This window comes from Pseudomonas sp. SDO5532_S415, assembly GCF_054071155.1.
Genome location: NZ_JBSVWS010000016.1, coordinates 1 through 57,121, shown reverse-complemented (window position 1 = coordinate 57,121; position 57,121 = coordinate 1). Strand labels below are relative to the sequence as shown.

Annotated in this window: 52 protein-coding genes and 2 pseudogenes (1 of these 54 cut by a window edge); 34 read left to right on the top strand and 20 right to left on the bottom strand. The window is 58.1% G+C overall.

All coding sequences use genetic code 11. The features are described 5' to 3' along the window. From ACW9HW_RS07295 to ACW9HW_RS07285, 3 genes are all read right to left on the bottom strand, one after another. Positions 1-255 carry the 5' portion of an antibiotic biosynthesis monooxygenase family protein gene (locus ACW9HW_RS07295; RefSeq protein WP_457399163.1) on the bottom strand. Its footprint begins 114 nt before the window's first position, so only the first 255 of its 369 coding nucleotides appear in the window; its start codon is at positions 253-255; its stop codon lies off the left edge, out of view. 22 nt (positions 256-277) lie between these two features. Continuing rightward, positions 278-1,252, bottom strand: coding sequence for a zinc-dependent alcohol dehydrogenase family protein (locus ACW9HW_RS07290; RefSeq protein ID WP_457399161.1), 975 nt, complete (start codon positions 1,250-1,252; stop codon positions 278-280). A gap of 63 nt (positions 1,253-1,315) precedes the next feature. Then, positions 1,316-1,618, bottom strand: coding sequence for an ArsR/SmtB family transcription factor (locus ACW9HW_RS07285; RefSeq protein ID WP_095195290.1), 303 nt, complete (start codon positions 1,616-1,618; stop codon positions 1,316-1,318). Between the two features lie 183 nt (positions 1,619-1,801). Between ACW9HW_RS07285 and ACW9HW_RS07280 the strand changes: the two genes are divergently transcribed. Further along, positions 1,802-2,674: a GNAT family N-acetyltransferase gene (locus ACW9HW_RS07280; RefSeq protein ID WP_457399159.1), complete on the top strand. Its 873-nt coding sequence runs from the start codon at positions 1,802-1,804 to the stop codon at positions 2,672-2,674. Beyond that, positions 2,674-3,567 (top strand): polysaccharide deacetylase family protein, encoded by an 894-nt coding sequence (locus tag ACW9HW_RS07275; protein WP_457399157.1) that lies wholly within the window; start codon positions 2,674-2,676, stop codon positions 3,565-3,567. Before ACW9HW_RS07280 ends, ACW9HW_RS07275 begins: the two co-directional genes overlap by 1 nt. A gap of 140 nt (positions 3,568-3,707) precedes the next feature. Here the strand turns inward: ACW9HW_RS07275 and ACW9HW_RS07270 are convergent, their stop codons facing one another. Next, positions 3,708-4,598, bottom strand: a complete 891-nt coding sequence (locus ACW9HW_RS07270; protein ID WP_457399155.1) for a universal stress protein — start codon at positions 4,596-4,598, stop codon at positions 3,708-3,710. A gap of 333 nt (positions 4,599-4,931) precedes the next feature. Here ACW9HW_RS07270 and ACW9HW_RS07265 point away from each other — a divergent pair. The 6 genes and pseudogenes from ACW9HW_RS07265 to ACW9HW_RS07240 all read left to right on the top strand — a co-directional run. Next, positions 4,932-5,188 (top strand): annotated as a pseudogene (locus ACW9HW_RS07265) (phosphoribosyltransferase); the annotation flags it as partial. 123 nt (positions 5,189-5,311) lie between these two features. After that, positions 5,312-6,277 (top strand): ribose-phosphate diphosphokinase, encoded by a 966-nt coding sequence (locus ACW9HW_RS07260; RefSeq protein WP_457399153.1) that lies wholly within the window; start codon positions 5,312-5,314, stop codon positions 6,275-6,277. 46 nt (positions 6,278-6,323) lie between these two features. Continuing rightward, a pseudogene (locus ACW9HW_RS07255) lies at positions 6,324-6,496 on the top strand (amino acid ABC transporter substrate-binding protein); the annotation flags it as partial. A gap of 845 nt (positions 6,497-7,341) precedes the next feature. Further along, positions 7,342-8,274, top strand: coding sequence for a universal stress protein (locus ACW9HW_RS07250; protein ID WP_457399151.1), 933 nt, complete (start codon positions 7,342-7,344; stop codon positions 8,272-8,274). 210 nt (positions 8,275-8,484) lie between these two features. Then, positions 8,485-8,784, top strand: a complete 300-nt coding sequence (locus ACW9HW_RS07245) for a hypothetical protein (protein ID WP_095195284.1) — start codon at positions 8,485-8,487, stop codon at positions 8,782-8,784. A 155-nt stretch (positions 8,785-8,939) separates the two neighbouring features. Continuing rightward, positions 8,940-9,497: a lipocalin family protein gene (locus tag ACW9HW_RS07240; RefSeq protein ID WP_457399150.1), complete on the top strand. Its 558-nt coding sequence runs from the start codon at positions 8,940-8,942 to the stop codon at positions 9,495-9,497. A 118-nt stretch (positions 9,498-9,615) separates the two neighbouring features. Here ACW9HW_RS07240 and ACW9HW_RS07235 read toward each other — a convergent pair whose 3' ends face one another. Beyond that, a complete protein-coding gene (locus ACW9HW_RS07235; RefSeq protein ID WP_095195282.1) occupies positions 9,616-10,866 on the bottom strand; it encodes an NAD(P)/FAD-dependent oxidoreductase in 1,251 nt (416 codons plus the stop codon). Positions 10,867-10,964: 98 nt separating this feature from the next. Here ACW9HW_RS07235 and ACW9HW_RS07230 point away from each other — a divergent pair, with 98 nt between their 5' ends. The 8 genes from ACW9HW_RS07230 (at position 10,965) to ACW9HW_RS07195 (ending at position 18,976) form a co-directional block, all read left to right on the top strand. Further along, positions 10,965-11,600: a TetR family transcriptional regulator gene (locus ACW9HW_RS07230; protein WP_457399148.1), complete on the top strand. Its 636-nt coding sequence runs from the start codon at positions 10,965-10,967 to the stop codon at positions 11,598-11,600. 411 nt (positions 11,601-12,011) lie between these two features. Beyond that, entirely contained in the window at positions 12,012-12,710 is a 699-nt protein-coding gene (locus tag ACW9HW_RS07225) for an ion channel (protein WP_457399147.1), read from the top strand. A 339-nt stretch (positions 12,711-13,049) separates the two neighbouring features. Then, positions 13,050-14,183 (top strand): alanine--glyoxylate aminotransferase family protein, encoded by a 1,134-nt coding sequence (locus ACW9HW_RS07220; RefSeq protein WP_457399145.1) that lies wholly within the window; start codon positions 13,050-13,052, stop codon positions 14,181-14,183. 504 nt (positions 14,184-14,687) lie between these two features. Beyond that, positions 14,688-15,263, top strand: coding sequence for a riboflavin synthase (locus tag ACW9HW_RS07215; protein ID WP_095195277.1), 576 nt, complete (start codon positions 14,688-14,690; stop codon positions 15,261-15,263). A 49-nt stretch (positions 15,264-15,312) separates the two neighbouring features. Continuing rightward, entirely contained in the window at positions 15,313-15,987 is a 675-nt protein-coding gene (locus ACW9HW_RS07210) for a MarC family NAAT transporter (RefSeq protein WP_457399143.1), read from the top strand. A 133-nt stretch (positions 15,988-16,120) separates the two neighbouring features. Then, positions 16,121-17,578, top strand: coding sequence for a DUF3300 domain-containing protein (locus ACW9HW_RS07205; RefSeq protein ID WP_457399141.1), 1,458 nt, complete (start codon positions 16,121-16,123; stop codon positions 17,576-17,578). Positions 17,579-17,604: 26 nt separating this feature from the next. Beyond that, positions 17,605-18,492, top strand: coding sequence for a DUF2950 domain-containing protein (locus tag ACW9HW_RS07200; RefSeq protein ID WP_457399139.1), 888 nt, complete (start codon positions 17,605-17,607; stop codon positions 18,490-18,492). Positions 18,493-18,658: 166 nt separating this feature from the next. After that, complete coding sequence (locus ACW9HW_RS07195) at positions 18,659-18,976, top strand: DUF6966 domain-containing protein (protein WP_095195273.1); 318 nt, start codon at positions 18,659-18,661, stop codon at positions 18,974-18,976. A gap of 470 nt (positions 18,977-19,446) precedes the next feature. Here the strand turns inward: ACW9HW_RS07195 and ACW9HW_RS07190 are convergent, their stop codons facing one another. Next, on the bottom strand, positions 19,447-19,851 hold the full coding sequence (locus tag ACW9HW_RS07190) for a hypothetical protein (protein WP_457399137.1): 405 nt from the start codon (positions 19,849-19,851) through the stop codon (positions 19,447-19,449). A 398-nt stretch (positions 19,852-20,249) separates the two neighbouring features. Between ACW9HW_RS07190 and ACW9HW_RS07185 the strand changes: the two genes are divergently transcribed. Next, positions 20,250-22,115 (top strand): DUF4209 domain-containing protein, encoded by a 1,866-nt coding sequence (locus ACW9HW_RS07185; RefSeq protein WP_095195271.1) that lies wholly within the window; start codon positions 20,250-20,252, stop codon positions 22,113-22,115. A gap of 223 nt (positions 22,116-22,338) precedes the next feature. Here ACW9HW_RS07185 and ACW9HW_RS07180 read toward each other — a convergent pair whose 3' ends face one another. Both ACW9HW_RS07180 and ACW9HW_RS07175 read right to left on the bottom strand, forming a co-directional pair. Further along, on the bottom strand, positions 22,339-22,959 hold the full coding sequence (locus ACW9HW_RS07180) for a tyrosine-type recombinase/integrase (RefSeq protein WP_095195270.1): 621 nt from the start codon (positions 22,957-22,959) through the stop codon (positions 22,339-22,341). 239 nt (positions 22,960-23,198) lie between these two features. Then, a complete protein-coding gene (locus ACW9HW_RS07175) occupies positions 23,199-23,603 on the bottom strand; it encodes a DUF6632 domain-containing protein (RefSeq protein WP_095195269.1) in 405 nt (134 codons plus the stop codon). A gap of 656 nt (positions 23,604-24,259) precedes the next feature. Between ACW9HW_RS07175 and ACW9HW_RS07170 the strand changes: the two genes are divergently transcribed. The 5 genes from ACW9HW_RS07170 to ACW9HW_RS07150 all read left to right on the top strand — a co-directional run bounded on the left by ACW9HW_RS07170 (position 24,260) and on the right by ACW9HW_RS07150 (position 29,937). Further along, on the top strand, positions 24,260-25,513 hold the full coding sequence (locus ACW9HW_RS07170; protein WP_457399135.1) for a hypothetical protein: 1,254 nt from the start codon (positions 24,260-24,262) through the stop codon (positions 25,511-25,513). A 20-nt stretch (positions 25,514-25,533) separates the two neighbouring features. After that, positions 25,534-25,983, top strand: coding sequence for a hypothetical protein (locus ACW9HW_RS07165; RefSeq protein WP_457399133.1), 450 nt, complete (start codon positions 25,534-25,536; stop codon positions 25,981-25,983). Between the two features lie 555 nt (positions 25,984-26,538). Continuing rightward, positions 26,539-26,916 (top strand): hypothetical protein, encoded by a 378-nt coding sequence (locus ACW9HW_RS07160; protein WP_095195266.1) that lies wholly within the window; start codon positions 26,539-26,541, stop codon positions 26,914-26,916. A 192-nt stretch (positions 26,917-27,108) separates the two neighbouring features. Then, positions 27,109-28,836: a hypothetical protein gene (locus tag ACW9HW_RS07155; RefSeq protein ID WP_457399131.1), complete on the top strand. Its 1,728-nt coding sequence runs from the start codon at positions 27,109-27,111 to the stop codon at positions 28,834-28,836. Positions 28,837-29,130: 294 nt separating this feature from the next. Then, complete coding sequence (locus ACW9HW_RS07150; protein WP_457399129.1) at positions 29,131-29,937, top strand: lytic transglycosylase domain-containing protein; 807 nt, start codon at positions 29,131-29,133, stop codon at positions 29,935-29,937. A gap of 47 nt (positions 29,938-29,984) precedes the next feature. On the opposite strand, the gene ACW9HW_RS07145 is transcribed toward ACW9HW_RS07150, so the two are convergent. Continuing rightward, entirely contained in the window at positions 29,985-31,844 is a 1,860-nt protein-coding gene (locus ACW9HW_RS07145) for an ABC transporter ATP-binding protein (RefSeq protein ID WP_457399128.1), read from the bottom strand. A gap of 289 nt (positions 31,845-32,133) precedes the next feature. After that, positions 32,134-32,589: a MerR family transcriptional regulator gene (locus tag ACW9HW_RS07140; protein WP_095195262.1), complete on the bottom strand. Its 456-nt coding sequence runs from the start codon at positions 32,587-32,589 to the stop codon at positions 32,134-32,136. Between the two features lie 121 nt (positions 32,590-32,710). Here ACW9HW_RS07140 and ACW9HW_RS07135 point away from each other — a divergent pair, with 121 nt between their 5' ends. Beyond that, positions 32,711-33,541, top strand: a complete 831-nt coding sequence (locus tag ACW9HW_RS07135; RefSeq protein WP_095195261.1) for an alpha/beta fold hydrolase — start codon at positions 32,711-32,713, stop codon at positions 33,539-33,541. A gap of 134 nt (positions 33,542-33,675) precedes the next feature. On the opposite strand, the gene ACW9HW_RS07130 is transcribed toward ACW9HW_RS07135, so the two are convergent. From ACW9HW_RS07130 to ACW9HW_RS07110, 5 genes are all read right to left on the bottom strand, one after another. Beyond that, the gene (locus tag ACW9HW_RS07130) at positions 33,676-34,929 is read right to left on the bottom strand and encodes a dihydrolipoyllysine-residue acetyltransferase (protein WP_095195260.1); all 1,254 of its coding nucleotides are present in this window, start codon (positions 34,927-34,929) and stop codon (positions 33,676-33,678) included. Positions 34,930-34,969: 40 nt separating this feature from the next. Continuing rightward, positions 34,970-37,669, bottom strand: coding sequence for an alpha-ketoglutarate dehydrogenase (gene mdeB, locus ACW9HW_RS07125; RefSeq protein WP_457399125.1), 2,700 nt, complete (start codon positions 37,667-37,669; stop codon positions 34,970-34,972). Beyond that, positions 37,666-37,962 carry a hypothetical protein gene (locus ACW9HW_RS07120; protein ID WP_095195258.1) on the bottom strand — a complete coding sequence of 99 codons (297 nt, stop codon included), beginning with the start codon at positions 37,960-37,962 and terminating at the stop codon, positions 37,666-37,668. The genes mdeB and ACW9HW_RS07120 overlap by 4 nt, the downstream gene beginning before the upstream one ends. Before the next feature lie 59 nt (positions 37,963-38,021). Next, complete coding sequence (locus tag ACW9HW_RS07115; protein WP_457399123.1) at positions 38,022-38,486, bottom strand: transketolase; 465 nt, start codon at positions 38,484-38,486, stop codon at positions 38,022-38,024. A 145-nt stretch (positions 38,487-38,631) separates the two neighbouring features. Next, positions 38,632-39,648 carry a 1-aminocyclopropane-1-carboxylate deaminase gene (locus ACW9HW_RS07110; protein WP_095195256.1) on the bottom strand — a complete coding sequence of 339 codons (1,017 nt, stop codon included), beginning with the start codon at positions 39,646-39,648 and terminating at the stop codon, positions 38,632-38,634. A gap of 165 nt (positions 39,649-39,813) precedes the next feature. Here ACW9HW_RS07110 and ACW9HW_RS07105 point away from each other — a divergent pair, with 165 nt between their 5' ends. Next, the gene (locus tag ACW9HW_RS07105) at positions 39,814-40,323 is read left to right on the top strand and encodes an Lrp/AsnC family transcriptional regulator (RefSeq protein WP_457399120.1); all 510 of its coding nucleotides are present in this window, start codon (positions 39,814-39,816) and stop codon (positions 40,321-40,323) included. A gap of 3 nt (positions 40,324-40,326) precedes the next feature. Here ACW9HW_RS07105 and ACW9HW_RS07100 read toward each other — a convergent pair whose 3' ends face one another. Continuing rightward, positions 40,327-41,766, bottom strand: a complete 1,440-nt coding sequence (locus ACW9HW_RS07100; RefSeq protein WP_457399117.1) for an HD domain-containing phosphohydrolase — start codon at positions 41,764-41,766, stop codon at positions 40,327-40,329. A 113-nt stretch (positions 41,767-41,879) separates the two neighbouring features. On the opposite strand from ACW9HW_RS07100, the gene ACW9HW_RS07095 reads away from it, so the two are divergent. The 3 genes from ACW9HW_RS07095 (at position 41,880) to ACW9HW_RS07085 (ending at position 44,806) form a co-directional block, all read left to right on the top strand. Beyond that, complete coding sequence (locus tag ACW9HW_RS07095; protein WP_095195253.1) at positions 41,880-42,641, top strand: alpha/beta hydrolase; 762 nt, start codon at positions 41,880-41,882, stop codon at positions 42,639-42,641. A 289-nt stretch (positions 42,642-42,930) separates the two neighbouring features. Then, the gene (locus ACW9HW_RS07090; RefSeq protein WP_457399114.1) at positions 42,931-44,184 is read left to right on the top strand and encodes a patatin-like phospholipase family protein; all 1,254 of its coding nucleotides are present in this window, start codon (positions 42,931-42,933) and stop codon (positions 44,182-44,184) included. A 202-nt stretch (positions 44,185-44,386) separates the two neighbouring features. Further along, positions 44,387-44,806 (top strand): organic hydroperoxide resistance protein, encoded by a 420-nt coding sequence (locus tag ACW9HW_RS07085; RefSeq protein WP_457399111.1) that lies wholly within the window; start codon positions 44,387-44,389, stop codon positions 44,804-44,806. Between the two features lie 655 nt (positions 44,807-45,461). Here the strand turns inward: ACW9HW_RS07085 and ACW9HW_RS07080 are convergent. After that, positions 45,462-45,698, bottom strand: a complete 237-nt coding sequence (locus ACW9HW_RS07080) for a hypothetical protein (protein ID WP_095195250.1) — start codon at positions 45,696-45,698, stop codon at positions 45,462-45,464. 179 nt (positions 45,699-45,877) lie between these two features. Here ACW9HW_RS07080 and ACW9HW_RS07075 point away from each other — a divergent pair, with 179 nt between their 5' ends. From ACW9HW_RS07075 to yghX, 6 genes are all read left to right on the top strand, one after another. After that, a complete protein-coding gene (locus ACW9HW_RS07075; RefSeq protein ID WP_457399110.1) occupies positions 45,878-47,641 on the top strand; it encodes an L-lactate permease in 1,764 nt (587 codons plus the stop codon). A gap of 268 nt (positions 47,642-47,909) precedes the next feature. Beyond that, the gene (glcD, locus tag ACW9HW_RS07070) at positions 47,910-49,409 is read left to right on the top strand and encodes a glycolate oxidase subunit GlcD (RefSeq protein ID WP_095195248.1); all 1,500 of its coding nucleotides are present in this window, start codon (positions 47,910-47,912) and stop codon (positions 49,407-49,409) included. Continuing rightward, complete coding sequence (gene glcE, locus ACW9HW_RS07065) at positions 49,409-50,473, top strand: glycolate oxidase subunit GlcE (protein ID WP_457399108.1); 1,065 nt, start codon at positions 49,409-49,411, stop codon at positions 50,471-50,473. Before glcD ends, glcE begins: the two co-directional genes overlap by 1 nt. Positions 50,474-50,476: 3 nt before the next feature. Beyond that, on the top strand, positions 50,477-51,694 hold the full coding sequence (gene glcF, locus ACW9HW_RS07060; protein WP_457399106.1) for a glycolate oxidase subunit GlcF: 1,218 nt from the start codon (positions 50,477-50,479) through the stop codon (positions 51,692-51,694). A gap of 19 nt (positions 51,695-51,713) precedes the next feature. Further along, positions 51,714-52,115: a heme-binding protein gene (locus ACW9HW_RS07055; RefSeq protein WP_095195245.1), complete on the top strand. Its 402-nt coding sequence runs from the start codon at positions 51,714-51,716 to the stop codon at positions 52,113-52,115. 55 nt (positions 52,116-52,170) lie between these two features. Continuing rightward, a complete protein-coding gene (yghX, locus tag ACW9HW_RS07050; protein WP_095195244.1) occupies positions 52,171-53,058 on the top strand; it encodes a YghX family hydrolase in 888 nt (295 codons plus the stop codon). A 124-nt stretch (positions 53,059-53,182) separates the two neighbouring features. Here the strand turns inward: yghX and ACW9HW_RS07045 are convergent, their stop codons facing one another. From ACW9HW_RS07045 to ACW9HW_RS07035, 3 genes are all read right to left on the bottom strand, one after another. Next, the gene (locus ACW9HW_RS07045) at positions 53,183-53,836 is read right to left on the bottom strand and encodes a peroxiredoxin (RefSeq protein ID WP_457399103.1); all 654 of its coding nucleotides are present in this window, start codon (positions 53,834-53,836) and stop codon (positions 53,183-53,185) included. A gap of 160 nt (positions 53,837-53,996) precedes the next feature. After that, positions 53,997-54,941, bottom strand: coding sequence for an aldo/keto reductase (locus ACW9HW_RS07040; protein ID WP_457399101.1), 945 nt, complete (start codon positions 54,939-54,941; stop codon positions 53,997-53,999). Then, a complete protein-coding gene (locus ACW9HW_RS07035) occupies positions 54,938-56,215 on the bottom strand; it encodes an NTP/NDP exchange transporter (RefSeq protein ID WP_457399100.1) in 1,278 nt (425 codons plus the stop codon). The genes ACW9HW_RS07040 and ACW9HW_RS07035 overlap by 4 nt, the downstream gene beginning before the upstream one ends. A gap of 52 nt (positions 56,216-56,267) precedes the next feature. Here ACW9HW_RS07035 and ACW9HW_RS07030 point away from each other — a divergent pair, with 52 nt between their 5' ends. After that, complete coding sequence (locus ACW9HW_RS07030; protein WP_095195240.1) at positions 56,268-57,056, top strand: alpha/beta hydrolase; 789 nt, start codon at positions 56,268-56,270, stop codon at positions 57,054-57,056. The last annotated feature ends 65 nt before the right edge of the window (positions 57,057-57,121 follow it).

The window sequence follows — 57,121 nt, the reverse complement described above, 5'->3', positions numbered from 1 at the left end:
TTCCGAAAAATATTCCTCCAAGCCCATCATGAACATCCGATGGTCTTCACTCTCTTCGAAGCCCGGCGTGTGATCCTCAAGTGAAGCCCAGCGCACTATCAGGTTGAATAGCTGGGGGGTTTCAATCCCTTGCGCGAGCAAGTGGCCGCCGTAACCCTTTGCGCGGGTGAGCAAAGGCGCGACCTCGGCAAATGCACGTCTGAACATTTCAATGCGTTCTTTGTGGACGGGGAGCAGAGCGATTTCATAAATCATGGCGTTCCTCCAAAGTACAAACTTACGAGATGAGCGATGGCTCGACTGCAATCACGATTTTTCCTCGAATGCCGTTGTTGGGACTCTCCAACCGGGCATGGGCGAGCGCAATGTCGGCAAGCGCATAGACGGCACCAACGTGTGGCCGCAACTGACCGCGCTCTACCAATGCGCTCAACTCATCCAGCTTGCCGCGGTTTTGTCGGGTGAAAACGAAGTGATAACTCGCGTTCTTGCCCCAGGCCTGAACGAGGTTTTGTGGCTGGGCAATGTCCACAATCGAGACCACGCGGCCCAGTTGAGCGAGCACGTCGGGGCTGCGCGACAAAGTGTTGCCGCCGATGGTGTCGAACACCACATCGACTCCGCGGCCACCCGTTTCCCGATTGATGGCGTCGACGTAATCCTCCTTTTCATAGTCGATGACCACATCGGCACCCATGCTTCGTGCGAACTCAAAGTTGGCTTCGCGCACGGTCGTGAAGACCCGCGCTCCAATGGCTTTTGCCAACTGGATCGCTACATGACCTACGCCTCCCGCGCCGCCGTGTATCAGAATGCTTTCCCCCACTCTGAGCGCTGCGCGCACGGTCAGTGCTTCCCACACCGTCCCGCCAACCAGGGTCAGACTTGCCGCCTCAAGATGGCTCAGTGAAGGCGGCTTCTTCCCGATAATGCTTTCGGCCGCAACGTGGTACTCGGCATAACTTCCTGGCCCGTCAAATATTTGCGGGGTGTACCAGACTTCGTCTCCCGGAGCGAAGGTCGTCACACCCGGCCCAACTTCTTCGACAACGCCCGACACGTCGTGCCCGGTAATGGCCGGCAGTTGCACCAAGTCGGGATAATCGCCACGTCGAACCTGATAATCCAAGGGGTTGATGGAGGTTGCGTATACCCGCACCAGGACTTGACCCGCACGCGGCACTGGCTTGGGCACCTCGCAGAGTTCGAACGATTGCGGGCCGCCAAATGATTTAAGCACCATCGCTTTCATAGAAAATCCTCGTATCGACAAAAAGGGATATCGAGATATCTCGATATAATGTGGTAAAAAAAGCTACAGATCTTTCCCTATGATTTCGGCAAGCGCACTGATGGTTGCTTCATTGCGCTTGTAGTAAGTCCACTGGCCAATGCGCCTGACTTCGACCAGGCCCACTCGTTGCAGAGTTGCAAGATAACCAGACACCGTTGACTGCGACAGCCCGATACCTTCCTGAATACTGCTGACGCAGACCCCTACCGTGAGAACGTCACCCTCATCCTGCGGAGGGAAGTTCTTTACGGGGTCCTTCAAGCCTTTCAGGATTTCAAGGCGTGTAGGATTTGAGAGGGCTTTGAATATTTCGAGTAATTCCATGAGCAGAGGATATCGAGATTTATCGATATGTCAATACGAAACTGTGTCTCACTGACGTCACCCTTTCCCATGTGCTGCAGATGAGGTGACGAACTGGATCGATACTCAGGTTGAAGCTATACCGAAAGGGTTCAGAGTGAGGATGGAGCCCACGCTTGATCAACGACTGAGGAGAACTGCGCGGTGTCGGATCAGCTGGTCATACGCAACATGACCCGTCCCGAGCTGGACGAGCTCGTCGATTGGGCTGCCCGTGAGGGTTGGAATCCCGGTTTTCACGACGCCGAGCTGTTCTGGGCGACGGACCCTGCTGCCTTCATCGCGGCGTCCCGGGGCGGCGAATTGATCGGCGGCGGTGCCATCACCTCCTACAATGGCGACTTCGGTTTCATGGGTTTTTTCATCGTCCGGCCGGAACATCGCGGCCAGGGTCTGGGCAATACCCTCTGGCACGCGCGCCGCGAGCGACTCCTCGCCCGTCTGCGCCCAGGCGCAAGCATCGGCATGGACGGCGTCTTTGCGATGCAGGACTACTACGCCAAGGGTGGTTTCGTCTTCTCCCATCGCAACATGCGTTTTCGTGCCGATACCGTCCAACGCCCGGTGATCTCGCCGGTAGGCGACCAGGACATCGTCCCGTTGGCCGCCTTCCCGTTCGATCAGGTTGTCGCTTACGACCGCACCTGCTTCCCCGCCGCGCGCGCAACCTTCCTGAGCGGGTGGATAACTCAAGCCGACGCACTCGCCGTGGGTTGCCGGCGCGAGGGCAGGCTAAGTGGTTATGGCGTAGCAAGGCGCTGCCGGGAAGGCTACAAAATCGGCCCCTTGTTCGCCGATGACGCCCTGGCAGCCACTGCCCTCTACGCGCGCCTGGCGGAATTTGCAGAGGACGGCCCGTTGTTTCTCGATGCCCCGGAGAATAACCCCGCCGCGATGGCGCTCGTGCGCCAACAAGGCATGGTCGAGGTGTTCGGCTGCGCACGCATGTACCTCGGCCCTCCCCCGGCGATCGCGCACGAACGTGTGTTCGGCGTCACGACCTTCGAGCTCGGCTGATGTCCGCTCGCGACCTCATCGGTTATGGCGGCCGCCCACCCCACCCGCGATGGCCCGGTGAGGCGCGTGTCGCGGTCCAGTTCGTACTCAACATCGAAGAGGGCGCGGAGTCATGCATCCAAAATGGCGATGCACAATCGGAGGCCTGGCTGCACGAGCTACCGGGCCGCCCGCCGCGTGTGGGGGAATCGGACTTGAGCGTCGAGGGCATGTACGAATACGGATCGCGCGCAGGTGTGTGGCGCATTCTGGAACTGTTCAGCGCCCGAGGCCTGCCGCTGACCGCCTTCGCCGTCGGCCGGGCACTGGAACTCACCCCGGCGATTGGCCATGCACTCTGCACTGCCGGGCATGAGATTGCCGGGCATGGCTACCGTTGGCTGGACTATCGCGACATGCCTGAAGACCAGGAGCGGCGCCATATCCACCTCACCCTCGACGTGATCGAGCAGATCTGCGGTAAACGCCCCGTAGGTTGGTACACCGGAAGGGTCAGCCAGAACACCCGACGCCTGTTACGTGAGGAAGGTGGGTTTCTCTATAGCTCGGACGCTTACAACGATGATCTGCCCTATTGGCTCCCGGGCTCGCCCGCCCACCTGGTGATCCCTTACACACTGGTCAACAACGACGCCCGCTATCTGCTGCCGAACGGTTTCGCCTGCGGTGAAGACTTCTTCCGGCTGCTCAAGGATGCTTTCGACCTGCTGTGGCAGGAAGGCGCGCAACACCCGAAGATGATGAGCGTCGGCCTGCATGGGCGGATCAGTGGCCATCCTGGTCGTGCGATGGCGCTGGCGCGCTTTCTCGATTACGTGCAAGGCCACGACGCGGTGTGGATCTGCCGACGCGAAGAGATTGCCCGACACTGGATAGCCCAGTTTCCCGCCTGAGTGGCAAGGGTTCGGAACGACCTGAGCCACGGAGGCGACATCAAAATCATCGTGCCGCTCGGTTGGCAATGAGGGACTCAAAATCACAGCCCCCCTCAAGCCATTACACCTGTCGTTTCGTAATACCCGGCCCTGTCGCTCTAGATCGCCAGAATGCTGCAAGGCACCTGATACAGGATGTGTTCGGTCGTGCTGCCCAAAAGCTTGTCCAGGCCACGAGACTGGATTCTGCCCATCACGATCACATCCACACTGTGCGCATGGGCAAACTCACTCAGTACCGAAACAGGGTGCCCCTCAATGAAATGCCAACGGTCTGGGGGTACACCATATTGATCAGCCAGGTCGAGGAACGATTTTTCCAGTTCCTCACGCAACTGACTGCCAAGGTCCGAAAGTGTCAAGCCACCACCGCCCATGTCGCCCAGATAGGCTGTCGAAATGTCACAGGCGAACAGCAAGTGCAACTCGGCCTCACACTGCAAGGCGAGACCGCAAGCCTGCTTGATGATCCGCTCATTGAGTTCGCTGCCCTGGGGCTCGGTATTCGAAACGTCAACCGCTGCCACCACCTTGCGCGGCAAGGCAAGCCCTCCTTCACCGGCCAGATACACCGGGACCGGGCAATGGCGCAGCAAGCGCCAGTCCAGCGGAGTGAAGAACGCCCGCTTGAGCGCTGGTTCATGCTGCACTTGCTTGATCAACAAGTCAGGCTGCATTTCTGCGACGTGATCAAGAATGTCTCGCTGCATGTCATCGGCCCAATTCGCCTCCGTTGTCACGTCGATTCCCCTGCCGCGCAGGTTTGTCGCCTGGTCCTTCAACCAATCGCGATGGTCTTGCAGATAACACTCGCGAGCCTTCTCCCGGTCGCCCTCTTCAAGCAGCGACAATAGTTTCCAGGAAGGGATCAAGGCGGCAATGTGCAAACTCGCACCGCTGGCCTTGGCCAGGGCCGCTGCGTGGCTTATCGCCTGGGAATGGCGCAGGGCCGGGTTGATGATCAGTAATAACCGTTGATACTGGCTCATGATCTGACTCCAGACTGATGGGGCTTCGCGCTTACAATTGCCCTCTACGCGCACAGCTGGTGTGTCCTCACGCAACAGACACCAGCATTTCCCCTTCAGAGTCCTCTGTTGATGCCGCCCTGGTCTTGATTTATATCAAGTGCCCGCGCAAAACCGTTCAATGGCCCACGCCTTTCATTTCACTGCGGTCAATCAATATCAATCAGGCCAAGGCCAATGGGGTCAGGTTGACAAAAACCGCACTGGCACACGTGCATTACTCAGGACGCTGAGGAGATTGCCATGCCGACCCCACTGGCGAATCAACGACTGCGTTTGTACGACAGTGATGAACTCGATGATGTGCTTTTCGCAGGCCATTCACTCCTGCGCACCTGCGCGTATCCGGCACAACTCGGGGCGCGTCGGGTCTACACTGCGGTATTGGAAGACCGCCATGTTTGCCAACCGCCGATTCATGCCGACATTGTCGGCGTGCATCGGCAAGTGGCGACCGGCGACCGGCGACCGGCGACATCGTCGAATGCAACGTACCGCCCTGCGAAACGGAGTTTTGCATTGACGTGGTTCGTCTCGGTGCTGCCCGCTGACCCAGCGACCTTTCAAGGGCTGTCCCGTTACTCAGGCTTTACAGCGGCAATGCGGTATCGGTTATGGATACGTGCCATTTCAGGTGAGGCGCATTTGATATCCGGCCTCCAAGGAGCTTACGCATGCTCACTCAGCCCCCGCTTCTTTTTGCCCTGCAAGGCACTGAACTCTATGCAAGCCGCATCGCTCAGCGGCTTGGCTGCCCACTGGCGCGGCACGAGGAGCGCGACTACGAAGACGGCGAACATAAATGCCGACCACTGGAGTCGGTGAACGGTCGCGAAGTCGTGGTGTTTCACTCCTTGTATGGGGATGGCCTACAGAGCGCAAACGATAAGCTGTGCCGCCTGCTGTTCTTCTGCGGTGCACTCAAGGATGCCGGCGCTCGTCATGTGCAGGTGGTGACGCCCTACCTCTGCTACGGTCGCAAGGATCGTCGCAGCCAGCCTCAAGACCCGACCATCACGCGTTATGTGGCCACCTTTTTTGAAGCCAGTGGCGTGGATCGCCTGATCGCCCTGGACGTGCACAATCCGGCAGCGTTCGACAACGCCTTTCGCATTCCAGCCTGGAATCTGCAGTGCACCGAACTGTTCGCCGAGCATTTCGCCGGGCTGGTCGACAACGCCGAAGTGGTTGCAGTTTCCCCGGATTCAGGGGGTACCAAGCGCGCCGAGCAGTTTCGTCAAGCCCTGGAGCGACAACTGGGCCGTTCGGTCGGCAGTGCATTGATGGAAAAGCACCGCAATCAGGCCACGCTGACAGGCACCCTCTTGATCGGCGAAGTCTCAGGCAAGACAGCCATTGTTTTCGACGACCTGATCAGCACGGGTGAAACGCTGAAACATGCTGGCCTTGCGTGCCAAAAGGCTGGCGCCGCCCGACTGTTCGCAGCCGCCACCCATGGTTTGTTTACCGCGGGCAGTCGGCTGTTCGACCCACCTCTTTTCGAACACATTGCGATCACTGATTCCGTGCCGCCGTTTCGCTTGCCGCCTGACTGTATCGCGCGCCACGTGCAGGTACTCGACAGCACGGCCCTTACCGCCACCCTGCTGGCGGAGAATGGGGCCTTTGATCAGGTCTGAGCATTGGGGAAATCGATAGGGGTGAGTTCAACACTGTCGCGGGCCGTATTCAACGACCTCAATGATGGTCGATCGAAACGATGAAAACTTCCGACTGCTGGTCGATAGCGCACTAATTAAATGTACCGAACTGGTCAGATTGAGCAGGCATACGATAGACACTTAGGGGGCGTCAGCGATACATCCCGGATGTTGTTCAGGCCTTATGCCCTACCTTGAGGACGATTGGATAAAAGGATAGAAACTATAAAGGACGATTTCGACCTTGAAACATCCATCTAAAAGAACCATCACCCAACCGCTATCAGCCAAACGCTGTCGTTGTTCAATGGCAGCTATGGGTCGATCGCAGCCCTTGGTGGCAGTCAACAATCGGCCAAGAACTGTCATTCAGACAAATTCAAACGGTGCTTATACCGGACATGCTTCAGCCGTCCAACCAGCAGAACAGCGCATTTCCCTCAGATCGAACAGGGTCGATTCAGGGGGGTTCTTAGGTGAAAATCAACTAAATCAACCGACCAACTAACTAAGCCTTAAGCAGAATAGTCGTCATACTTAGCAACCGAGTTGAGCGGGCAAAAACGCCCGCAATAAATCACCTCGATTTACTCCACCAAGGTCGGAGGTATCCATCTGCGCGTAATAAATGCGCGGGCGGATAGGCGCAGGCTTGGAATTGAACGCGGCCGACGTTCACACGCTTCTTTTCCAGTAGCGCAACCATCAGTAAGAACGCAGTTTAGTCGGTACGAAGTGTACCGGTCGCGTTACAACTCAATATAGATGCAATGGTAGAACAGCGCCAGTGCTTAACTTGCGCAGTTGCATGAGCGATCAGCAGCCGTTCCGGTAATTACTGCCAACTCGAATCGAGCGTCAACAATCGGGCTGGGCTGGCAGGCATTCGATTTTAGCTGTCGCGTGCATGATTTCGGTAAGTGAGCTTCCGGCTGACGGGCGGATAAGGGGTGGCCTAACGCGTACGCCCCGAAATGGCATAGGTCTAGAACGCCGTGCCGCCGCTCCACATAAAAACTGTACTCCCGCACAGGAAGACGCTCATGCACACCATTCGCAATACCTTGGTGGTGGTGGATTCGCAGCAGTCCAACGACCTGACGCTGAATAGAGCCAGAATGATTGCCAGCGCTACTCAATCGCACCTGCATCTTCTGGCCTGCGACAAGAGACAGCAGCACTGCTCCTACTTGAACGACATGCAAGGCGTACTGGTAGAGGAGGGGTTTAGCGTCAGTACCCAGCAGGCCTGGCATGGGAGTTCACACAAGACCATCATCGCCGCCCAGCAAGCGGAGGGCTGCGGCCTGGTGATCAAGCAGCACCTGCCTGACACCCCGCTGATGAAGGCCCTGCTCACCCCGGAGGACTGGAAGTTACTGCGATACTGCCCCAGTCCGGTGCTTATCGTGAAATCCGCAAAGCCGTGGGTCGGTGGCACCATCCTCGCGGCAATAGATGCTGGCAGCAGTGATATGGAGCATCGCGTCCTGCATTCCGGCATCGTCAGCCACGGCTATGACATCGCCGCACTGGCCGGCGGCACGCTGCATATGTTGAGCGCTCATCCCTATCCCATGCTGTCGGCGGCCGACTCTGTGTTCCAACTCAAAGAAAGCATACAGGGGCTGTATCGCGAACTGTGCAAGTCATTTCAGGCCGAATTCGACGTCAGCGACGACCGCCTGCATATCGAAGAAGGTCCTGCCGATGTGCTGATCCCGCACATCGCGCACAAGCTCGAAGCCGTGCTCACGGTGATCGGCAGCGTGGCCCGTACCGGACTGTCCGGCGCATTGATCGGCAACACCGCCGAGATGATTCTGGACACCCTGGACAGCGACGTACTGGTGCTCAAACCGGACGACGTCATTAACCATCTGGAGGAACTGGCTGCCCCATCACACGGTGCACTGGCAGATACTGCGACATCCTCTTGGCCGTATAGCCACAATAACCATCGGCCGCATACTTAGGCGCGAGTCATGCACCGCCCGACCATCTGCCTTGCCTTGGCATGGCACATCAGGCCAGTCATGCCTGTTGGATGAATTGTCACGTGTTTCGTTGGCACTTTTGATCTTCGCACCTTTGGGTCGAATGAAGCCCTTCGCGACAGGTACCTATCGGCCAAAAGCAGTCATATAGAATGCCGTAACGCACCATCAATATATGCGGCCAACGCCATGCCCCAGTCCACGAGTCACCTATTTGCTTATGTAAGGACAATCAGCGAATTCCGGCCTGACGTAACCGCCATCGTGCTTTTCGGCCTGAAGGTCGAAGGCGATGACCTGGTGTATCTGGAAATACGCTTTCAGGACTACGGAGAACTCCAGATTGAAGGCGACCACTTGATGGTCGGGTTGGATGAGGCGCTGGAAAGTGCCGAGTTCGAGTACGGTATTTTGCCAAGTGATTGGCGAGTAATGAGCGAGACGGAGATTCAGCGAATTCCATTCTCTGTCGGTGGAACACGCGTTTAGTGATTTGACCGCTTTGGGTCGACAGTGGCCCATCGCGAAAGGCAGCAATCGGCCCGTGCCAATAGTGAACGCCGCCATCAAGAAATCGATAGCACTTTTCACTCTCACCTACCTCCAATGACATGTGTGTTTCTTCTGTCAACCTGGAGGTCTATATGTCGATTCGCAAGATCGTTCTACTTTCCTGTCTGGGATTGGCACTCGCTGGGTGCGCTGGCTCAAGCCAGGACTCCCCTCCCGCCACCATGCAAGTCGACCTGCAAAAATACCAGGGCACCTGGTACGAGCAGGCCAGGTTACCTATGTTCTTTCAGCGCAATTGCCAGCAGTCAGAAGCGCATTATGGTCTACGTGATGATGGCCGCATTGACGTCACCAATCGTTGCAGGGAACAGAATGGCGACTGGAAAGAGGTACGCGGAATTGCCGAATCGCAGCAGCCAGGTAAGACAGACAAACTGTGGGTGCAATTTGATAACTGGTTCAGCCGCATTGCACCAGGAATAACCAAAGGTGAGTATTGGGTGCTTTACCACGACCCCGCCTACCAGTTCGCACTGGTCGGCCACCCGAACCGGGAATATCTATGGGTGCTTTCACGCGCATCTGAAATCAACGGCGTCAACCGCGAACAGCTGCTAAAGATTGCTCAGCGACAGGGGTATGACACCAGCAAACTAATCTGGCGTCCGGCAGATCCGTCCAAGCCCTAGTCAACTTGTAATGGAGCGTAGGCAGCAGTCTACCGTTTGCTGCCTAACGTGAGTATCAGAGAACGGCCACACGCGGGCAAGGCAGAGTTGCCAGCGAGAGCAGGTCCACACCATTTGTCTATGACGTCGTTGCCGTAGGCTTGAGCTGCGGTGGTCGTTGCAGGTCTAGTGTCGCCGCTGCCAGTATCTGCTCTCGGTTGCCTTGGCGGGGTGGGTAAATCCGCTCGCAGTTGATTACCGATTTGGTGGCTTTGGCCTGAGCACCCTCTGCAACAACCTCTCGATCCCAGCCCTGTGTATAGACCGCCCCCCAAGGGCCAAGGTCGACAATGTTGGTGTACCAATCGATGCTCAAGGGCTGCATGGGTAGGCCAAAAAGCTCATTCACTGCGTTATGTCCGGCGAAGCGGCCCATGGGGCGTGCATGCTGGCAGGACATGACGGACGGTCGGTCACCATCGATCAGCGCGTGGGCAACATCGCCCGCGCAGAACAGATGGTCGATGCCCGAGACGCGCATGAATTCGTCGACTTTCAGCCGGCCGTGGCTGTCTTGTTTCGCTTCTACGCATTGCGTCAGTTCATTGGCCTGCATACCCGTACACCAAACGACAGTTGACGCCTCTATGCGGCGCCCATCGCTAAGTATCACGCCATGGCTGTCCACCGACGCAAGGCCGAAATCAGTCAACAATTCGATTCCCAGTTCGCGGCACGCGCGCTCGATGACGGGCTGTCCGCCTCCCAGGCCGCGCGCAATCTTTGGCCCGCGATCGGCCAGGATCACTCGTACCGGGGCAGGTGTGCCCGAGCCATCGCTACTGCCAGCCGCAGCGCGAAGACGAGCAGGAAGTTCGCAGGCGATCTCAACTCCCGTTGCCCCTGAGCCGATCACCAGTGCAGTAAAGCGGCCGGGCATGGCCGGGGCTGTCGCAAGGTCATCGATGTGACGTTGCAGTTTGAGTGCGGCGCTATAAGTGTCGACATCAAAAGTGTGTTCGGCCACGCCGGGAGTCGACGGACGTACGAGATGACTGCCACTTGCGAGAATCAATGTGTCGTAGGGAAGGTTCAGGGTCGATTCGTGCGTTGGTGCTTGGGTTTGCACCGTGACGACCCGCGAATCCGTATCGATGAAAGTGGCCTTGCCAATCAGCAAATCGACGCCGATCGGTTCAAGCACCGAAGACAGATCGACCCGGGTATCCGAGAGATCAGCCTCATAGTTGCGGACGCGAATGCTATGCCATGGTTCAGGGTTGATGAGGGTGATTTGAGCCAATTTCCCCAGCTCTGCGAGTTGCCGGGCGGCGGAGGCAGCACTCCACAGGCCCGCAAAGCCACCGCCAATTATCAAAACGTGTTTCATGGTTATCCTCTGTCAGTCCTACCTGTGTCGCGTTGACGCCAGGCTTCGGAAAACCAATAATACGAGCCATCACTCGCATTCACTACTCGCGCCAGACCATGCCCGATCCCAACCTGTCAAAACCTCGAAAACTCCCGCGCCAGAGCCGTTCCGTGGCGATGGTCGATGCCATTCTCGAAGCCAGTGCTCGCGTTTTACTGGAGCGCGGCTATGCCGGCATGAGCACCAACGTCGTGGCGCAACAGGCCGGTGTCAGCGTCGGATCGCTCTACCAGTATTTTCCCAACAAGGAATCCCTGTTGGTGGCCTTGCACAGCCGTCACGCCGAGCAGATGGCCCGCTCCATCGAAGCCATTCTCAACGCCCCCGGCAATGGCGGCTTACGTGGCGAAATCGTGCGACTCGTCCGGGCGGCCATGGCGGCCCATGAGGTCGAGCCGCAGTTGCATCGCCTGCTGGAGAACGAACGGCCGTTTTTTGAGGGCAATAACAGCGGCAAAGGCGTGGAAGCCGATATTCACCGGCATATCCAGCGCCTGCTGGCCGATCATCCCGATGACGTCAAACATCCCGACCTCGCCGTGGCCGCGTGGATGACTATGCGCATGACAGAGTCGCTGGTGCATACGGCCATCTTGCATCCACCGCACGATCTAGTTTTGAGCCAGATCGAACCGGCGATCGTCGATGCTATCCATGCGTTTCTTACGTATGACAGCAGACATCGGTCTTAACTGGACATCAGCTCAGCCTTTCACAGGGTAGCCCCACTGGATGACGGTATGGCATGAGCTGAGACATGCGGTGACACAGCCAATGCTCGCTACGATGCAAGGGAAATCGCGTCAAAGCGCATTTGGTCGAGGGATAGCCATGGGTTGATTCAATCCTTCGCGAGGGACCGTACACGAACCAAAGCTGCCGGGATGCTTGCAGGAAACGCCCAAAGCTGCCGGTGGTGAAAGGCAGAAAACGGCCCATAGCTGCCGGTCACAAATGGCAGTAACCGACCCAATGCGGTCTGGCTGGATCCTCTCACATGCATTCGCGACTAGAATTTCACTGCCGACTCTTCTAAAGCCAGGTCAAATTTCAACCGTGCAACGTCAGTTCTCGAGCTTTATTTCAGCCTCTGGGAAACCGGTATGAAAAATCCGCAAAATAAGACCGAATCCGACGAGGATTTAGCTCAGTTGGTAATAGGGCGAGGTCCCTGCACCTATCTATTGCTGCTTTTACTAGGATTGATCCTCCTGTTTCCCTTTCTTGAGGAAGGTCTATTTGCTCGCACGTTGCTCGGCATTCTGTTTTCAATCGTGCTGCTCGTGGGCGCTTTCGCCACCAGGCAGACTCGGTGGGGGGGCATCCTCAAACTGGGCCTGGCGTTGCTTGGAGTTGGCGTTCAATGGTCGGCGTTGTGGGCTGAAAGTATCGCGATTCTTTTCTTTGCCGGGATATTGTATGCGGCGTCTCTTGCCGTCTCGTTTAGCGGAGTGCTTCGCTATATTCTCAAGCGCGGGCCAATTACAGCCGACAAGCTGCATGGCGCGCTTGCGGGTTACATCATGCTGGCCTTCGTTTGGTCCTTCGTCTATGCCCTGGTCGAGATATCCGCCGCTGGTTCATTCGGCCCTGACCTCCTCGACTTCAGACAGCCCGGCACTTTCTTCAAACTGATCTATTTTAGCCTCACGACGCTCACGACCACCGGTTACGGTGAGATTATCCCATTGACCAACCACGCCCGCTCACTTGTGATGGTCGAAGAATTTTCGGGCGTCTTTTACGTGGGTGTTGTAATCGCGCGGCTAGCCGGTATTTATCCGTCGAATCAAACTAAATGACGCTCGATTTGGCTCAGTCGCCTCCGGGCATTAGTGATCACTCCCCATAATCGATCCTTTGCACGCCTGGCAGAACTTTGCAGATACGCTCCGTACGGCTTTCTACCGCACCCAAAGAAGCATCGCGAAAAGGGGACGGATTTATTCATTTGTCTAGTCCTGAAATAGGTTTACACCCGTTTCAACCCAACGCCCGATGCATTACATCTGGCGTTTTGTATTTCAAAGACAGGTGCGGCCGCTCGACCGAAGTCGTCATTCAATCCCGAGCAATCTTGTCTTTTGCCAAGCCTTAGGGCAGGGTCGATACCACTGAGATCTCTGCCAAAGGAGTCACCTATGTCAAAGCTATATCCCAGTATCGATCCCGAAGGGCTGGTCGAGTACTCAGTGGTCTACACCGACCGCTCGCTCAACCACATGTCGCAGTCATTTCAAGGCGTGATGAAGAACATTTCCAGGACCCTGAAAGAGGTCTACAACGCCCAGGCTGTAGCGGTGGTCCCGGGCAGCGGCACATTCGGCATGGAAGCGGTGGCGCGACAGTTTGCCACCGACCAGCAATGCCTGGTGATACGCAACGGCTGGTTCAGTTATCGCTGGAGCCAAATCCTTGAGATGGGCAACATCCCGGCGGCCACCACGGTGCTCAAAGCCCGACCGGTCGACACCGGTCGCCAGGCTGCCTACGCCCCACCCCCGCTGGACGAAGTGCTGGCAGCCATTGCGGCGCACAAGCCGCAGATTGTCTTCGCTCCTCACGTTGAAACCTCATCAGGGATTCTCCTGCCCGACGAGTACCTGCGGGCCGTCGGCGACGCCGTGCATGCGGTGGGTGGCTTGTTCGTGCTGGACTGCATCGCCTCGGGCACGCTTTGGGTTGATATGCACAAATGCGCCGTCGACCTGCTGATCAGCGCACCGCAGAAAGGCTGGAGCGCCTCCCCTTGCTGCGCCCTGGTCATGCTCAGTTCCTTGGCCCTCGAGCGCATCGAACAGACGCAGAGCAGCAGCTTCGCCTGCGACCTGAAAAAGTGGCTGCAGATCATGCAGGCCTACGAACAGGGCGGACATGCCTACCATGCGACCATGCCCTGCGATTCCCTCGCGCGATTTAACGACGTGATGAAAGAGACGCAAGCCTACGGTTTCGACAAGGTCCGCGGCGAACAACAGGTTCTGGGCGATCGGGTGCGCGCAATGTTGACCGGCAAAGGCATCAAAAGCGTGGCCGCAGCCGGCTTTCAGGCCCCTGGCGTAGTGGTGAGCTACACCGATGATGCCGACATCAAGAGCGGCAGGAAACTTGCCAGCCACGGCCTGCAGATCGCCGCCGGAGTGCCGTTGCAATGCGACGAGCCGGCCGACTTCCAGACCTTCCGCATCGGTCTGTTCGGACTCGAAAAGCTGCACAACATCGAGCGCACGGTCAGCATCCTGGAGCAGGCACTGGACGAGGTGATGGTTAACTAAGCGTGTGAATTCCAGGAACGCATCCCGCCCTGGGCACTGTCGGCCCATGGCGCTGATCGTCGACGAATATGACGCTGGTCGCCCGGACGTCATGTCAGAACCATGAGGGAAAGCCCGTGCACGCGTCTTACCGACACGTGCACCCTTCAGCGCTATCAGAAAAGGCTTCCAACGAAGCCTTTCACCGGGCGGATGATCGGCGGCTGTATGACTTGGATCGAGCCAAAGCCGACGATGGCGACCGGTTGAATCCGCAGCCGATTGCCACCTGCGGGCAAGGGCCCACTGTCATGCATGTCCGTGCATGCTCACCTCAAACCTCTCTTGAAGCTCAATCCCTGCGCCCCTGAACAGTAGCCGCCCTCGGAAACAGGCGAACAGCCCCGATCGACACCGTGATGGGGCACCCCGGCAATCAATGTCTATGCTTTGACCTGTGTGCAAAACGCGCCCACCGGTAATCCATAGCGCTGTTCTACCTGCCAACAAAAGAAAAACAGGCCCATGAAACCGATTCCCTCCCTTACTGTTGTTGTCCTTGCCTCGATCATGGCCGCGATCGGCTTTGCGGCCCATGCAGCCGAGGTGCCATTGGGTAGCCACTCCATGGAAGGTCACATCGTCACCCGGGTGTTGGCCGTTGATCCGGCCAATCACCAGGTCACCATAGAAGACGCCAACAAAAACCCGGTATCCATCCAGCTCACGGAAAAGGCCAAGACCCTGAGCAATCTGAAAGTTGGCGACAAGGTCGATATCCACGTTGTTCGCACGGTCGCCTATGTGCTCGACACGAATGTCGACGCTGCACCAGGGGTCAGCAATGAATCCGTGGTTGTCCGTGCCACCCAGGACAATCCTGATCCGGGCGGTGAGGCGGTTCGCCGGGTCAAGGTCACGTCAAAGATCACTCGCATTGACTTGAAAAAGCATGAAGTGACCTTGCTTCCGCCGGAAGGCGAACTGACCGTCCTGAAGGTCGAGGACCCGCAGCTTCAGGAACGAATGAAGAAGCTCCAGGTGGGTCAGACGATCAATGCCATCTACACCGAGGTCATGAAGATCAAAACCTCGCGTTAGGTGCCTGACAAGCAAAGGCCTTGAAAAAGGCTGCTGCGGACGCTTCGATATGACAGATTTGTTGAATGCTATCGCGCTTGGATTACTGGCGTTACTGCCACTGACCAATCCGCCTACAACAGTGGCTTTATTTATCGCCCTGAGCAAAGGCCTTACCCAAAAAGAAAAAAACAGACAGGCGCTTGCAACTTCGCTCTATGTTTTTCTCATCATGGCACTGACCTATTACATAGGTGAGTTTGTGATGGACGCTTTCAACATTTCCATTCCGGGCTTGAGAATGGCCGGCGGCGGTATTCTCATGATCATGGGTTTGAAGATGCTCTTCCCGCCGCCCGTCCAGGCTTCTGCCGCCGTCAACAACCCAAAGGAACAGGCCAGTTTCGCCTTCATTCCGCTGGCCATGCCCAGTACGGCCGGGCCAGGAACCATCGCGATGATTATCAGCTCTTCGGCGACCATCAAACACAGCACGTTATTTCCAGCCTGGGTGCTATTAACCGCACCGCCGTTAATCTTCTTGTTGACTGCGATTATTCTCTGGATCTGCCTGCGCAGCTCAGGATTAATCATGAAAATAACAGGGGAATCAGGCATAGATGCGATATCACGCCTGATGGGCTTTCTACTCGTCTGCATGGGTGCTCAGTTCGCCATAAACGGTTCGGTGGAAATCGTGCAAACCATCATTGATAACAACTTTCATCTACCCCGCCCTCGGTAGCTCAATCTCCAGACTACGGGCGGCTAAACCGTGGGGGTCTGCTACCCTTAGTTTTGTCATCGAGGTCGGCTGTTTTCACTCCCTGACATTGACCCAGCCTTCTCAAGCCTGCCTGACCACATGAGGTGGGGCGATGCGCACTTCTCTACTTTACGCAGTGTCTGTTGTACTGGTTCTAAGTGGATTTTCTTGCCTGGCGCAGTCGCCGCAGGGACCCGCCAACGCTGCCGATACGGCGCCCCAAGCGGCACCGGCCAAAGAGGTGGTGTTTACCGAGGAGCAGCTGGACCAGATGCTGGCGCCCATTGCGCTCTACCCGGACCCACTGTTGGCACAGGTGCTGATGGCCAGCACCTACCCCGGGGAAATCGCCGAGGCGGTCACCTGGTCCAAAGCCCATCCGGACGCCAAGGGCGATGATGCGGTCAAACAAGTGTCGAGCCAGACCTGGGACCCGAGCGTACAGGCGCTGGTCGCGTTCCCACAGGTCCTGGCAACGCTCGGACAGGACCCCGTCTGGGTGCAACGCCTGGGCGATGCCTTTCTGGCGCAACCCGACGATGTCATGAACGGCGTGCAACGCTTGCGTCATCAGGCGCAGGCCGCAGGCAACCTGCAGAGCAACCAATACCAGAACGTGACGGTTCAGACGGCACCGGCACCGGCAGCCCAGGCCCCAGCCCCTGCCAGCAGCTCCACCACCATCGTCATCGAGCCTGCCGACCCGCAGGTGGTGTACGTCCCCACTTACAATCCGACCACGACCTATGGCACCTGGGCCTATCCTGCTTCGCCGCCCGTCTACTATCCACCGCCCCCTGCGTATTACCCCGGATCTGCCTTGATGGCCGGGTTGGCGTTCGGCACCGGCGTGGCGATCGTCGCCTCCTTGTGGGGGGACTGTGACTGGGACAACAACGACATCGACATCGACGTCGACCGCTACAACAACATCAATCGCAACACCCAGATCAACCGGAACCAGAACAAGTGGGAGCACAATTCCATTCATCGCGATGGCGTTCCCTATCGAGACAGCAGGAGCCGTCAGCAGTACGGCCGGCAACTGGACGGTGCCAATCAACGTGAGGCATTTCGCGGGGATAATGCCCAACGCGCCGAGGCGCGAGAAAAAGCCCGCAGTTCAATGGACAGACACGGTATCGAGCGACCCGCCACCACCAATCGCCAGGCCCGTGATCAAGCGCGCAGAGCGCAGTCCGAACCCTCAGTCGGTAATCGCATGCAAGCCGGGGCAGACAGACCGAAGGCGTCTGACAGGAGCCAAGGCACGGGCAGAAACATCCGGGAAAATCAGCAGCCCAGGCAACAGACCGCCCAGACCAGTCAGCGCCGTCAGGAATCCCAGGCGCGCCAGGGAACGCAAAAACGCCCGACGGCCAGTGCCGGCAGCGCCCGCAACAACGCATTCGCCGGCGCACGCTCGCCGTCCCGATCGAACGCCCAAGCCCTGCGTGGCCGTACCAGCCAGGCATCCGCCATGCGCCCCAGTGCAGCGCGATCCGCCGGTCATCAGATCAGCCGGCCATCCAGTCCTCCCATGCGCCAAAGAGGGGGGGGCCGGCGTTGAAAAACCATCTTCAAGAGAAAGCATTCATGGGCTTGCTACCTCGTATCCTGATGATCGGCAGCCTGGCATGGTCATGCGTGGCTACGGCACAGCAGGCATTTCCAACCCCGGAAAAGGCTGCCCAGGCGTTCGTCGAAGCACTGGGTACGAAACACGCCGATCAGGAACGCCTGACGCAGCTGCTGGGTGAAGACTGGCGCAGTTTCATCCCGCGAGGTGGCGTCCAGCGCAGTGACGTGGATGCGTTTTTGAAGCTTTACCGCGAGCAACATGCCATCGAAAAAACCAGTGAGCGAAAAGCTGTCCTGTCAGTGGGCAGTGACCACTGGACACTGCCGATACCCCTGGTAAAAGCCGAAAAGGGTTGGCGCTTCGACATGAAGGCCGGTAGCGCCGAAATCCGTACGCGGCGAATCGGCAGCAACGAACTGGCCGCGGTGCAATCGGTGCTGACCTATCACGACGCCCAGATGGACTATGCGTCAGTGGACCGTGACGGGGACGGCGCCCTTGAATATGCGCAGAAAATCTTCAGCACCCCCGGCAAGCACGACGGACTTTATTGGGCGGACGACGACAGCGGTCAAATCAGCCCATTGGGGCCGCTGTTCGGCAAAGCCATCGCCGATGAAGACTGGCATGGTTACCACTTCCGAATCCTCGACGGACAAGGCCCCTCCGCACCCGGCGGCGCCTACAGCTACCTCATCGGCGACAAGATGAGCCGTGGCTTTGCCCTCATTGCCTGGCCGGCGAAATACGATGACACCGGGGTGATGAGTTTCATGATCAGCCATGAGGGCCAGGTGTTCGAGAAAGACCTGGGACCCGAGGGTTATAAACTCGCACAGTCGATGAAACGGTTTGATCCCGATGACAGCTGGCAGGAGGTCACTGAAGATCAGAAGCCGTAGGATTTGCGTTGATTGCGCTGGCGGGCAGTCAAGGACATGTTTGAAGCTACCGGCCAGGAGCGGCCCGTGGACACCCTACAGGCGAAACAGTAGCTTATGCAGCTAGCGGGCAAGTAAAACGGATCATCCCGCTTATGCCGCGTTTCACTTTGGACGATATCAAAAAATGGGACCGAAAACCGAAGAGCTGATTTTCATTCTTGATCAGCTTGCAGCCGTGCTTGAAAGCGATGGAGATACCCACTGGAGCGCTTGGATGCATAAGGCAAGAGCACGATTGCTGGGTTCTGATTTCTCAGGGATTGAGTACCTTCTGTCAGCCTATGGCGGAATGGGCTCACTCAATGATCTCATTCTTGGTCAAAACTATGTCGATGGCACCCTTTCCTGGAAACCTGGTCATGTCGAGTTGAACGAAAAATTCATTGAGTTACGCGACAAAGCCGAGCAGCTCGCCAACGCAATAAAATGTTCTCAAGCTTGATCAGGCACTTAACAAACGCGCTCGCAGCCGTGCTTGCGCATCCCCTTCGCGTCAACCCATAGACGGTAATAGATGAACCCAACTCTCGACACGGCAGCTAACGGGTATCTGACACTCTGTTTCAACGAGGTGTCAGACTCTTGCTGGTTATCGCTAGCTGAAAACCTGATCAAACTCCGAGGGTTCAGACGATCGGGTTCACCCGTCATAGGCCTTGATGAAAAAATTCACCAAAATTTCCAGTGTTCTGAATTCAGCCTCGTAGCTGGCTGGGACAGTTGGTCTGGGCATTACTTGCTTTCAGACTCAGTGGCGGGTGATGTTTTTTTGCAAAAGCTATTCGACCAGCTCCGTGCCTGACAGGCGACTCAAGTCATTCGCTCCCTTAACCGAGAATGCGTGTTTGGGCGTTTGGGAGTGGCTGCAACGGGTCGAAAGCAACCTTCCACCACCAGCGCACTACAGTCGTTTCAATTCCTAAAGTCAGCAAGAATAAATGGGGTGCTGCTTCTCAACCAAGCGTCAACCTCATCCAGTGATCGCATTGAAGGGCTGGATGATTTCACACGATCCGGTCCAGCTTCGCGAACAATCATAACAGTGAGCCCTTCGCTGGTACTGCCCAGCGTTGCGACATATCTAACCGTTTCTCCAGCTTCTTCTGCTCGTAAAGTTGCGATTAAGTGGGTCTCGGAAAAATCACGAGTCATCCGCTTTTTAAGCGCATTCCGTTTTGCGACAAGCGACTTTGCACTGACCATAGCGCCGATACCCACAGCGATCACCAAGACGGACTCAAAACCATAAATTGAGCGGACGCCTGTCGAATGCTTTTCTGTTAGCCACTTAACTATCTCGGAAGTTATATCGCTCATAATTTATCTCATGTATTTATTTCCAGAAGGACGGCTTCTACCCCCCATTATGCCTTGTGATCAGCCGTTATGAGAAAAATGGCGGATTGAGCGGTAAATCCTAGAACCATAAAACGCTGCGGCCCCATAGACAGAAACTGCCCAGTAGCTGTCTGTCGCGAACGTCTGCAATGGGTCGAATGTAGCTGTTCGTAAATGGCTGCTAACGCCCCTTCGCGGGGGGGCGTGGAATGACTGGTTTTGGACAGAAGCCTTCGACAGCCATCTGAACCCCTTCCGCCCTGGCACTAACGACTGCCACTGCCTATAGATCCCTACAGAGGGCCGTTCAGTGGCTCGTGGCTACCACCGCGAATTCGGATAAGCTGACTCCACCTTGAATCGTGGAGGATTTGAACGTGGGTGAGCAGGATCAGAAGGAAAACCAACCCGTGATGGACGTGGCGACCGTAGATGACTTTGAGCACGTCAGTCTTTCGTCCATCCTTACCCTAACGAACACCCTCCACTTCCATACATTGCAGGATGTATTCCAAAGGGCGGCTCAAGATGCCAAAGATTTGGGAGAGGCCGCTGCCGGACGTGCCTACAGCGTGCTTGCTGTGATTTGCAGTTACCACTTCAACCCCAACAGGGCTGACGCGTTTAGTCCTCAAATGATCATGGATGGTCGGAGGACACTAATACCAAGTGATTACATAGGTGAGCAGCAAGACGCTTTGACGCAAGTCACTGACCATATCGACCATCCATTGCTTCGTGCGCGAATCGCAGACAGTTGCTGGTACACGAATAGAAAGCTTCACAGAATGGCGGAGATTGCGTCTACCTCGTACCTTGATGCCGTGAGCCTGTTCTTCACTGGAGGCCTGCTGTATCAATACGAATCAGATTTCGAAGTCCCTTCAAAGGTTGTTGATCTTATTGAGCGAGCATTTGCGATATACGCTTCAACCGGGAAGAGAAAGGCTATTCCGGATTATGCAAAAGAGATGTTCGCAAAAGCGTATGAGATCACAAAAGACAAACTAAATTTGATTTCTTTCCATAGGCTTTCCTCTCTAGGTCAGAGCTTCGATTTGCTTGAATGGGGAGATATAGCAAATGATGCAGAGTCAATGGCTACAGCTACCAAGGACAAACAATACGCAGAAGCAGTGAAAAAAGTTTGGCTGTATGCCGCTTATGCATATTCCAAAGTAGGCGACAAAGAAGCCTCGGCCCAGTGCAAGGTAAACGCTGTTGACCAGACACTAAGAATGAGGGATGCAATCGACTCAAATATGGCTAAAGCATCATGGACAAGAGAAGCGATTGGTGAGCTAAGATCTATTGGTGGCATGAATGAGCGAATCAATGAGCTAAAGCTAGAGTTACAGCAATTTGAGGAAGACTCGCTATCGGAATTGGGCGAGTTCAGCATACCCGTAGACCTAACTGACGCACGACAGGCAACGGTTGATGAATTCGAGGGCCTGGAAGTTCACGAAATGCTGTACCGACTTGCATTTGCTTCGAGGCCACCAGAGAAAATCGCGCTACATAAAAACTGCCTCCAAAAGAAAAATAAATACTTTCTATCTTCAAGCATGGGGAAAAGTTATTCCGACCAGCAAGGAAAGATGATTGCTCAATCTCCATCAGCTGGTTTCGGAGACAAGCCTTCTGAAGAGTGGTTCGATCATGAAGCCCTCACAGAAGTTGGGTTCCACTATCATGTTGAAACCGAAGCCTTCATTAAGCCTGCATGCATCACCATGACTCAGTACGAGTGCATCGACGAGAGACATTTGGAGCCACTCGTTTCCCACAGTGCTTTCGTACCACCAGGGCACGAGGCAATTTTTGCACTGGGTTTCGCTCGAATGATTCAAGGAGACATGGTTTCTGCTGTTCATGCACTCATTCCACAATTGGAAAACTCTCTCCGATACGTGCTTACTAACCGGGGCGCCAGAACAGCAAAGCTCAATGTTAACCTTACGCAGGAAGACCAGTCTCTCAGTCAAATGTACTCGAACCGTAAAGATGAGTTAGAGCAGGCATTCGGCAAGGACATAGCATACATGTTCCATCTGCTTTTCAACCTAAAGGGCGGGCCTATGCTGAGGCACGAAATGGCTCACGGCAAACTCACTGCTAGCAACTGCTACAGCGCCCCTTGCATCTACGCATGCTGGCTAATGTTTCACATCACTTGTAGCCCTCTCGTAAAACTTTGGGGAACTCACATTCAGCCGGCAATCCAAGAAGTAGTTCACTAAAAAACGACAGGCCCCAGCTGTGAATTCGCAGTCACTCTCTGCGGATTCACACTACCAGTGATCAGCAAGGTGCAATCAGCGACGTCGACGAGATGGTGCTTTGGGTAGCAGTACAGAGTGCCTAGATGAAGTGCGCGTCCGCTTCTGGCCAATCGCTGCTGTTCGGCACCGGCAGCTTTGGGTCGGAAAGCGACGGTCTGGGCTCGACCGTCGCAGTGGATGATTAGACTTCTGTCTGCTCTGCCATTTCTAGAGCATCGTCTACCTCGATGCCCAAGTACCTGACAGTGCTTTCGAGCTTCGTATGACCAAGCAAGAGTTGGACTGCCCTCAAGTTCTTGGTCCTGCGATAGATCAACGAAGCCTTGGTTCGCCGTAGCGTGTGGGTACCGTACATCGTCGGGTCAAGTCCAATGGCTGTTACCCATGCTTTGACTATTCGAGCGTATTGCCTGGTAGAGAGATGATCTGATCCGTGCAAACGCGTCGGGAACAGAAAGTCCTCACTGCGAAGATGCGCCTGACGCATCCAAGCCTCCAGAATTGTTCGTGTTTGCTCAGTAATTTCAAACTGCACTGGATGCTGAGTTTTCTGCTGCATCACGATGGCCCGTGACGAAACATGCTTTCCATGCGCAATGTCACGTACTCGCAGTTTGGTTAAGTCACAGGCACGCAGTTTGCTGTCGATGGCCAAGTTGAAGAGAGCCAGATCCCGTGTCTTCTCCGCGAGCTGAAGCCTGACCCGAATAGCCCAGATATCTCTGACTCGGAGCGGGGCTTTCTGCCCTACAAGCTTTCCCTTGTTCCAAGGCTGACGGCGATGTAAAGCAATAGTGTTCATGGCTTGTCCTCCAGGTTGAGGGAGGACAAGGGTGGATCAATCGCATTGCGTAGTGGTCGCTAATCGACCCAAACCGGTCAGTCGTGACAGGCAGAAAACGCCCCACGCTGTGAAAAAACGCGGGCACATTCTTGAAGACTGCGTTGCTACGTAAAATCTGTCGGCGTTGGTTGATCACCAGACCAAAAATTTGCGTAGAAACGCGATTTTCGTCTCGACCCTGACAGTCAAACCTGCTCTTAGGCCCCATTGTGTGTCCGGGGCCGAGCGGCCAATTGCGAGCGGGGCGTCAAGATGGCCAAGACAACCGCCACGATGAAGAGCGCCGGCACGTCACCTGCCAAGTGCCCCATTTGCCCCGGCTGGGTGACCGCCTGGCCGGCCATGATTCCTCCGTGTACGGCGCTAGACCACACGGTGAACCAGATTAGGCTCAGATTGGCTAATGGATCACGTGCGGCCAGGATCAAGAACACGCCAAGTGTGGCGTATATGCCAACGATCATCATCGGGTAGTCCGAGTGACCGACGTGCCAGGCCCAGCCGGACGGCCAGAACAACATAAGTGGGTAGAGAGCAAGGCACGCGAGGCCAGCCAAAACTAGAACGACGCGCAAATACCTGAGGCGATCGACTACGGTCATGGCGGACTCCTCTTTGGGCCTAACTCTAAATAGACCCCAAGTGGGTGATAACGCCTTCACGGGCTTGGTGGATAACATTCCTTGTTCTGTCGTCTATCCTGACTAGGCTGGGCATTGTGACAGTCGGGTGACCGCTGAACGGGTTTATACACCATGGACGGAAAGCTCAATCTGCTCAATCAGTACCGGCAGTAGACCAAGCATAGCTACTCATTTGCTATCGCTCCGTCCACCGGCTGCTTCTGGCCGATAGCACCCTGCGACGAGCACCTACATCACCCGCACGCGGCATCAACCGCCGACATCAAGTACGTTTTGCAAGAACTGATCGGTCAGCAGATGACGATCTCAAGGGAGTGGTTCGACGGCTATTTTGTTGCGAGCGTTTTTGCGCCTACGGCGTCGGTAGACTGCGAGTGCGATGTCGACTCGGCCAGCTCCGAAGCTTTTCACCGCTTCACTGCCGAAATCCATGAGTATTAGGTACCGCCTTAGAAAATGAGCACCGCCTCCGGAATCGCGTCTATGATTACCCTTAGAAAAAAAATAGTGAAGGCCTGATACGCTTTTGACGATTCGTTATGCAGAATGTTCGCCAGTTCCGAGGACGGATGACTGCATGCGGCAACAACAACGCGAAGTCATGGAGCTAACATATGAGCCGACCAGACTCCGAGCTAGACCCTATTGTGGGATCGCTTGCCCCTGTTGTTGAGTTTTATTGCCCGATCGCTCCAGGTTGGCCTCGAGGGGCGTCCACATTACCTGCAGGAATAATGGAAGTGTCTAATAAGGCATTTTTTTTGCGTTTGCCAACGTTCGCAACCTTGTTGACGCACCCAGGTTTAATTGGGAATGTACTTGAACAGTATCACCAGAAGATTCTGGATAAGTTGAAGTCTGAATGGTCGTTCAATGTCTACGTGGTCAATAATCAGGGCGAGCTGCCTGAATATATAAAAAATACCTGCCTTCAGATAACTGGCACACAGCTTCCCCCAGAAGACTTGGATGTTGGTTTTTTAGCGATTGAGAAAGCCGTCGATAACCAGCTAATGCACATACAAATCGGCATGATACTTAACGAACGGATTTTGGACGAAAGCTATGTCGCAGCGAATATAAGTCCGAAGGACGTAGTCGAGTATGAAATTTCCAAACACTATCAACCCTTACGTCTCAAACCTGATTTGTGCGCGATACTTGCGCAACACCGCCACGCCTTCGATACCAGCGCGAACGATCATCAGCGCATTGATCATCTATTCGCTGGCTATCAAACTGCAGCGGCGATCGAGCGCCTCGATGGCTACAGTGCAGAAGTGGTAGCCAACGTCGCTTTTTTTCGAGCAGGTGTTATGTCAGATCAGATGAGTAAGCAGGTCCACGCTCTCTCGGCTCGAAAAAAAAGCGTTTTTAACTTTCATCTGTTGACTACTGATGAGGGAATGGCCGAGCTTCACAGCTTCTTGTCGCTAGACATTATTTCAAAAGTCCCGTTATGTTCAATACGTTTCGCTATGACTCCGGAAGAAGCAATAAGTCAGCTGCCTATTAAAATAGCGGCAGCCATAGCTGACATGGATTCACCATATGGGCGTGGTCTAACTTTCTATAAAAGAATTTATGATATGCACGGATTCGCATTTTGCATGATGTCGAAACAACTTTGTGAGAACTATCTTAGGTGTCTTGTCAATTATATACCGCTTTATATGCTGAAAGGGCTCAATTCTAGCAACTTTCCGTATCATCCTACGGTGCTGTTGGACCGCTTGCAAAGTTTTGATCACCCCGCAACCAACGCATGCGCCAAGGTCGCTGCCGCTGTCTCATACCTTGGATTAGATGCTGAGTCACCCCAAGAATATGCTTTAAAAATGCTCCGCCGGCAAAATAATTCCATCTGATCTTTTTTGAGGGCTTGGCAATGCAAGTAACTATAAATAACATGGTGGAGTTTAGTGAAGTATTTCGCAATGGCGATGAGTTTATTCAGCATTTCTTTTTGGAAGGCCCTGAAGAACTAACGTCTAACAGGCAGTTTGCGTTAGAAACAATACTGCTTTCTGGCGTGCTTTTTATTATTGGTCAGGCTGTTGCGGCCTATTATCGAAAGTCGGCTGCGGTCGCCGCCAAACAACGCCATGACGAGGTTCTCGCGAAACTTGAAGAGTTGGCGCGCAACCCCAATGTTCAACTCCTCAGGGATGCCTTGGAAACAAGCAACATCACTGTAGTTGTCGAGGTTAGTCAAGCAGAAGATGTTCTGCTGTCTACCTCTCTTACTAGCATCGAAAATCAAATTCCAAGCGTTAGATTCATCAGATTCGCTGCTGAGGCCGCCGAAATACCGGGAGAGGATGAAAAGCCGCTATAAACCGCGAGACTGCTCCAGTCGAAACGTTTCACAGCGATCTGGCGACGCTGTACCGCTTGGTGCAGAGCCACTTCGAATAGTTTACGCATCAAATCTAGTTGACGCCCAGTTCACTCCCGGTGTCCAGATGCCAGAGAATGACGCGGCCTAAAATTCTTACAGACATCCGGCGCGCAGCTCGATTTCTCTACCTGCTCCATCATGCCTGTGCAGGTAAGGTCTCGGTCCCTCACATGGGCTTGCTGTACTGGCAGACCGTAGGCGTGATGCAATTGTCCTGAAAACGGGATTAGCAGCCAGCTGCCTCAACAGAGACGTGGATTCAGGACTGGCAGCTTTTGGCCTTTTTTTGCCTCTCATGACCGGCTGCAAACGACCCTAAGCGGACGGAGGGGAAAAACCGTAGAGTCCTCCAGATCGCAAATGTTCGTTTGGTGAAGGATTGCGAAAAATTGCCCAGCCTATGGCCAAGACGTCTTGGAGAAAAACTGCGTTACAGATGGCTGATGATTAGAATGGGATCAAATTCATCGTGATGTCAGCAAAGGATGCTTTATGCCCCTTTTAACATGGGATCCTTTTGATCTAATCGCCGTACTCGGCGTCTTCCCCTCCGAGGGTGAGTCCGGAACATCACACCGTTACGTTATCGAGCAAGGTACTGTCAGACTGAAATTGACAATTTGGCAATATGAATCTGATGTGGAAATTCACGTGAGTGAGGCTTCACTACCCAACCCCATTATCAAATACACAATGCTCGGATGCCCCGGTATCCGCGTTGTTGATGACAAGCGCGGTAAATTCCTGGAGTTTGCAGCTTCGAATACTTTCCCTGGGCGATACGACGGGTATTCGGTAATTCCCTACGGTTTAAGGTTGTGGGTCGAACCTCAAATTTTGCTGGAGCCATTCACTTACGAGTCTGCGTAGAGAATGACGAACGCTTATGAGTGTGCGGTTTTGGCTGTTCTCCGTCGGTTGAGACCGGCTGCTATTGGCCGGTTGTTGCCTGTCGCCAAGGACAGTAAACGGTTGTGGATTCAACCGGTCACCCGTGTGCGACCGAGGCTCTGTGCCCGTCGACCGCACCTATTCGATACTAACCACTCTCGTAGAATGTAAATGACCACTAAACGCCCTCAAATCGAAACCGCTGCTGACATCAGCGAGTTGCTGCTTCATTCGAAGGCGCTACGGCCGCTAACCCCCGAGCAGACGGCGGAGCTGGAGCGCATTTCGAAGTACGACGTCTCGACCTATTCGGAGGAAGACGTCCGGGCGGAGATCATTGACCCCGTCATCCGAGTCCTGGGCTATGCCAAGGAGACCTATTTCTCCACGCAGCGTGAAAAGCACCTGAAGGTTGCCGACGGCGACTTGTTCATCGACTACCGAATGACTTTGTGGTCACAAGCCTTCTGGATCATTGAGGCTAAGAAGGTTAAGCGCAAGCCGCTGAAATTCACCTCAGCGGAACTGCAACAGGCGCTGCTGTATGCGGTGCATCCGGAAATCGACGCTGCTCTCGTTGTGCTATGCGACGGGCGAGTCTTTGAGGTGTACGACCGCGATGAGAGCGTCACCAAGCCAGCCGCGCGCGTGGAGGTCAAAAAGCTGCCGGAGCAGTTCCACGTGCTTCAGGCTCTACTCGGTCCGTGGCAGGCTTGGTTCTTCCAGAAGCGCCGCGCGCTCAGGGTTGCCAGCCGCGTCCTGCAACTGGAGATGACGCCTGGCCGAATTGAGGAGTTTTCGGATGCCATGCAGCGGCGGGTGCAGGACGCGCGGACGAAGGTGTACGACAACTGGCGCAAGGTGAAGCCCTCCACTGATCAAGACGCGCAGTGGCGCAGCGCGCTTGAACAGGCATCTATCAGAGACATTGTTGCGACCGAGTTCTTTTCGAGTCAGACAGCGTCCGGCCTGGGGGTTGTCGCCAAGTCTTTGGTGGACAAGGCGAAGCCGGGCGCGTTCGAGTTGATGTACGCGATGTTTCCGGACCATCCTGGGAACTTGAACGACCACTACGTGGCGCAGGCTTTACGAACCCTCATCGAGTTCGGCAAGTCAGGACGTGAGGCCAGTTGGATGCCTGCCTGGCTGGGTGCCCAGCAACCCGGTGCCAATCTGGAGGCGCCGATCAAGAAACTTATTGCACTCTCACTCACGGCCTTTCTGGCTGCGCCAGAGTTCAGGGCCGTGCTCCAATTTGCGGCCTGCGCGCGAAGGCTGTCGAAGGTTTCGATGGCGCTCATCCCGACGTTATCGCAGTTGGGGCATATCCGACACCAGCAAGTGCGCCACTTTTTTGATGAGTTCGACTATGCACAGTTCATGTCGACCCCCGAAGGGCATAACCTCCGGCAGCTCGACGTGCACGCGCACCTGCTCACCGAACGATTCGTGCACGAGTGCGCCGACAAGCAGCAGTTTCGTGGCCGCTTCAATTTGAACCGGGCGCATACGCTGCTGAATGACTCATGGAATGCTGAACGTCTGCTGCTCGGTGACGGCGCTGACTACTGGAGGAGCCTGGACGGCCGAGGTCTTGGGGGCGAGGTTCATCCGACTGAGCACAACTGGGTCGACTACGACTCGTTGGGTCACATCGTGCTGTGCGTGTTGAAAGACATCCCTTATTGGCGCGAGTACGTACTTGCCAATCACCGCGACGACGTCCAGCGGATTGCGGCTTGCGGTTCGTGGGCAGCTCGTGAAATTTTGGGGATTGCACAAGATGCGCAGTTGCCGCGCTTGCCGGATACCGAGAGCGCCAAGTGGTTCTTCGAAGGCGACGTCGCGCTTTTCACGGCGCTTCGGGACGCTTACTGGAACCGGAAGCCGAAGACTTGAGTCGCAAAGCTGTGGCCGATTGATACTGCCCATACCGACCAAAAGCAGTCATTGAGCACTCTTAAAACCTACCTCTTTTTACGCCCACTTGATCAACCCGACGCGTCGTGCGAGCAATCAGAATTACCTCGCCTTGGAACGCCGGCAGCCCGTACGTCAACGCAAGTTCCAAGGCCGGTTACAAGGGGTATAACTATCAGAACAAAAGGCGGTCACCCGGAACAGGCCCTCCAAAGGCAGCGCCCGGGCCAGGCGCCCCAGGCCTGATCGGCGCCTGCGACACGGAGCGATGTGATGAGTTCCAGAGCATGGCGATGGGCTCGCAAGAGCCTTCTTGGCGGCATCGAGCTGGCCTTGCTGGCCGCTCCACTGTGCGCCAGCGCCATGTTCAAGTGCCAAACCAGGGACGGAGCCATCAGCTACACCAGCCAAACCATCGCCAGCGCCCGCTGCACTCGCCTCAATGGCATGGCGGACACCAGTGTCGGCGCCAAGGCATTGGCCCAGCCACGGATTGTGCGAGACGATGACCCAGGCGCGGTGCGGATCCGGGTGTACACCTTCATCCACCGGGGGATTCGTCAATATGTGAGCCGGCGCCCCGTCGGGATCTCCGCACGGGTCGATGTCCTTGAGCTCTATTACATCAAGGGCTGCTATCTGTGCATGGCGCCAAAGGATTTCAAGGTCGCCTCGCTGCGCCTGGACACTCAATCCTATCGGCGGGAGATCGAAGCCGCTTCAGGTCTTTATGGTGTCGACAGGGCGCTGGTCCGCGCAGTGATTCACGCCGAATCGGCGTTTCGCCCCAACGCCATTTCCCAAGCAGGCGCCCAGGGGCTGATGCAGTTGATGCCCACCACCGCCGAGCGCTTCGCCGTGGACAATCCGTTCGACGCACGACAAAACATTCGTGGCGGCGTGCGCTACCTGGCCTGGCTGCTCAAGCGCTTCAACGGCAACCAGATGCTGGCGTTGGCAGGTTACAACGCCGGCGAAGCGTCCGTGGTCGAATACAACGGGGTACCTCCCTACGCCGAGACGCAATCCTACGTCAACCGCGTGCAGTCCTTGACTGAACGCTATCGCAACCATCGCTAGTACCGCAGGGCGCGTAACCCGGAATAATTAATACACCGCCATCACGCTCACGCCTGATCCATCGCCTCGACCACGCCCTGATCCTCCCCCAGGAACCCGCCGCTTTGATGCTGCCACAGCCGCGCATAAACGCCGTTCTTCGCGAGCAATTCGGCGTGGGTGCCCTGTTCGATGATGCGGCCGTCATCCATGACGATGAGCCGGTCCATGGCCGCAATCGTGGACAGTCGATGGGCGATGGCGATCACGGTCTTGCCCTGCATCATTTCATCGAGGCTTTCCTGAATGGCCACTTCGACTTCCGAGTCCAGCGCGCTGGTGGCCTCGTCAAGCAGCAGGATCGGGGCGTTCTTGAGCATCACCCGGGCAATCGCGACGCGTTGGCGCTGGCCGCCCGACAGTTTGATGCCACGCTCACCCACGAGGGTGTCGTAGCCGGTATGGCCTTGCCGGTCGCTCAGTTGGCGGATGAACTCATCGGCCTGGGCATTGGCGGCGGCGTTGCGGATTTGTGCGTCGGTCGCATCGGGACGACCGTAGGCGATGTTGTCGCGAATGGAACGGTGCAGCAGGGAGGTATCCTGGGTGACCATGCCGATGGCGCCGCGCAGGCTGTCTTGCGTCACGTTTGCGATGTTTTGGCCGTCGATGCGAATCTCCCCGCTGTCGACGTCATAAAAGCGCAGCAGCAAGTTGATCAACGTGGACTTGCCGGCGCCAGAGCGGCCCACCAGGCCGATTTTTTCGCCCGCACGGATGCTCAGGCTCAGGCCATCGAGCACCTGGCGTTCGCCGTTGTAATTGAAGCTCACGTTATCGAAGGTGACCGCGCCACCGGAGGTCACCAGCACGCCCGCGTCCGGCGCATCCTTCACTTTTGGCCCGCGGGTAAGGGTCTCCATGCCATCCTGCACGGTGCCGATGCTCTCGAACAACGAAGTCATTTGCCACATGATCCAGTGCGACATGCCATTGATACGCAACGCCATGGCGGTGATGGCCGCCACGGCACCCGCGCCGACCTGTCCCTGATGCCATAGCCACAGCGCATAGCCACCGGCTGCCATGATCAACGCCACCACCAACGCCTGGTTGACGATCTCGAACTGGCTGACCAGGCGCATCTGGCGAAAGCCGGTCTGCTTGAAATCCTCCATCGCCGCACGCGCGAAGTGCGCTTCACGATTGGAGTGGGAGAACAGCTTCACCGTCGTGATGTTGGTGTAGGCGTCCGAGATACGCCCGGTCATCATCGACCGCGCATTGGCCTGTTCCTGGCCGACTTTCCCCAGGCGAGGCACGAAGTACCCCATGGCCAGCCCGAACAACACAACCCAGGCAACGAAAGGCAGCATCAGTTTCAAAGCGAAGCCGCCGGCCAGCGCGATGATCGCAATGAAATACACGCCGATCCCGGGTGCGATCTCGATCAGGGTGAACAACAGGTCGCGCACCGCCAGCGCCGTCTGCATCACCTTGGTCGTGACCCGGCCGGAAAACTCATCGGAAAAAAACGAAAGGCTTTGCCGCAGCATCAGGCGATGGAAGTCCCAGCGCAGCCGCAACGGCAAGTTAATCGCCAATATCTGGTGTTGCACCATGGTGCGCAACGCCACCAGCCCGACGCTGGTCACCATGACGATGCCCATGCCCCACAACACCCGACTTTCCTGCGCAGCCGCTTCACCACCTGCCTGCCAGGTCGAGAGCAGGTCCACGACCTGGCCCAGGAAGGAAAACAGCCAGGCTTCGTAAATCGACACGCCGGCACTGAGCAGCGCAAACATCAGGATGTAACCGCGGGCGCCCCGCGTACAGGCCCACAGGAACCGAGCCAGGCCTTCGGGTGGCGGTGGTACCTCGTCGGGAGGAAAGGGGTCGAGTCTTCGTTCAAACGCACGAAGCATGGTGTTCTCCAAAACGGTCAAGTTGAGGTGATTCTGCCATTGATCGGCTGCTTTGAGGTTTTTGCGAAGTTAGAGCAACGGCGCTGTTGACAGGTCGCGCTGAGGATTGGGTGACCGGGAGCGGCCTCTCATGCATTGCCAGAGACCCGGTCGGCAGGGATAAATCGGCCAGTATCGAAGGGGGGCTGGCCAAGACAAGACGTTCATCCAGGGACCGCGTTCGGCCAATTGCTGTTTGTCTGATTCAACGATCCGGCAAAAACCTGTCAGGCGTCACGAGCCTGACAGGTCACACTGGCTCGGACGACGCACTATCACGGCCACGTGGTACTGGCGCCACACCTTCCTCGCGCAGACGATGCAGCAACAACTGGGTGTTGTCCACGCACCCCATGCCTTCAGGCTTGCTTTCAACGCCCTCGATCACCAGAAGCAGTTGCGCCTTATTCTGGGCCAGCCGCTGCTGGAGGATTTCGATTTCCTCAACCTTGCGCTTGAGCCCACTGAGCAACTCTTCATGCTTCCAGCCGTTGGCATTCATTGGCAGTAACTGTCGGATTTCTTCCAATGAAAAACCCGCCGCCTGGGCGCCCGTGATGATCTCCAACACCCACTCTGTATCAGGTGCATAGTCCCGATACCCATTGGCCTTGCGCGCAACAGACTTGATCAGGCCGCTCGCTTCGTAAAAGCGGATACGTGAAGGCGCCAGTCCGCTGATTTTCGCCAGTTCGCCTATTCTCATATTCCACCCAAAAAAGCCGTTGACCTTAAAGTTGACTTTAAACCTAAAGTTATCGGGCAGCCAAGCGACGCAGGTTTAATGCTTTGGGTCATGGCCTCCCTACCCCACAGGAGATGCGAGCATGAGTTATGTCACTACGCAGGACGGTGTTGAGATCTTTTACAAAGACTGGGGGCCACGCGACGCCCAAGTGATCTTTTTTCATCACGGATGGCCGCTCAGCGCGGACGACTGGGATGCGCAAATGCTGTTTTTCCTGGCGAACGGCTACCGGGTGGTTGCACACGACCGACGTGGCCACGGGCGATCCAGTCAGGTCTGGGACGGGCACGACATGGATCACTATGCGGATGACGTCGCGGCCGTGGTCAACCATCTTGGCGTGCAGGGTGCCGTCCATGTGGGCCACTCCACCGGCGGCGGTGAAGTCATCCATTACATTGCGCGCCACGGCGAAGACCGCGTGTCGAAGGCGGTGATAATCAGCGCCGTGCCACCGCTGATGGTCCAGACCCCAGGCAATCCGGGCGGCTTGCCAAAGTCGGTTTTCGATGACTTGCAGGCACAGCTGAAGGCCAACCGTGCACAGTTCTACCATGACGTCCCGACGGGGCCTTTCTACGGTTATAACCGCCCTGGTGCAAAACCGTCCGAGGGCATCATCTTGAATTGGTGGCGCCAGGGCATGATGGGCTGTGCAAAGGCTCATTACGACGGGATCGTGGCCTTTTCCCAAACCGACTTTACCGACGATCTGAAGAGCATCACGATCCCCGTGCTGGTGATGCATGGTGATGATGATCAGATCGTGCCTTATGAAAACTCCGGGCTCTTGTCGGCCAAACTCTTGCAAAACAGCACGTTGAAAACCTACCCGGGCTACCCACACGGAATGCCCACAACCAACGCCGATACCATCAACGCCGATTTGCTCGCTTTCCTGCGAGGTTAGGCAACAAGGGGGCAGGTAAAGTCCTGCCCCCGCTTTCTGCGAAGTCACTCAATCGACGCGTTTCAGGCTCGGCTAAATGCCCAAACGCTGTGCTGACAGAATGCTCGCTTTTGGCCAAAGCAGCCCGCCCCCGGCTACAAAACCAACCGCCGATAATCCGCCAGAACCGCCGTCAAATAGGCATTGAACCGCCCCGCTGCCGCACCATCGATGACGCGGTGATCCCAGCTCAGGCTCAAGGGCAGGATGTTACGCGCAACCACTTCGCCCCTATCCAGTGCCAGTCTTTCGACACTTTTACCGACGCCCAGTATGGCCACTTCCGGTGCATTGATGATCGGTGTGAAGTACGTCCCGCCAATACCGCCCAACGATGAAATCGAGAAGCACCCGCCACTCATCTCGGCAACGTTCAACTTGCCCGCCCGGGCCTTGGCCGCCAGTTCCGACATTTCCCGGGCAATCGCCAGGACGCCTTTTTGATCGACATCCCGGATCACTGGAACCACCAGGCCTTGGGGCGTGTCGGCGGCGAAGCCGATGTGGACGTAACCTTTGAGGATCAGGTCGTCGCCGTCGAGGCTGGCATTGAATTCGGGAAACTGCTTGAGCGCCGCCGCGCAGGCTTTCATCAGCAACGCCAGCAACGTCACTTTCACCCCGAGCCGGGCGTTGTCTTTGTTCACTTGCTGGCGGAATTGTTCGAGCTGCGTGATATCGGCGTCGTCGTGGTTGGTGACGTGAGGAATCATCACCCAATTGCGATGCAGGTTGGCTCCGCTGATTTTCCTGATCCGCGACAGCGGCCTGCTTTCCACCGGCCCGTACTTGGCAAAATCCACCGCCGGCCACGGCAGACAATCACCCAGGGGTGAAACCGTGGGAGGCACCGCCTTCAGCGCACCTTTGACATGAGCCGCGACGTCATCCTTGGTGATGCGCTGACGCCGCCCTGTGCCTTGAACGCTTTGCAGGGAAACCCCCAGTTCTCGAGAAAACTTGCGCACCGAAGGCGACGCCAGGGGCAAGTCCGGTCTTGAGGCAATGGGATGCACTGAAGCGACAGGCGCAGGCTGTGGGTGAATCACAACGGGCTGGGCAACTGGCGGTGGCTGAACCGACGCTTGCACCGGCGGCGACGCTGGCTGATCAACTTCGATACGGGCAATCGGCGAGCCTTCACTGACTTTGTCGTCCAGCTTGACCGCCAATGACTGCAACACACCCCCGTGGGTCGAAGGAATTTCCATCGACGCCTTGTCGGTCTCGACGATGATCAGGGGCTGCCCTTCGACCACCGCATCGCCGGCCCTGACCAGGATTTCTATGACACCCACATCCCTGGCATCGCCGATGTCGGGCAGACGAATTTCATGCACATTCTTCATAAACACTCTCTGAAAATTCGATTCGGTCCGAAGCCCGGCGTCAGGCTTCCCAGGGCGCCACGCCGTCAACCTCGATGGCATATCGGGCAATGGCCTCGGCACAGACACCGGCATCGAGTCGCCCCTCGTTAACCAGGGCCGTCAGCGCGCTCAAGACGATCTGATGGCGATCCACTTCAAAGAACGTGCGCAGCCGGTTGCGGGTATCGCTGCGGCCGAAACCGTCAGTGCCGAGCACCGTGTAACGGGCATCGAGATAACTGGCGATCAGCTGGGGCAAGGCGCGCACGTAGTCGGTGCAGGCAATGATCGGGGCCGGGTCGTTGAGCGACGCCTGAAGATGGCTGAGCCGTGCCGGTTGGCCTGGATGAAGGCGGTTCCAGCGCTCGACCTCCCGGGCGTCGCGCGCCAGCTCGGTGAAGCTGGTGACACTCCACACCTGGCTGTCGATGTTCCAGTCGCTGGCCAGCAATTCGGCGGCGGCGATGACTTCGCGCAGGATGGCGCCCGAACCCAGCAACTGCACGCGGCCACGGGCATCCTCGAATTCATGCCGGGCAAACAGGTACATGCCCTTGATGATCGCCTGTTCGACACCTTCAGGCAGGTTGGGCTGCGGGTAGTTTTCGTTCATCAGGGTGACGTAGTAGAACTCGTCCACCTGACGCTCCAGCATCTGGCGCATGCCGTGGTCCAGAATCACCGCGAATTCGCCGGCGAAGGCAGGGTCGTAGGCGCGGCAATTGGGGACCATCGACGCCATCAGGTGACTGTTGCCGTCCTGGTGTTGCAGGCCTTCGCCACCCAGCGTCGTGCGCCCTGCGGTGGCGCCGAGCAGGAAGCCGCGGGCCCGTTGATCCGCTGCCGCCCAGATCAGGTCGCCGATGCGCTGGAAGCCGAACATCGAGTAGTAGATGTAGAACGGCAACATCGGCAGGCCATGCACCGAGTAACTGGTCGCGGCGGCCACCCAGGAACTGATCGCCCCCGCCTCGCTGATGCCCTCCTCCAGAATCTGGCCGTCCAGGGCTTCCCGATAACTCAGGATCGAGCCGATGTCTTCCGGCTCATAGCGCTGGCCGACGCTGGAGTAGATGCCGATCTGCTTGAACAGGCTGGCCATGCCGAAAGTGCGTGCTTCGTCCGCCACGATCGGCACGATGCGCGGCCCCAGCTGTTTGTCCCGCAGCAAGCCGCTGAGCATCCGCACGAAGGCCATGGTGGTGGACATTTCCTTGCCTTCAGCGGCAATGGCAAAGGCGCCGTAGCTGTCGATGCCGGGCACGGCCAGCGGTTCGCAAGCGGTGGGCCGTGCAGGCATGTACCCACCCAATGCCCGGCGACGCTCATGCAGATAGCGCATTTCGGCACTGTCTGCGTCGGGTTTGAAGAAACTCAAGTCGGCGGCCTGCTCATCGGTCAACGGCAGGTTGAATCGGTTGCGGAACGCGATCAACGCATCCTTGTCGAGTTTCTTTTGCTGGTGCACGGTCATCCGGCCCTGGCCCGCATCCCCCATGCCGAAGCCCTTCTTCGTCTGCGCCAGGATGACCGTGGGTTTGCGGCCTTCGAGCAGTGCGCTCTGATAGGCGGCGAAGATCTTCACCACGTCGTGACCACCGCGCTTGAGGCGGTCGATCTGCTCGTCGGTCAGGCCTTGCGCCAGGTGCGCCAATGCCTCGTTCTGGCCGAAGAACTGTTCGCGGTTGAAGCGCCCGTCCTTCGCCGCGAACGTCTGGAACTGCCCATCGACGGTGCTCGACAACGCCTTGACCAGCGCGCCATCGGCATCCCGCGCAAACAAGCCGTCCCAATCGGAACCCCAGACCAGTTTGATCACGTTCCAGCCGGCCCCGCCGAACAGGGCCTCCAGCTCGTCGATGATCCGGCCGTTACCACGCACCGGCCCGTCCAGCCGTTGCAGGTTGCAGTTGACCACCCACACCAGATTGTCCAGGCCTTCCCGCGCGGCCAGGGTCAGCGCCGACATGCTTTCCGGCTCGTCCATTTCACCGTCGCCGAACACGCCCCATACGGTCCTGCCCGTTGTGTCCTGCAGGCCCCGGTGCTCCAGATAACGCATGAAGCGCGCCTGGTAGATGGAGCTGATCGGACCGATGCCCATGGACCCGGTCGGAAACTGCCAGAAGTCCGGCATCAACCAGGGGTGCGGGTAACTCGACAAGCCCCGTGCGCCGTTCGAGCGCGCACCGATTTCCTGGCGGTAGTGCTGCAGGTCCCGCTCGTCGAGGCGTCCTTCGAGGAACGCCCGGGCATACACGCCCGGCGCCGAGTGCGGCTGATAGAACACCAGGTCACCGCCACTGTTTTCGGTGCGAGCCTTGAAGAAATGGTTGAAGCCCACTTCGAACAGATCCGCGGCGCTGGCATAACTGGCGATGTGTCCGCCCAATTCGCCATAGGCGTGATTGGCCCTGGCCACCATGGCCAAGGCATTCCAGCGCATGATCGAGGCCAGACGTTCCTCGATGGCCAGGTCCCCTGGAAACACGGGCTGGTGCTCGACACTGATGGTGTTGACGTAAGGCGTGCCGTGGCTGGGCCGCCAGCCGATGTCGGAACGGCTCGCCACGGTCACCAGCATGTCGAGGATCTGCCTGGCCTGGGCCGTGCCGCCATGGGCGATGACGGACAGCAAGGCCTCGCGCCATTCGGCGATTTCCTGGAGATCGTCGGCTGACTGACCCGGCAATTGGGCATGAATATCGGACGGGTTCATGGGCAACTCCTGCACAGGTCGGGAAGCGCTTCAAGAGGGGGCGGCGGGCTTGTACGGGCCAGGCTTTTGACTTGATCTACCGCATCGATGAGCCCTTCAACACGCTTGTCAGGCCCGGCGTTCGCCGTATCGACGTGCATCAGCGCGATGTTGTCGAAACAGCTGAAACCATGATGCATCAGGTCAATATGATCGCTATCGAGTCCCGACACGATGACCACGATGCGCGTGCCACTGGAAGGCTCGCGCATCCACTTCAGGGATTGATGACGACAGTCGGCAGTTTGGCTCATAGGCGTTGCCTTTGTTGTTTGAATGATTGAGTCGGCCGTTGAACGGGTGATGACTTTCGTTAAGTGAAGCAGCGCTCCTGCAATACGCTTTTGGCCAGCGTCCGGGTGACCGATAGAATGGCCTCCACCTGTTGATCCATCGCCGTGTCGGATGACGCTGCTTTTCCTGGTTCGAAGACACGCAGCTTGTGGCCGCAGACCGATCCCAGCCAGGTAAGGCCAGGTAGCGGGCTGACTTCGACATCCAGCAAAAAACTCTCCTTGGACACGCAACGCAGCAGTTGGCTGGCATCGCACGTGGCGTTCGGGTTCGACTCCGTGGCGCCGGACCCGGCGTGCAGCCAGTCGAGCATCAATTCCCCGGGGTGCTTGATGACCAGATAGGCCACCTGGTCCCAGTCATCGATGGCCACATGCAGCTTGTCGATCATGTATTTGGGCAGCGCGGCGCTGGTCACGATGACGACTCCGGCATCCACCGAAGGTTCTTTGACCCAGACTGCGGCCTGCGAAATTGCGTGCATGGTGGAACTCCCCGTAATGACCACAATCCCTGTGGGAGCGAGCCTGCTCGCGAAAGCGGTGTGTCAGGTAACACTATGTCCACCGACCCTCCCTCTTCGCGAGCAGGCTCGCTCCCACAGGTCTACCTCCTTGCGACTGGTTTTCTCAGCCGTTACGAAACAGGAAGCTGTAGGCGTTCAGCGCCGGTACTCCGCCCAGGTGGGCGTAAAGCACTTTGGAGCCGTCCGGGAATTCGCCACGACGCACCATTTCAATCATCCCGTGCATCGACTTGCCCTCGTACACCGGATCCGTCAGCACCCCTTCAAGGCGTCCGCACAGTCGAATCGCTTCCAGTGTTCCTTCGTTGGGCAAGCCATATTCCGGATAGGCGAAGCGCGTATCGAGCACCACGTCCTCTTCGGTGATTTCACGCCCTAGCTCCACCAGCTCGGCGGTGTGCCGGGCGATGCGCAGGATTTGTGCCTTGGTCTGTTCCGGCTTGGCCGACGCGTCGACACCGATCACGTTTTTCGAGCGACCGTCCGCCGCGAAACCGACGACCATCCCGGCCTGGGTACTGCCGGTCACCGAGCAGACGACGATGTAGTCGAATTTGAAACCCAGTTCCTTCTCCTGTTGCCGCACTTCCTCGGCGAAACCGACGAACCCGAGGCCGCCATAGGGATGCTCGGAACAGCCCGCCGGAATCGGAAACGGCTTGCCGCCCCGCTCCCGCACATCGCTCATGGCCTTCTCCCAGCTGGGCCGAATGCCGATGTCGAAGCCAGCTGCGTCAAGCCGCACGTCCGCGCCCATGATCCGCGACATCTCGATGTTGCCGACACGGTCGTACACGGCGTCGGAATAATTCACCCAGTTTTCCTGCACCAGCACGCACTTCATGCCCAGGTGGGCGGCGACCGCAGCCACCTGGCGGGTCTGGTTCGACTGGATACCGCCGATGGACACCAGGGTGTCGCAGCCTTGATCGATGGCTTCGGGAATCAGGTATTCGAGCTTGCGCGTTTTGTTCCCGCCAAAGGCCAGGCCACTGTTGCAGTCTTCACGTTTGGCATACAGCTGCACCTTGCCGCCCAGGTGTTCGCTGAGGCGTTTCAAGGGGGTGATGGGGGATGGACCGAAGGTCAACGGATAACGTTTAAAACGATTCAGGTTCATGGCGCCAATCCTTAAAGAGTGAGATATCCAAGCGCTTTCACGGCGGCTTCGATGAATCAATCTTAAGAAAAAACCTGAAAATATGTGTTGCAAGTTCAGGCCATTAATAGAAGCATTATTTTCGCAGAACACATTCAAATAACTCTTTATTGCGCGTAAACAATCATGAACGCAACAAACAACCATAAGAAATCAAACGACAAAGCCGTGGAGCCTGCACCGCTTGACCGCATCGACCGGGCCATCCTCAAGGCGCTGCAACGCGACGCGTCGATCTCCAATGTGGCACTGGCGGAAAAGGTGAAGTTGAGTCCACCGGCTTGTCTGCGGCGCGTCGAGCGGCTCAAGCAGGCAGGCTTGATCAGGGGCATTGTCGCCCTGCTTGACCCCGAAGCGCTGGATGCGGGAATGGTGGTGTTGATCGGCGTGGTGCTGGACCGCTCCACGCCGGAATCGTTTGCCGCCTTCGAGGCCGCCGCGCAAAAAGTCTCCGGCTGCATGGAGTGCCATGTGGTGACCGGCGAATTCGACTACTTCATGTTGCTGCGGACCAAGGACAGCCAGAGCTTCAACCGGCTGCATGCGGAGCAGTTGCTGTACCTGCCGGGCGTCCGGCAGATCCGCTCATTCATGGGGCTGCGCCAGGTGCTGTCGACGCCGCAAATCCCCCTATGAGGCTCAGATCAGACCCAGCGTCAGCGCCTTGAGCGTCGCGGCCGCGCGGGTGGTGCATTGCAGTTTTCGGAACACGCTCTCGACATGGGTGCGCACCGTGCTCGGGCTGATGCCGAGCTGGCGCGCCACCTCTTTGTTGCTGCCGCCCAGGCTGATGCGCCGCAGGATTTCCGTCTCGCGCTCGGACAGCGGGCCACCGTTCGCTTTGCCGGGCGCAACGCTCGTCTCGCCACGGGCGGCGGCGATGACCGCCTGACACGCGCGCGTATCGAAACGCCCCTGCGTCGCCTCGTCGAGCAACAACTGCTGCGCCGCTTGCGCACTGAAAGCCGGGCGCCATGGCCGATCGGAGCACAGCGCCTGCCAGGCCAAGGCGGCCGCCAGCAGGCAATGTTCGGTGTGCAAGGTTTCGCCGCTCAAGCCGCGAAAATAGCCGCTGCCGTCGAGGCGTTCGTAAGCGTGGGCAGCCAGTTGCCCCGGCACCGTCAGTTCGGCCACCTGACTGCTGGCGCGCAACGTCCAGTAAGGCACAAGCCGCACTTGTTCAAGATCGCCTTCAAGCAGCGTGCCCGGTGTGTTCCAGATCCGGTTGGGCACTGCGGCCCGGCCGATGCCGTGGATCAGCGCCGCCTGGCCCAACGCGTCGACCGATGGCTGCGCCAGCCCCGACAGCCGGGCGGCTTCCCGCACCAGCTCCGACGATCGCCGCGAGTATCCCGCCAGCCATGGCAACTTGAGATCGATGACATCGCCGACCAGGGTCAGCGACACCGTCCCGCCAGGCTCCGGCGAAATAGCGGGAGGCACTTGTGGCGTGCGCAGCTGCTGCAACCAGTCTTCGGCATAACGCGAAAGCTCGCTGGCCAGGGAAGCCGGATAGCGACGATCGCCCTGGGTCGCGATCCACTCCAACGCAGCCTCCAGACCGTGGACCCGGGACAGGATTTCCAGATCACCGGCCAGCAGCACCTGATACACCACCTCCGGCACCTCGGGGTGTCGCAGGCCAAGGGGCTTGCCTTCGCCATCGTATTGTTCGAATACATGGCGCAACCCGTGTTCGGCCGCGGCATTCAAGCCCAGCGTGCGGGCGATGTCGCCAGACACTTCGCAATGGATTTGCGCCAGGGGCGTGGACTTGCGCATCGCCCGTTGCCCGGCAGCGTTGAGGGTCTGACTGAGCATCGCGTTGCGCCCGCCCACATCATCGCCCAGCAGACGCGTGAAGCCCTCGGCGTTGGCGGTACACCCCGACCAGCGCAGCAGCGCCACCTGCCGCGCCACCTCCTGATGATCGCCGGCGCCATTGCACGTTTGCGCCAACCACCCGGCCAGGCGCGCCGTGCGACGTGACTGGTCGAAAGGCTGCCCCATGCTCAGGTCGCCCACCATGGACAACGCGAGAATGGCGCCTTCCAGCTCAATACAGTCACGGTCCGACATGGTGCTCTCCCTACCATCGCTGAAAATTTATCGCTCGCCTCGGATAAACGACCGATACCTGAACATCCGGGTATTGCTGAAACTGGACCTCACCAACCACAGGAGTTCTGATCATGTTCAAACCCAAGACGCTTGCCCTCGCCCTCGCCATGACCGCTTCGCTGTTTACCGTCGCCAGCCATGCCGCCACCACGCAACCCTCGGTGGTCATCGTCCACGGCGCCTTCGCCGACGGGTCCGACTGGGCCAAGGTCGTTCCGTTGCTGCAAGCCGAAGGCATCAAGGTCACCGTGGTGCAGAACCCGTTGACCTCGCTGGCTGACGACGTGGCGGCGACCCAGCGCGTCTTGAACAATCAGGACAACAACGTGGTGCTGGTCGGGCACTCCTGGGGCGGTACGGTAATCAGTCAGGCGGGAACCGACAAGAAGGTTCGTGGCCTGGTGTACGTCGCCGCGTTTGCACCGGATGCGGGCCAGGCCAGCAAGGACCTGGGCAAGGACTACCCCGCCCCGTCGGGGGTGAAGGACATTGCCGCCGACAAGAACGGCTTTCTCTACATGACGCCACAGGGCATGGCGACAGGATTTGCCCAGGATCTCCCTGCCGAGCAGACCGCCATCATGGCCGCCACCCAGGGACCGATCCGCGCGTCGGCCTTTGACGACAAAACCAGCGTCGCGGCCTGGAAAGGCAAACCGTCGTGGTACGTCGTAGCGCGGGAAGATCACATGATCCAACCCGACCTGCAGCGTGCATTCGCGAAGAAAATCGGCGCGCAAGTGACCGAACTTGAAACCAGTCACGTGCCCCAGCAATCGCGCCCCTCGGACGTGGCCAAGGTCATCATCCAGGCGGTGCACAAGGCGCAATAACGCCACAAACGAAAAGACGCACGGCGAGCGCGCGTGCGTCTTCGGGATCTCAACAGGCTGTACATAAGCGGCTTGATGTCCGGCTGATAACAACTACAGCCCTGGTACGATGGCACTTTCTACTACTTCAAAATATAGCCGCAATAAAAAACAAGTCGGCTACTCCAAATCAGCCTAACTGTCACTTAACTATCCAATCAATCCTCCTTGCACTAAAAAAATTGAAGACTAGATTGCAACTCACTGACGCTGCACAGTTACTTCAACCCTCTCGTACATTGAGGTCAACATGAATCTCAACGACTTCAAAAACAATGAAGATCTACTGAAAATCCTGAGAAACGCAAAGACAGCCTGTAAAGGCAAGGAGTTCAGCGACATTGTCGATGCGCAAGGAAATCAGTATGTCGACCTGGTGATGGAAGGCGGGGGAATGCTCGGCATAGCCTTGGTGGGATACACCTATGTGCTGGAGCAATTGGGAATACGGTTTTTGGGCGTAGGCGGCACTTCGGCAGGCTCGATCAATGCCCTGTTAGTGGCTGCTCTGGCTGAACCGGGGCAACCAAAAGGCGAGAAGTTGCTAATGGAGTTGGCGAACAAGAACTTCTTCGACTTCGTGGACGGTGACGCCGACGCCCGGGACTTGATCGAGAGTTGGGTAAATGGCGCGGGTCATTTCAAGCTTGCCTTCAAGGCGGCGCAGGTCATCGATAACCTGCAAAGTAATCTGGGATTGAATCCAGGTAATGCCTTCACTGAATGGCTGAGTCAACTCCTGAAAAGAGAGGGCATTGTCGACCTGGCCGGTTTAAGGAAACGGATGCAAACCGTGCCTGACGGGTTACGACTCAGGTCCAACGAAGGCTTCGAAAAACCTGCCAAGGATTTTTTCCGCCTCGCAATCATCGCCGCGGACGTCACAACAGAAACCAAAGTCGAGTTCCCTCGCATGGCAGAACTCTATTGGAAGGACGTAGATAAGATTAATCCTGCGCTGTTCGCCAGGGCCTCGATGTCGATCCCTTACTTTTTCCATCCCATGAAAGTTACTCGCATTCCCAAGGGGCCAGAGGCAGAAAAACGCTGGGACACTTTAGCCAGTTACCGCATTGTGGAAGAAGGCCGGCTTCCGAGTGAGGCTCTTTTCATTGACGGCGGCATCATGTCGAACTTCCCGATTGATGTATTTCACAACACTAAAAAAATACCCAGTGCTCCGACCTTTGGCGTCAAACTCGAAATGGACAAACGCCTGAGAGTCATTGACGGCCCTTTGGATCTATTCGCTACCATTTTCAATGCGGCGCGGCATACGCTCGACTTTGACTTCATTCACCGCAACCCGGACTACAACAAACTGGTGACCTGGATTCCTGCGCAAGGCTTCAACTGGCTCGACTTCAATATGTCAGATCAAAACAAAATAAAACTTTTTCTCGAAGGTGCCCACTGCGCGGCCGAATTCCTGAAAAGTTTTGACTGGGCCGGCTACAAGGCCCTGCGCAAATTCACTACTGAGGAAGCCAAAGCGGGTGCTTGAACGCTGGGTGGCGTTCTGGAGTCAGGTGATTTGTATCGCTGTGTATGTTTGCCCGCCGAAGCTACACAGCGATACACAACCGCCGGTTCAAGACACACACGGCGTACATGAGGGTGAAAGAGTGCGCGGGTTGCCCTTCAGGTGTTCTTCGATCAATCGAGCGACATCCAGGCCTCAACACCGAAATCCTTCAGGAGCCCCCATGATCAATCAAATCGAAACCGTGCTGTACACCGGCAAGACCGTCACCACCGGCGGCCGCCAAGGTGAGTCCCGCAGCGACGATGGCCGTCTGAACGTCAAGCTTTCCCCGATAGGCTCTTCCGACAGCGGCACCAACCCGGAACAACTGCTCGGTGCCGGCTGGTCGGCGTGTTTCATCGGTGCCATGGGCAAGGCCGCGGCGGCGTTGAAGGTGAGCTTGCCGGCTGACGCCAGCGTCGCCACCGAAATCGACCTGGGCAAGACCGACACCGCATTTTTTCTCCAGGCGCGCCTGAATGTCAGCCTGCCGGGCGTGGACCCTGTGCTGGCCCGCACCCTGGTGGACACCGCGCACCAGACCTGCCCGTACTCCAAGGCGACCCGTGGCAACATCGATGTGACGATCAACCTGGTTTAACACCTTCCTGTAGGAGCGAGCTCTGCTCGCGATGGACGTTAACGATGACGCGTTCAATCTGGATTAACGCGGTGCATTCAAGTTCATCGCGAGCAGGCTCGCTCCCACAAAAAAGCAATAAGCCGCATCCAATTTCCGACAGGCATTAAAAAGCCCGCACAAGGCGGGCTCTGGGAGGTTTTAGTAGGTGGCCAGTGCTGGTCTCTGGCTTACGAGGTTTATCAGGACTCTCACAGGTACAGCAATGCGCTGTCCTGCTTCACACGGCATAAGGGCTGGATCTCAGCGCGGAGATCTTTCTAACCGTGTACCCTTCGGAGCGCGCCCCACGCGTCCTCGCTATCCGCTTGCGCATCAGTCTGCGTTTTCACCTACAAGTTCAAGATTAGCAAAGCCCTCGAAGTGAGCAACGGCATTTTTAGACCGTTTTGATTTTGTGGCAAACGCCACAGGACAGAAAAATGCTATCGGCGAAATTTGCAGTCGTTGATCGTCGTAGCGGCCTTTATCGCGCGTGCCAGCGGCTACAGATCAGCAATCTGACAACACCTGCGCCTGTAGGAGCGAAGCTTGCTCGCGAAGGCGTCCTCGAAAACGCCAAACGCTTCGCGGGCAAGCCTCGCTCCTACAGTTCGGTGAAGATTCAAAACCTGCCTCACAACGTCCGCTGGCTATTGCCAATCCCCTTGGCAATATCAATCCCCCAATCCATCGCCGCTTCCATGTCCAGCATATGGGGCTTGGGATCGTGGTTCTCATCGATGACCGAGCCGTCGGGCCAGTAGACACCGATGAACATGCCCAACGAACCGTCTTTCAATATCTCGGCCTTGACCCTGATGCTGCATCCGTTCGACAGTGTCTCCTTGTGTTCCAGATGTCGCTCAGTCATTGCGGTTTTCCTCCCCTTGCTGGATTCAGACCCTATTGGCAATGCTAGCTCAGCCCCTGAAATGCGCTGATTCCCGGTACTGGAGCCTGAACCTGACAGCGGCGTAATGCCACCTATACTACAAGCCACCTCCCCCCCCAGGGGTCTGCATTTCCAACAATAAGAAGCAGAGGTGGAACATGGTCTGGCAGCAAATCTACGATCCGTTCAACAACCCGCTCATCTCTACCTTGATGGCCGCTATCCCCGTGGTGGTGATGCTCGCCGCCCTGGCGTTCTTCCATGTCAAGGCGCATCTGGCGGCACTGCTCGCCCTGGCCTCGGCGCTGGTGATCGCCATCTTCGCCTTCGGCATGCCCGCCAACATGGCCGGTTCCGCGGCGCTGTACGGTGCGGCCAACGGTCTGTTGCCGATCGGCTGGATTGTGTTGAACATCATCTTTCTGCACCGACTGACCACCGAGAACGGCTCGTTCAAAGTGCTGCAGGACTCCCTGGCACGCATCACCGACGACCGCCGTTTGCAGCTGCTGTTGATCGCCTTCTGCTTCGGCGCCTTTTTCGAGGGCGCCGCCGGCTTCGGTACACCGGTGGCGGTGACCGGGGCGATTCTGATCGGCTTGGGCTTTTCACCACTGGCCGCCTCGGGCCTGGCACTGATCGCCAATACCGCGCCGGTGGCGTTCGGCGCATTAGGTACGCCGATCATCACCCTGGCCAAGGTCACCGGGCTGGATGAAATGGAACTGTCGATGATGGTTGGCCGGCAACTGCCGTTCTTCTCGGTGATCGTGCCGTTCTGGTTGATCTGGGCTTTCGCCGGTTGGCGCAAGATGGTGGAAATCTGGCCGGCGATCATCGTCACCGGGGTCAGTTTCGCCATCCCGCAGTTCATCGTGTCCAACTATCACGGGCCGATGCTGGTGGACGTGATCGCCGCGCTGATTTCCATGGCCTGCCTGACCGGCTTCCTCAAGGTCTGGAAACCGGCCACCGTGCACACCTCCGCCGCGTTGTCCGGGCGAGTAGACGATTCCAAGATTGCCGAAGAACATGATGAGCAACCCGTTGCCAGCGCAGCCTTTGCCAACGAGGCAAAGCCCGCGGTCATGCGCGCGTGGATGCCCTGGATCATCCTCACCGTCTTCGTGTTTGCCTGGGGCACCCAGAGCTTCAAGAACATGTTCGACACCCGCCCGGCGATCGATCCGGTCACCCATTCGGCCAAGCTTGATCCCCAGGGCAAACCGCTGCGCGAACCCAACCCGATCTTCGCCCCGACCGTGACCTTCACCACCATTCACCAACAAATCGAGAAGGTTCCGCCGGTAGTGCCTGCTGTGAAAACGGAGGAAGCAATCTACAAATTCACCTGGTTCACCAGCACCGGCACCGGCATCCTGCTGTCGGCCATCCTCGGCGGCTTGCTGATGGGCTATTCCATACCGCAATTGATCCACCAATACCTTCGAACGATCTGGGTCGTGCGCTACTCCTTGATCACCATTGTTGCGATGCTTGCCCTCGGCTTCCTCACACGCTACTCGGGGCTGGACGCGACCATGGGCCTGGCGTTTGCCGCGACGGGGATTTTCTACCCGATGTTCGGCACCCTGCTCGGCTGGCTCGGCGTGGCCCTGACCGGCTCGGACACGGCCTCCAACGTGTTGTTCGGCGGGCTGCAGAAAGTCACCGCCGAGCAATTGGGACTCAGCCCGGTGTTGATGGCCGCCGCCAACAGCTCCGGCGGGGTCATGGGCAAGATGGTCGACGCCCAATCCATCGTGGTCGCCTCCACCGCCACCCGCTGGTACGGGCACGAAGGGGAAATCCTGCGTTATGTGTTCTTCCACTCGATCATTCTGGCGATCCTTGTCGGCGGCCTGGTGACGTTGCAGGCTTATGTGTCGCCGTTCAGCCTTATGGTGGTGGGTGGGCATTGAGTCGATAGGTCCGGGGACCCCGGACTGTTGAACTGTGGGAGCGAGCCGGCTCGCGAAGGCGGTGTGTCAGGCACTGGGATGCTTGATGTTCCACCCCATTCGCGAGCAGGCTCGCTCCCACAGTTGTATGGTGGTTGCCTTGCGCATCCGCAGTTCCAAGCGAAACTTATTGAGTAGAAAGCCTCTTCGCGCACACAAACAAGGCATGGACAGCCACTGGTTTGCGGAAACAGACCTCACATAACGACAAAACGAGTGTCGATCGCCGATGAACATTCTTTACGATGAACGCGTTGACGGCGCCCTGCCTGACGTCGACAAAAGCGCGCTATTGCAAGCCCTGCAAATGCGGATGCCCGAGCTGGAAATCCTGCATCAGCAGGAAGAACTCAAGCCGTACGAATGCGACGGTCTCTCGGCCTACCGCACCACACCGATGCTGGTGGTGCTGCCACGCGACATCGCGCAGGTTCAGGGCGTACTCCGGCTCTGCCATGAAATGCAGGTGCCGGTGGTTGCCCGGGGGGCCGGCACCGGTTTGTCCGGCGGCGCCTTGCCCCTGGAAAAAGGCGTGCTGCTGGTGATGGCGCGCTTCAACCAGATTCTGCACATCGACCCCGCTGCCCGCACGGCGCGGGTCCAGCCGGGGGTGCGCAATCTGGCGATTTCCCAGGCCGCCGCGCAGTACGGTCTCTACTACGCGCCGGACCCATCGTCGCAAATCGCCTGCTCCATCGGCGGCAACGTCGCCGAAAACGCAGGTGGCGTGCACTGCCTGAAGTACGGTCTGACCGTGCACAACGTACTCAAGGTCGACATCCTCACTGTCGACGGCGAATACCTGAGCCTGGGTTCGAACGCCCTCGACTCGCCGGGCCTGGACCTGCTCGCGCTGTTCACCGGTTCCGAAGGCATGCTCGGGGTGATCACCGAGGTGACGGTCAAACTGCTGCCTAAACCACAGTCCGCCAAGGTGCTGCTGGCGGCGTTCGATTCCGTGGAAAAGGCCGGACGCGCCGTCGGCGACATCATTGCCGCCGGCATCATCCCGGGCGGCCTTGAGATGATGGACAACCTGGCCATCCGCGCCGCCGAGGACTTTATCCACGCCGGTTATCCGGTCGACGCCGAGGCTATTCTGCTCTGTGAGCTCGATGGCGTCGAAGCCGATGTTCGCGATGATTGCGAGCGTGTGCGCCAGGTGCTCGAGCAGGCCGGCGCCACCGAAGTGCGCCTGGCCAAGGACGAGGCCGAGCGCGTGCGTTTCTGGGCCGGACGCAAGAACGCCTTTCCGGCGGTGGGCCGCTTGTCGCCGGACTATTACTGCATGGATGGCACCATCCCCCGGCGCGAGTTGCCCGGTGTTCTGAAAGCCATCGCCGAACTGTCGGCCGAATACGGCCTGCGGGTGGCCAACGTGTTCCACGCCGGTGACGGCAACATGCATCCGCTGATTCTGTTCGATGCCAATACGCCAGGGGAGCTTGAGCGCGCCGAAAACCTGGGCGGCAAAATACTGGAGTTGTGTGTGAAGGTCGGCGGCAGCATCACCGGGGAACACGGCGTGGGCCGCGAGAAGATCAATCAGATGTGCGCGCAGTTCAACAGCGATGAGCTGACGCTGTTCCACGGGGTCAAGGCGGCGTTTGATCCGAGCGGTCTGCTCAACCCCGGCAAGAACATTCCGACCCTGCACCGCTGCGCCGAATTCGGCGCAATGCACATTCATGCCGGGCAACTGCCCTTCCCTGACCTGGAGCGTTTCTGATGTACGGTACAGGTGGCAACGATGACAGCAACGCACTGCTGGAGCAGATCAATCAGGCGCTGGAAAACGCCACGCCATTGCGCATACAAGGCTCCAACAGCAAGGCATTCCTCGGACGCATCGGTGCTGGCGAGATACTCGACACCCGTTCCCACCGGGGCATCGTCAGCTATGACCCGACCGAGCTGGTGATGACCGCGCGCTGCGGCACGCCACTGGCGCAACTGATGCAAGTGCTGGATGCCGCGCACCAGATGCTGCCCTGCGAACCGCCTTCTTTCGGTGACGGCGCCACCGTCGGCGGCATGATTGCCTGCGGCCTGTCGGGGCCAAGGCGCCCCTGGTCGGGTTCGGTCAGGGATTTCGTTCTGGGCACACGGGTGATCACAGGCCTCGGCAAGCATCTGCGTTTCGGCGGCGAGGTGATGAAAAACGTCGCCGGCTATGACTTGTCGCGGTTGATGGCCGGCAGTTACGGCACCCTGGGCCTGATCACGGAAGTCTCGCTCAAAGTCCTGCCCAAGCCCCGGCGAACCTTGAGCATCAGCCTGGAAATGAACAGCGAGCGCGCCCTGTTGAATCTCGCGCAATGGGGCCAGCAACCCTTGCCGATCAGTGCCGCGTGCCATGACGGTGAGCGCCTGCATCTGCGGCTCGAGGGTGGCGAAGGCTCGGTGACGGCGGCCCATGACCGCTTGGGTGGCGAGTTGCTGGCGGCGTCTTATTGGGCGGATCTCAACGAACAGCGCTTGAGCTTCTTCGATGAAGACCAGCCACTGTGGCGTCTATCGTTGCCCAACAACACGCCAAAACTGTCCCTCCCCGGCCGGCAACTGATCGACTGGGGCGGCGCCCAGCGCTGGCTGAAGTCCGACGCCCAAGCGTCCTTCATTCGCAAAGTCGTCGAAGAAGTCGGCGGACATGTGACCTGCTACAGCCATGGCCTGATCGACAGCCCGTTCCAGCCATTGCCCCCTGCCCTGATGCGCTACCACCAGAGTCTGAAGCAGCAACTCGATCCCCGGGGTATTTTCAACCCCGGTCGCCTGTACGCGGAGCTTTGAATCATGCAGACCACCTTGAGCGAAAAAGCCCGCCGACTGCCCCGCGCCGAAGAGGCCGACAGCATCCTGCGCACTTGCGTGCACTGCGGCTTCTGCAACGCCACCTGCCCGACCTATCAATTGCTCGGTGATGAGCTGGATGGCCCGCGCGGACGCATTTACCTGATCAAACAGGTGCTCGAAGGCAACGAGGTCACGCAAAAGACCCAACAACACCTGGACCGCTGCCTGTCGTGTCGAAACTGCGAAACCACCTGCCCGTCGGGTGTCGATTACCACAACCTGCTGGACATCGGCCGTGCGGTGGTCGATGCGGCGGTGCCACGTCCGATCGGCCAGCGTTTGTTGCGTGAGGGGTTGCGCACGGTCGTGCCGCATCCGGATCTGTTCAAAAGCCTGGTCAACAGCGGCCAGGTGTTCCGAGCGCTGCTGCCCGACGCCCTGCAAAGCAAACTGCCGCGCAGTGCGACGCCGAGTAAACCACGCCCCACCACACGCCATGCGCGCCAGGTCTTGATGCTCGAAGGTTGCGTACAACCGGGCCTGTCGCCCAATACCAACGCCGCTGCCGCCAGGGTGCTGGATCGACTCGGCATCAGCGTCACCCCGAACCGCGAGGCCGGTTGCTGCGGCGCCGTGGATTATCACCTGGACGCCCAGGCGGCCGGTCTTGACCGTGCCCGCCACAACATCGACGCGTGGTGGCCAAGCATTGAACAAGGTGCCGAGGCCATCGTGCAGACCGCCAGCGGTTGCGGCGCGTTTATCAAGGACTATGGCCATTTACTCGAACGCGATCCGGCCTATGCCGACAAGGCCAAGCGGGTCAGTGCGTTGGCCAGGGACCTGGTCGAGGTGTTGCGTAACGAGCCGCTCGAAAAGCTCGGCATCCACAGCGCACAGCGCCTGGCCTTTCATTGCCCCTGCACCCTGCAGCACGCGCAAAAACTCGGTGGCGCCGTTGAAGCGGTACTCGAACGCCTTGGCTTCAACCTGACCTTCGTGCCCGACGGCCACCTGTGCTGCGGCTCGGCGGGCACCTATTCGCTGACCCAGCCGGAACTGTCCCGGCAACTGCGCGACAACAAGATGAATGCGCTGGAAAGCGGCTACCCTGAGGTCATTGTCACGGCCAACATCGGCTGTCAGTCCCACCTCGACGGCGCAGGCCGCACGCCGGTGAGGCACTGGATCGAAGTGATCGAGGCCGCCTTGCCGTAACCGAACCCTGGAGATGCTCATGAAAAGCAAAGCCGTGTTGAGCCAGACCGAAATCGGCCAGATCCTCGCTGCGGCGCGGACCGAAGCGCAAACCAACCAATGGCCGGTGACCATCGTGGTCGTCGATGACGGCGGCCATCCCCTGGCCCTCGAACGCCTCGACGGCGCCGCGCCCATCAGCGCCTACATCGCGACCGAAAAGGCACGGACTTCCGCCCTGGGCCGCCGCGAATCCAAGGGCTATGAAGACATGGTCAATGGTGGACGCACGGCCTTTTTGTCGGCTCCGTTGCTGACTTCGCTGGAAGGCGGCGTGCCGATCATCGTCGATGGCCAGGTGATCGGCGCGGTCGGGGTGTCCGGGGTCAAGGCCGAGCAGGATGCGCAGGTGGCGAAAGCCGGGGCGCAGTGCCTGAAATAAACACAAATTCCCTGTGGGATCGCGTTCAACCAGTCGAAGAAGAGGAAGCGCACAGATGCCCCGTCTCACTGCGAAAGACTTTGCCCCCCAATTGCTGGAACTCTACGACTATTACGCCCATGGCCTGATCAACCGGCGCGAGTTTCTCGACCGGGCGGCGCTGTTCACTTTTGGCGGATTGACGGCCAGTGCGCTGCTGGCGTCCCTGAGCCCGAACTACGCCCTGGCCGAGCAGGTCGAGTTCACCGACCCGGACATCATCGCCGAGTACATCACCTACCCTTCCCCCAAGGGTCACGGACAGGTTCGCGGCTACCTCGTGCGCCCGGCCAAGGCCAGCGGCAAGGTCCCGTCGGTGGTGGTCGTGCATGAAAACCGTGGCCTGAACCCTTACATCGAGGATGTCGCCCGGCGACTGGCCAAGGCCGGTTTCATCGCCCTGGCCCCCGACGGGCTGAGCTCGGTCGGGGGTTATCCCGGCAACGATGAGAAGGGCAAGGAACTGCAGGCCAAAATCGATCCGGAAAAGCTCATGAACGACTTTTTCGCCGCCGTGGAATGGCTGATGAAACACGACGCCGGCAGCGGCAAGGTCGGCATTACCGGGTTCTGCTACGGCGGTGGTGTCACCAATGCGGCGGCGGTGGCCTATCCGGAGTTGGGTGCCGCGGTGTCGTTTTATGGCCGCCAGCCGGAGGCCAAGGATGTCCCGCGGATCAAGGCACCGGTGATGCTGCATTACGGTGAACTGGATACGCGGATCAACGAAGGCTGGCCCGCTTATGAGCAGGCGTTGAAGGCCGGGGGCAAGACGTACGAAGCGCATATCTACCCGGGCGCCAACCACGGCTTTCACAATGACTCCACACCGCGTTATGACGAGGCGGCAGCGAAACTGGCGTGGGAACGGACGTTGGGGTGGTTTAGAAAATATCTGGTGTGACTGAAGGGCCTCTTCGCGAGCAGGCTCGCTCCCACAGTGGATCTTCAGTGGACGCTGAATGTGTGTCCGACAAAGACCACCTGTGGGAGAGAGCCTGCTCGCGAAGGCGATTTATAGTTGACGGTTATTTCGGCTGTGCCACCGTCCGCAAGTAAGGCTTGAGGGTCTTGAAGCCATCCGGGTATTTCTTCTTCGCATCCTCGTCGGACACCGACGTCGGGATGATCACATCTTCCCCCGGACGCCAGTTCACCGGGGTCGCCACGGTGTGCTTGGCATTGAGTTGCAACGAATCGAGCAACCGCAGCACTTCATCGAAATTGCGCCCGGTGCTCATCGGGTAGATCAGCATCGCCTTGATCTTCTTGTCCGGCCCGACAAGGAACACCGAACGCACCGTGGCGTTGTCCACGGCCGTGCGCGAACCGCCGCTGGCATTGGGGTGAATCATGTCGTAGAGCTTGGCCACCACCAGGTTTTCGTCGCCGATCAGCGGATAGTTGACGGCATTGCCCTGGGTCTCCTCGATGTCACCGACCCACTTGTTATGGTCGCTGACCGGGTCGATGCTCAGGCCGAGGATCTTGGTGTTGCGCTTGTCGAACTCAGGCTTGAGCTTGGCCAGGTAACCCAGCTCGGTGGTGCAGACAGGGGTAAAGTCCTTCGGATGGGAAAACAGAATGGCCCACTTGTCGCCGATCCACTCGTGAAAGTTGATCTTGCCTTCGGTGGTTTCAGCGGTGAAATCCGGTGCTTCGTCGCCAATACGGATTGCCATGATTGATCTCCTTGCAGTAATGGTCATTGGGGAGTCGAGCCAGTCAACGCGGACAGTATAGGAGAGCTTTTGTGAAGTCCTGATGAGATCCTCAAACCCATGAGAACCCTGTGGCGAGGGAGTTTACTCCCTCGCCACAGGAATTCATTTTGCTCCAGTCCTACTCCACCAGCGCAATCAACTGATGACGCTGGGCATCGGTGAGCATCGGACCGAAGCCCGCGCCGGCGTTTTCCGTCATGTAGCGCGGGTTGCCGGTGCCGGGGATGACGCAAGTCACCGCCGAATGCGACAGGATGAATTTGAGTGCCAGCTGCGGCCAGCTCTTGACCCCGACTTGTGCGGCCCAACCGGGTAGCGGTTTGCCTTGCAAGCGGCCGATCAGCCCGCCGCCGCCGAACGGTCGGTTGCAGATCACTGCCACGCCCCGCTCGCGGCACAGCGGCAGGAGGCGCTTCTCGACGCCGCGATCGTCCAGGGCATAGTTGATTTGCAGGAAGTCCAGCGGCTCGGCCCTGAGCACCGCTTCCACTTCTTCATAAGCCGACGAGGTGTAATGGGTGATGCCGATGTAGCGGATGCGCCCTTGTTCCTTCCATCGCCGCAAGGTCGGCAGATGGGTTTGCCAGTCCAGCAGATTGTGGATCTGCATCAGGTCGATGCGGTCGGTCTGCAACAGCTTGAACGACTGCTCCATCTGCGCGATGCCTTCCTCGCGGCCCTGGGTCCACACCTTGGTCGCCAGAAACGCCGGCGAGCGCGGTTCGTGGATCGACAGCAATTCGCCCGTGTTCTCTTCCGCGCGACCGTACATCGGCGAGCTGTCGATCACCGTCCCGCCCTTCTCGAACAACGCACGCAGCACCCCGGGCAATTGCCGGTAGGCCTGATCCTGGGGCGAGACATCAAACCCGCGATAGGTGCCCAACCCTACGATGGGCAGTGGTTCGTTGCTGGAAGGAATGGCGCGGGTCTGCATGGTTTTGCCTCCTGTTCCCGTCGACAGCACGGTTTGCGCAACCGCCGGACCGAGCGTGAAGACCGCCGAAACACCGGCAGCCAGCGTGAGTAGTTTCCTGCGGGTGAAACCATCCGCATGGCTCATGACATGTCCCTCTCCCGTGGTGCAGGTTCGGCGCGTCGTGCCTGCTGCCTGGCCAGCCACAGGCACAACCAGCCCCACAACCCGGCCAATGGCACGATCGCCACCGCCACCAGACCGAACCCCGTGCCCAGCGCCGTCAAACCGGCGGACAACCAGCCACTGGCGGCATCACCACCACGATAGACCAGGGTCTCGATCACATTCTTGGCCTTGTACTTCTCCTCGCGGCTCACCACCGTCCACAACACCTCCCGCGCCGGGCGCACGATGGCGAACTCCACCGCGCGGCGCAGGCCCTGGGCCAGCGCCACGGTGGTCGGCACCGGTGCCAGCGCCATGGCGGTGAATGCCACGATCGTCGCCATCGGCAGGGCGACCAACGCTCCGCCAATGCCCACCAGGCGGATCAACGGCGCCGTCAGCAGCAGCTGGAACGTCAAGGTCAGCGCCGACACGATCAGATCGACGACGGCGAAGAATTGCGTCCTGCTGCCAGTATCAGCGTAGCTGCCAGCGACAATCCGTCCCTGCTCGAAATACAAGAAGGTCGCCGCACTGGTGTGCAGCAGCATGAACAGCACCAGCCCCAGCAGGTAGGGAGAGCGCAGAATCAGGGTGATACCGGCGAGCATGCTGCCGCCCATGCGCCGTTCGTCGATTAGCCGATTGCCGGACTGTGACTGCGTGCGCGACAGCAGTGCCCGATAGCAGCGTACGGCGATTTCCAGCAACAGCGCCGCCGCGACGGTCAGAGCCATCGGCCCCAGACGAGTGGCCATGGTCGCCGCCAGCAACGGCCCGACAAACGTGCCGAGGGTGCCGCCCGCCGCGATGCATCCGAACAGTCGCCGCCCTTGCTCGCTGGAAAAGCGGTCGACCAGCACGCTCCAGAAAATCGAGACGATGAACAGGTTGTAGATGCTGATCCAGACAAAAAACACCCGACCAACCATGACCGGTGCGACGTGGTTGGCGATCAGCCCGCCAAATACCAGCATCGACACAGCGATCACCCGGTAGATCAGCGGCACGAACCGCGTGGCCGGCAGGCGCGACGCCAGCGCGCCGAACACGGGCACCATCAGTAACATGACCACGAAAGTGGCGGTGAACAGCCACTGCAACTTGTCGGCGCCGCCTTCGAGCCCCAGGGCATCGCGCAACGGTCGCACCAAGTAATAGCTGGCGAGCACGCAGAAATGGAAGGCGAACCCCAGCCACAGGGCCGATCGTTCGGATGGCCGTACGTTGAGCCATTGAGGAATATCGGGCATCGGTCCCCTCCTTTACCGCCAGCTACACTCTGACAGCACCCCGGAGCCGTCAATGCCGCCCACTAACGTTAGCCGAATGTCCCGGACCCTGATGTTACTCGTCGTCATCCTCGCAGCGTTGTACCTGGCGCTTTGCGCTGCGCTGTTCGTGTTTCAGCGCGCGCTCATCTACTACCCGCAACCCCGCGCCGTCGACTCAGCCGCGACGCTGCTTACATTGCCCGTCGACGACGCGCAGATACTGGTTTCGGTCAGGCCGCACGTGGGTCCAAAAGCGCTGATTTACTTCGGTGGCAACGCCGAGGACGTCTCGCGCAGCCTGCCGCCATTCGCCCAGGCCTTTCCTGAGCATGCCCTGTATTTCATGCATTACCGGGGCTACGGCGGCAGCAGCGGCTCGCCCTCCGAAGAAGCCATTGCCCGCGACGCCATGGCCTTGTTCGACAAGGTCTACGCCGACCACCCGCAGATTGCCGTGGTCGGGCGCAGCCTGGGTTCGGGCGTGGCCATTCGCCTGGCCGGTTCTCGCCCGGCGACGAAGTTGCTATTGATCACGCCTTACAACAGCCTGGAGGAGCTCGCTGTCCGCCAGTTCCGCTGGTTTCCGGTGCAGTGGCTGCTGCAGGATAAATTCGAGTCCTGGCGCTATGCCGAACACATCACGATACCGACACGGCTGATCGCTGCCGAGCATGACGAAGTGATTCCCGCTGCCAGTACCCGGCGGCTCTTCAGCCATTTTCCTGAGGGCATAGCGACGCTGCAGGTGATTGCGGGCACCGGGCACAATTCCATCAGCGACAGCCCTGAATACCTCAGATTGCTGGGAGATGGATTGTAGGGTGAAAGGAAAACACGGACCTGTGGGAGCTGGCTTGCCAGCGATAGCGATCTCGAGGTCGCCAT

Bases quoted from the DNA above. Each gene is read 5' to 3' on its own strand.
- ACW9HW_RS07195 (WP_095195273.1), top strand. From the start codon at position 18,659: ATGGGACCGAAAACCGAAGAGCTGATTTTCATTCTTGATCAGCTTGCA.
- ACW9HW_RS07030 (WP_095195240.1), top strand. From the start codon at position 56,268: ATGCCGCCCACTAACGTTAGCCGAATGTCCCGGACCCTGATGTTACTC.
- ACW9HW_RS07045 (WP_457399103.1), bottom strand. From the start codon at position 53,836: ATGGCAATCCGTATTGGCGACGAAGCACCGGATTTCACCGCTGAAACC.
- ACW9HW_RS07120 (WP_095195258.1), bottom strand. From the start codon at position 37,962: ATGAGCCAAACTGCCGACTGTCGTCATCAATCCCTGAAGTGGATGCGC.
- ACW9HW_RS07230 (WP_457399148.1), top strand. From the start codon at position 10,965: ATGCCCGATCCCAACCTGTCAAAACCTCGAAAACTCCCGCGCCAGAGC.
- yghX (WP_095195244.1), top strand. From the start codon at position 52,171: ATGCCCCGTCTCACTGCGAAAGACTTTGCCCCCCAATTGCTGGAACTC.
- ACW9HW_RS07095 (WP_095195253.1), top strand. From the start codon at position 41,880: ATGTTCAAACCCAAGACGCTTGCCCTCGCCCTCGCCATGACCGCTTCG.
- ACW9HW_RS07220 (WP_457399145.1), top strand. From the start codon at position 13,050: ATGTCAAAGCTATATCCCAGTATCGATCCCGAAGGGCTGGTCGAGTAC.
- mdeB (WP_457399125.1), bottom strand. From the start codon at position 37,669: ATGAACCCGTCCGATATTCATGCCCAATTGCCGGGTCAGTCAGCCGAC.
- ACW9HW_RS07285 (WP_095195290.1), bottom strand. From the start codon at position 1,618: ATGGAATTACTCGAAATATTCAAAGCCCTCTCAAATCCTACACGCCTT.
- ACW9HW_RS07270 (WP_457399155.1), bottom strand. From the start codon at position 4,598: ATGAGCCAGTATCAACGGTTATTACTGATCATCAACCCGGCCCTGCGC.
- ACW9HW_RS07190 (WP_457399137.1), bottom strand. From the start codon at position 19,851: ATGAGCGATATAACTTCCGAGATAGTTAAGTGGCTAACAGAAAAGCAT.
- ACW9HW_RS07175 (WP_095195269.1), bottom strand. From the start codon at position 23,603: ATGACCGTAGTCGATCGCCTCAGGTATTTGCGCGTCGTTCTAGTTTTG.
- ACW9HW_RS07200 (WP_457399139.1), top strand. From the start codon at position 17,605: ATGGGCTTGCTACCTCGTATCCTGATGATCGGCAGCCTGGCATGGTCA.
- ACW9HW_RS07105 (WP_457399120.1), top strand. From the start codon at position 39,814: ATGAACGCAACAAACAACCATAAGAAATCAAACGACAAAGCCGTGGAG.
- glcD (WP_095195248.1), top strand. From the start codon at position 47,910: ATGAACATTCTTTACGATGAACGCGTTGACGGCGCCCTGCCTGACGTC.
- ACW9HW_RS07130 (WP_095195260.1), bottom strand. From the start codon at position 34,929: ATGAAGAATGTGCATGAAATTCGTCTGCCCGACATCGGCGATGCCAGG.
- ACW9HW_RS07165 (WP_457399133.1), top strand. From the start codon at position 25,534: ATGCAAGTAACTATAAATAACATGGTGGAGTTTAGTGAAGTATTTCGC.
- ACW9HW_RS07155 (WP_457399131.1), top strand. From the start codon at position 27,109: ATGACCACTAAACGCCCTCAAATCGAAACCGCTGCTGACATCAGCGAG.
- ACW9HW_RS07075 (WP_457399110.1), top strand. From the start codon at position 45,878: ATGGTCTGGCAGCAAATCTACGATCCGTTCAACAACCCGCTCATCTCT.
- ACW9HW_RS07170 (WP_457399135.1), top strand. From the start codon at position 24,260: ATGAGCCGACCAGACTCCGAGCTAGACCCTATTGTGGGATCGCTTGCC.
- ACW9HW_RS07260 (WP_457399153.1), top strand. From the start codon at position 5,312: ATGCTCACTCAGCCCCCGCTTCTTTTTGCCCTGCAAGGCACTGAACTC.
- ACW9HW_RS07290 (WP_457399161.1), bottom strand. From the start codon at position 1,252: ATGAAAGCGATGGTGCTTAAATCATTTGGCGGCCCGCAATCGTTCGAA.
- ACW9HW_RS07080 (WP_095195250.1), bottom strand. From the start codon at position 45,698: ATGACTGAGCGACATCTGGAACACAAGGAGACACTGTCGAACGGATGC.
- ACW9HW_RS07035 (WP_457399100.1), bottom strand. From the start codon at position 56,215: ATGCCCGATATTCCTCAATGGCTCAACGTACGGCCATCCGAACGATCG.
- ACW9HW_RS07275 (WP_457399157.1), top strand. From the start codon at position 2,674: ATGTCCGCTCGCGACCTCATCGGTTATGGCGGCCGCCCACCCCACCCG.
- ACW9HW_RS07235 (WP_095195282.1), bottom strand. From the start codon at position 10,866: ATGAAACACGTTTTGATAATTGGCGGTGGCTTTGCGGGCCTGTGGAGT.
- ACW9HW_RS07145 (WP_457399128.1), bottom strand. From the start codon at position 31,844: ATGCTTCGTGCGTTTGAACGAAGACTCGACCCCTTTCCTCCCGACGAG.
- ACW9HW_RS07040 (WP_457399101.1), bottom strand. From the start codon at position 54,941: ATGAGCCATGCGGATGGTTTCACCCGCAGGAAACTACTCACGCTGGCT.
- ACW9HW_RS07215 (WP_095195277.1), top strand. From the start codon at position 14,688: ATGAAACCGATTCCCTCCCTTACTGTTGTTGTCCTTGCCTCGATCATG.
- ACW9HW_RS07150 (WP_457399129.1), top strand. From the start codon at position 29,131: ATGAGTTCCAGAGCATGGCGATGGGCTCGCAAGAGCCTTCTTGGCGGC.
- ACW9HW_RS07110 (WP_095195256.1), bottom strand. From the start codon at position 39,648: ATGAACCTGAATCGTTTTAAACGTTATCCGTTGACCTTCGGTCCATCC.
- ACW9HW_RS07085 (WP_457399111.1), top strand. From the start codon at position 44,387: ATGATCAATCAAATCGAAACCGTGCTGTACACCGGCAAGACCGTCACC.
- ACW9HW_RS07160 (WP_095195266.1), top strand. From the start codon at position 26,539: ATGCCCCTTTTAACATGGGATCCTTTTGATCTAATCGCCGTACTCGGC.
- ACW9HW_RS07205 (WP_457399141.1), top strand. From the start codon at position 16,121: ATGCGCACTTCTCTACTTTACGCAGTGTCTGTTGTACTGGTTCTAAGT.
- ACW9HW_RS07225 (WP_457399147.1), top strand. From the start codon at position 12,012: ATGAAAAATCCGCAAAATAAGACCGAATCCGACGAGGATTTAGCTCAG.
- ACW9HW_RS07210 (WP_457399143.1), top strand. From the start codon at position 15,313: ATGACAGATTTGTTGAATGCTATCGCGCTTGGATTACTGGCGTTACTG.
- glcE (WP_457399108.1), top strand. From the start codon at position 49,409: ATGTACGGTACAGGTGGCAACGATGACAGCAACGCACTGCTGGAGCAG.
- ACW9HW_RS07100 (WP_457399117.1), bottom strand. From the start codon at position 41,766: ATGTCGGACCGTGACTGTATTGAGCTGGAAGGCGCCATTCTCGCGTTG.
- ACW9HW_RS07240 (WP_457399150.1), top strand. From the start codon at position 8,940: ATGTCGATTCGCAAGATCGTTCTACTTTCCTGTCTGGGATTGGCACTC.
- ACW9HW_RS07245 (WP_095195284.1), top strand. From the start codon at position 8,485: ATGCCCCAGTCCACGAGTCACCTATTTGCTTATGTAAGGACAATCAGC.
- ACW9HW_RS07140 (WP_095195262.1), bottom strand. From the start codon at position 32,589: ATGAGAATAGGCGAACTGGCGAAAATCAGCGGACTGGCGCCTTCACGT.
- ACW9HW_RS07090 (WP_457399114.1), top strand. From the start codon at position 42,931: ATGAATCTCAACGACTTCAAAAACAATGAAGATCTACTGAAAATCCTG.
- ACW9HW_RS07135 (WP_095195261.1), top strand. From the start codon at position 32,711: ATGAGTTATGTCACTACGCAGGACGGTGTTGAGATCTTTTACAAAGAC.
- ACW9HW_RS07180 (WP_095195270.1), bottom strand. From the start codon at position 22,959: ATGAACACTATTGCTTTACATCGCCGTCAGCCTTGGAACAAGGGAAAG.
- ACW9HW_RS07055 (WP_095195245.1), top strand. From the start codon at position 51,714: ATGAAAAGCAAAGCCGTGTTGAGCCAGACCGAAATCGGCCAGATCCTC.
- ACW9HW_RS07115 (WP_457399123.1), bottom strand. From the start codon at position 38,486: ATGCACGCAATTTCGCAGGCCGCAGTCTGGGTCAAAGAACCTTCGGTG.
- ACW9HW_RS07250 (WP_457399151.1), top strand. From the start codon at position 7,342: ATGCACACCATTCGCAATACCTTGGTGGTGGTGGATTCGCAGCAGTCC.
- glcF (WP_457399106.1), top strand. From the start codon at position 50,477: ATGCAGACCACCTTGAGCGAAAAAGCCCGCCGACTGCCCCGCGCCGAA.